The organism is Enterobacter sp. 296B2, assembly GCF_034106185.1.
Lineage (GTDB): Bacteria > Pseudomonadota > Gammaproteobacteria > Enterobacterales > Enterobacteriaceae > Enterobacter > Enterobacter cloacae_N.
Genome location: NZ_JAWNCA010000004.1, coordinates 1 through 56,623 on the forward strand (window position 1 = coordinate 1; position 56,623 = coordinate 56,623).

Annotated in this window: 56 protein-coding genes, 1 tRNA gene and 1 other RNA gene (1 of these 58 cut by a window edge); 17 read left to right on the top strand and 41 right to left on the bottom strand. The window is 56.4% G+C overall.

Going from position 1 to position 56,623, the window contains the following annotated elements:
* On the top strand, positions 1-97 hold a 97-nt coding region (locus URZ40_RS03940; protein ID WP_228265688.1), incomplete at its 5' end, for a hypothetical protein.
* A 46-nt stretch (positions 98-143) separates the two neighbouring features.
* Here URZ40_RS03940 and URZ40_RS03945 read toward each other — a convergent pair.
* Positions 144-1,322, bottom strand: a complete 1,179-nt coding sequence (locus tag URZ40_RS03945; RefSeq protein ID WP_316380100.1) for an acetyl-CoA C-acetyltransferase — start codon at positions 1,320-1,322, stop codon at positions 144-146.
* Positions 1,323-1,415: 93 nt separating this feature from the next.
* The gene (locus tag URZ40_RS03950) at positions 1,416-2,282 is read right to left on the bottom strand and encodes a LysR family transcriptional regulator (RefSeq protein WP_116341863.1); all 867 of its coding nucleotides are present in this window, start codon (positions 2,280-2,282) and stop codon (positions 1,416-1,418) included.
* A gap of 104 nt (positions 2,283-2,386) precedes the next feature.
* Between URZ40_RS03950 and URZ40_RS03955 the strand changes: the two genes are divergently transcribed.
* Together URZ40_RS03955 and URZ40_RS03960 are read left to right on the top strand one after the other, a co-directional pair.
* Positions 2,387-2,848 carry a multidrug/biocide efflux PACE transporter gene (locus tag URZ40_RS03955; protein ID WP_116341865.1) on the top strand — a complete coding sequence of 154 codons (462 nt, stop codon included), beginning with the start codon at positions 2,387-2,389 and terminating at the stop codon, positions 2,846-2,848.
* A gap of 119 nt (positions 2,849-2,967) precedes the next feature.
* A complete protein-coding gene (locus URZ40_RS03960) occupies positions 2,968-4,197 on the top strand; it encodes an amino acid permease (protein WP_116341867.1) in 1,230 nt (409 codons plus the stop codon).
* 36 nt (positions 4,198-4,233) lie between these two features.
* On the opposite strand, the gene URZ40_RS03965 is transcribed toward URZ40_RS03960, so the two are convergent.
* Positions 4,234-4,704, bottom strand: a complete 471-nt coding sequence (locus URZ40_RS03965) for an Lrp/AsnC family transcriptional regulator (protein WP_061097185.1) — start codon at positions 4,702-4,704, stop codon at positions 4,234-4,236.
* Positions 4,705-4,818: 114 nt separating this feature from the next.
* On the opposite strand from URZ40_RS03965, the gene URZ40_RS03970 reads away from it, so the two are divergent.
* Complete coding sequence (locus URZ40_RS03970; RefSeq protein ID WP_316380099.1) at positions 4,819-5,430, top strand: LysE family translocator; 612 nt, start codon at positions 4,819-4,821, stop codon at positions 5,428-5,430.
* Positions 5,431-5,457: 27 nt separating this feature from the next.
* Here URZ40_RS03970 and URZ40_RS03975 read toward each other — a convergent pair whose 3' ends face one another.
* Positions 5,458-5,730, bottom strand: a complete 273-nt coding sequence (locus URZ40_RS03975) for a GNAT family N-acetyltransferase (RefSeq protein ID WP_013098585.1) — start codon at positions 5,728-5,730, stop codon at positions 5,458-5,460.
* A 10-nt stretch (positions 5,731-5,740) separates the two neighbouring features.
* The gene (gene yjdI, locus URZ40_RS03980) at positions 5,741-5,971 is read right to left on the bottom strand and encodes a 4Fe-4S mono-cluster protein YjdI (protein ID WP_032660181.1); all 231 of its coding nucleotides are present in this window, start codon (positions 5,969-5,971) and stop codon (positions 5,741-5,743) included.
* Between the two features lie 287 nt (positions 5,972-6,258).
* On the opposite strand from yjdI, the gene URZ40_RS03985 reads away from it, so the two are divergent.
* Positions 6,259-6,654: a hypothetical protein gene (locus URZ40_RS03985; protein ID WP_192982598.1), complete on the top strand. Its 396-nt coding sequence runs from the start codon at positions 6,259-6,261 to the stop codon at positions 6,652-6,654.
* Positions 6,655-6,713: 59 nt separating this feature from the next.
* On the opposite strand, the gene URZ40_RS03990 is transcribed toward URZ40_RS03985, so the two are convergent.
* Positions 6,714-7,328, bottom strand: coding sequence for an outer membrane beta-barrel protein (locus tag URZ40_RS03990; RefSeq protein ID WP_302221267.1), 615 nt, complete (start codon positions 7,326-7,328; stop codon positions 6,714-6,716).
* Positions 7,329-7,422: 94 nt separating this feature from the next.
* Positions 7,423-8,052, bottom strand: a complete 630-nt coding sequence (locus URZ40_RS03995) for a helix-turn-helix domain-containing protein (protein WP_320719820.1) — start codon at positions 8,050-8,052, stop codon at positions 7,423-7,425.
* Between the two features lie 537 nt (positions 8,053-8,589).
* On the opposite strand from URZ40_RS03995, the gene URZ40_RS04000 reads away from it, so the two are divergent.
* Positions 8,590-9,399 (top strand): LecA/PA-IL family lectin, encoded by an 810-nt coding sequence (locus tag URZ40_RS04000; protein ID WP_316380097.1) that lies wholly within the window; start codon positions 8,590-8,592, stop codon positions 9,397-9,399.
* A gap of 621 nt (positions 9,400-10,020) precedes the next feature.
* Here the strand turns inward: URZ40_RS04000 and URZ40_RS04005 are convergent.
* A tRNA-Gly gene (locus URZ40_RS04005) sits at positions 10,021-10,094 on the bottom strand.
* A gap of 80 nt (positions 10,095-10,174) precedes the next feature.
* A complete protein-coding gene (gene actS / locus URZ40_RS04010; RefSeq protein ID WP_041908359.1) occupies positions 10,175-10,918 on the bottom strand; it encodes an amidase activator ActS in 744 nt (247 codons plus the stop codon).
* A gap of 163 nt (positions 10,919-11,081) precedes the next feature.
* Between actS and idi the strand changes: the two genes are divergently transcribed.
* Positions 11,082-11,624, top strand: coding sequence for an isopentenyl-diphosphate Delta-isomerase (gene idi, locus URZ40_RS04015; RefSeq protein ID WP_116341887.1), 543 nt, complete (start codon positions 11,082-11,084; stop codon positions 11,622-11,624).
* A 37-nt stretch (positions 11,625-11,661) separates the two neighbouring features.
* On the opposite strand, the gene lysS is transcribed toward idi, so the two are convergent.
* The 5 genes from lysS to xerD form a co-directional block, all read right to left on the bottom strand.
* Positions 11,662-13,179: a lysine--tRNA ligase gene (gene lysS / locus URZ40_RS04020; protein WP_320719821.1), complete on the bottom strand. Its 1,518-nt coding sequence runs from the start codon at positions 13,177-13,179 to the stop codon at positions 11,662-11,664.
* A 9-nt stretch (positions 13,180-13,188) separates the two neighbouring features.
* Positions 13,189-14,287 (bottom strand): peptide chain release factor 2 gene (gene prfB / locus URZ40_RS04025; RefSeq protein ID WP_096059326.1). Its coding sequence is split into 2 segments (ribosomal slippage): positions 13,189-14,211 and positions 14,213-14,287, totalling 1,098 coding nucleotides; the frame shifts between segments, so codons are not numbered across the junction.
* Positions 14,288-14,376: 89 nt separating this feature from the next.
* Positions 14,377-16,110, bottom strand: a complete 1,734-nt coding sequence (recJ, locus tag URZ40_RS04030) for a single-stranded-DNA-specific exonuclease RecJ (RefSeq protein WP_116341889.1) — start codon at positions 16,108-16,110, stop codon at positions 14,377-14,379.
* Positions 16,111-16,115: 5 nt separating this feature from the next.
* Positions 16,116-16,829 carry a bifunctional protein-disulfide isomerase/oxidoreductase DsbC gene (gene dsbC, locus URZ40_RS04035; RefSeq protein WP_116341891.1) on the bottom strand — a complete coding sequence of 238 codons (714 nt, stop codon included), beginning with the start codon at positions 16,827-16,829 and terminating at the stop codon, positions 16,116-16,118.
* Positions 16,830-16,857: 28 nt separating this feature from the next.
* Entirely contained in the window at positions 16,858-17,754 is an 897-nt protein-coding gene (xerD, locus tag URZ40_RS04040; RefSeq protein WP_116341893.1) for a site-specific tyrosine recombinase XerD, read from the bottom strand.
* A 101-nt stretch (positions 17,755-17,855) separates the two neighbouring features.
* Here xerD and fldB point away from each other — a divergent pair, with 101 nt between their 5' ends.
* Entirely contained in the window at positions 17,856-18,377 is a 522-nt protein-coding gene (gene fldB / locus URZ40_RS04045) for a flavodoxin FldB (protein WP_116341895.1), read from the top strand.
* A 6-nt stretch (positions 18,378-18,383) separates the two neighbouring features.
* Here fldB and URZ40_RS04050 read toward each other — a convergent pair whose 3' ends face one another.
* Complete coding sequence (locus URZ40_RS04050) at positions 18,384-18,794, bottom strand: protein YgfX (RefSeq protein WP_116341897.1); 411 nt, start codon at positions 18,792-18,794, stop codon at positions 18,384-18,386.
* Entirely contained in the window at positions 18,775-19,041 is a 267-nt protein-coding gene (gene sdhE, locus URZ40_RS04055) for an FAD assembly factor SdhE (protein WP_010435322.1), read from the bottom strand. Before sdhE ends, URZ40_RS04050 begins: the two co-directional genes overlap by 20 nt.
* A 294-nt stretch (positions 19,042-19,335) precedes the next feature.
* On the opposite strand from sdhE, the gene ygfZ reads away from it, so the two are divergent.
* Positions 19,336-20,316, top strand: coding sequence for a tRNA-modifying protein YgfZ (gene ygfZ, locus URZ40_RS04060; RefSeq protein WP_116341899.1), 981 nt, complete (start codon positions 19,336-19,338; stop codon positions 20,314-20,316).
* Between the two features lie 74 nt (positions 20,317-20,390).
* On the opposite strand, the gene URZ40_RS04065 is transcribed toward ygfZ, so the two are convergent.
* A complete protein-coding gene (locus URZ40_RS04065) occupies positions 20,391-21,050 on the bottom strand; it encodes a hemolysin III family protein (RefSeq protein WP_023331242.1) in 660 nt (219 codons plus the stop codon).
* Between the two features lie 265 nt (positions 21,051-21,315).
* Between URZ40_RS04065 and URZ40_RS04070 the strand changes: the two genes are divergently transcribed.
* Both URZ40_RS04070 and bglA read left to right on the top strand, forming a co-directional pair.
* A complete protein-coding gene (locus URZ40_RS04070) occupies positions 21,316-22,047 on the top strand; it encodes a MurR/RpiR family transcriptional regulator (RefSeq protein ID WP_192982836.1) in 732 nt (243 codons plus the stop codon).
* Positions 22,048-22,163: 116 nt separating this feature from the next.
* Positions 22,164-23,597 carry a 6-phospho-beta-glucosidase BglA gene (gene bglA / locus URZ40_RS04075; RefSeq protein WP_116341901.1) on the top strand — a complete coding sequence of 478 codons (1,434 nt, stop codon included), beginning with the start codon at positions 22,164-22,166 and terminating at the stop codon, positions 23,595-23,597.
* Between the two features lie 47 nt (positions 23,598-23,644).
* On the opposite strand, the gene URZ40_RS04080 is transcribed toward bglA, so the two are convergent.
* The 8 genes from URZ40_RS04080 to URZ40_RS04115 all read right to left on the bottom strand — a co-directional run bounded on the left by URZ40_RS04080 (position 23,645) and on the right by URZ40_RS04115 (position 33,843).
* Positions 23,645-24,388, bottom strand: a complete 744-nt coding sequence (locus tag URZ40_RS04080) for an SDR family oxidoreductase (protein WP_316380095.1) — start codon at positions 24,386-24,388, stop codon at positions 23,645-23,647.
* Positions 24,389-24,456: 68 nt separating this feature from the next.
* Positions 24,457-27,330, bottom strand: a complete 2,874-nt coding sequence (gcvP, locus tag URZ40_RS04085) for an aminomethyl-transferring glycine dehydrogenase (RefSeq protein WP_163329634.1) — start codon at positions 27,328-27,330, stop codon at positions 24,457-24,459.
* A gap of 294 nt (positions 27,331-27,624) precedes the next feature.
* Positions 27,625-28,014 (bottom strand): glycine cleavage system protein GcvH, encoded by a 390-nt coding sequence (gcvH, locus tag URZ40_RS04090; protein ID WP_320719824.1) that lies wholly within the window; start codon positions 28,012-28,014, stop codon positions 27,625-27,627.
* A 23-nt stretch (positions 28,015-28,037) separates the two neighbouring features.
* Positions 28,038-29,132: a glycine cleavage system aminomethyltransferase GcvT gene (gene gcvT / locus URZ40_RS04095; RefSeq protein WP_116341905.1), complete on the bottom strand. Its 1,095-nt coding sequence runs from the start codon at positions 29,130-29,132 to the stop codon at positions 28,038-28,040.
* Positions 29,133-29,529: 397 nt separating this feature from the next.
* Entirely contained in the window at positions 29,530-30,732 is a 1,203-nt protein-coding gene (ubiI, locus tag URZ40_RS04100) for an FAD-dependent 2-octaprenylphenol hydroxylase (RefSeq protein WP_116341907.1), read from the bottom strand.
* Between the two features lie 12 nt (positions 30,733-30,744).
* Entirely contained in the window at positions 30,745-31,923 is a 1,179-nt protein-coding gene (ubiH, locus tag URZ40_RS04105; RefSeq protein ID WP_316379970.1) for a 2-octaprenyl-6-methoxyphenyl hydroxylase, read from the bottom strand.
* Positions 31,920-33,233 carry a Xaa-Pro aminopeptidase gene (gene pepP / locus URZ40_RS04110; protein WP_320719943.1) on the bottom strand — a complete coding sequence of 438 codons (1,314 nt, stop codon included), beginning with the start codon at positions 33,231-33,233 and terminating at the stop codon, positions 31,920-31,922. Before pepP ends, ubiH begins: the two co-directional genes overlap by 4 nt.
* A gap of 31 nt (positions 33,234-33,264) precedes the next feature.
* On the bottom strand, positions 33,265-33,843 hold the full coding sequence (locus URZ40_RS04115; protein ID WP_028014333.1) for a YecA family protein: 579 nt from the start codon (positions 33,841-33,843) through the stop codon (positions 33,265-33,267).
* A gap of 167 nt (positions 33,844-34,010) precedes the next feature.
* On the opposite strand from URZ40_RS04115, the gene zapA reads away from it, so the two are divergent.
* From zapA to URZ40_RS04130, 3 genes are all read left to right on the top strand, one after another.
* The gene (zapA, locus tag URZ40_RS04120; RefSeq protein ID WP_006811891.1) at positions 34,011-34,340 is read left to right on the top strand and encodes a cell division protein ZapA; all 330 of its coding nucleotides are present in this window, start codon (positions 34,011-34,013) and stop codon (positions 34,338-34,340) included.
* A 41-nt stretch (positions 34,341-34,381) separates the two neighbouring features.
* Positions 34,382-34,565, top strand: a non-coding RNA gene (gene ssrS, locus URZ40_RS04125) — 6S RNA.
* A 24-nt stretch (positions 34,566-34,589) separates the two neighbouring features.
* The gene (locus URZ40_RS04130) at positions 34,590-35,186 is read left to right on the top strand and encodes a 5-formyltetrahydrofolate cyclo-ligase (protein WP_320719827.1); all 597 of its coding nucleotides are present in this window, start codon (positions 34,590-34,592) and stop codon (positions 35,184-35,186) included.
* 102 nt (positions 35,187-35,288) lie between these two features.
* Here URZ40_RS04130 and serA read toward each other — a convergent pair whose 3' ends face one another.
* Both serA and rpiA read right to left on the bottom strand, forming a co-directional pair.
* Positions 35,289-36,521, bottom strand: coding sequence for a phosphoglycerate dehydrogenase (serA, locus tag URZ40_RS04135; protein WP_116341913.1), 1,233 nt, complete (start codon positions 36,519-36,521; stop codon positions 35,289-35,291).
* A gap of 266 nt (positions 36,522-36,787) precedes the next feature.
* Positions 36,788-37,447, bottom strand: a complete 660-nt coding sequence (rpiA, locus tag URZ40_RS04140) for a ribose-5-phosphate isomerase RpiA (protein ID WP_003860091.1) — start codon at positions 37,445-37,447, stop codon at positions 36,788-36,790.
* 127 nt (positions 37,448-37,574) lie between these two features.
* On the opposite strand from rpiA, the gene argP reads away from it, so the two are divergent.
* The gene (gene argP, locus URZ40_RS04145) at positions 37,575-38,468 is read left to right on the top strand and encodes a DNA-binding transcriptional regulator ArgP (RefSeq protein ID WP_003860089.1); all 894 of its coding nucleotides are present in this window, start codon (positions 37,575-37,577) and stop codon (positions 38,466-38,468) included.
* 48 nt (positions 38,469-38,516) lie between these two features.
* Here the strand turns inward: argP and URZ40_RS04150 are convergent, their stop codons facing one another.
* The 7 genes from URZ40_RS04150 to tkt form a co-directional block, all read right to left on the bottom strand.
* The gene (locus URZ40_RS04150; RefSeq protein WP_116341915.1) at positions 38,517-39,257 is read right to left on the bottom strand and encodes an oxidative stress defense protein; all 741 of its coding nucleotides are present in this window, start codon (positions 39,255-39,257) and stop codon (positions 38,517-38,519) included.
* Between the two features lie 92 nt (positions 39,258-39,349).
* The gene (gene argO / locus URZ40_RS04155) at positions 39,350-39,985 is read right to left on the bottom strand and encodes an arginine exporter ArgO (RefSeq protein ID WP_320719828.1); all 636 of its coding nucleotides are present in this window, start codon (positions 39,983-39,985) and stop codon (positions 39,350-39,352) included.
* A gap of 145 nt (positions 39,986-40,130) precedes the next feature.
* Complete coding sequence (gene mscS, locus URZ40_RS04160) at positions 40,131-40,985, bottom strand: small-conductance mechanosensitive channel MscS (protein ID WP_116341917.1); 855 nt, start codon at positions 40,983-40,985, stop codon at positions 40,131-40,133.
* Between the two features lie 186 nt (positions 40,986-41,171).
* The gene (gene fbaA, locus URZ40_RS04165; RefSeq protein WP_061097137.1) at positions 41,172-42,251 is read right to left on the bottom strand and encodes a class II fructose-bisphosphate aldolase; all 1,080 of its coding nucleotides are present in this window, start codon (positions 42,249-42,251) and stop codon (positions 41,172-41,174) included.
* A gap of 92 nt (positions 42,252-42,343) precedes the next feature.
* Positions 42,344-43,507, bottom strand: a complete 1,164-nt coding sequence (pgk, locus tag URZ40_RS04170) for a phosphoglycerate kinase (protein WP_023309116.1) — start codon at positions 43,505-43,507, stop codon at positions 42,344-42,346.
* A gap of 49 nt (positions 43,508-43,556) precedes the next feature.
* On the bottom strand, positions 43,557-44,576 hold the full coding sequence (epd, locus tag URZ40_RS04175) for an erythrose-4-phosphate dehydrogenase (protein ID WP_320719832.1): 1,020 nt from the start codon (positions 44,574-44,576) through the stop codon (positions 43,557-43,559).
* A 341-nt stretch (positions 44,577-44,917) separates the two neighbouring features.
* Positions 44,918-46,909 (bottom strand): transketolase, encoded by a 1,992-nt coding sequence (gene tkt, locus URZ40_RS04180; RefSeq protein WP_320719833.1) that lies wholly within the window; start codon positions 46,907-46,909, stop codon positions 44,918-44,920.
* Between the two features lie 271 nt (positions 46,910-47,180).
* Between tkt and URZ40_RS04185 the strand changes: the two genes are divergently transcribed.
* On the top strand, positions 47,181-47,939 hold the full coding sequence (locus tag URZ40_RS04185; protein ID WP_116342269.1) for a M48 family metallopeptidase: 759 nt from the start codon (positions 47,181-47,183) through the stop codon (positions 47,937-47,939).
* A 210-nt stretch (positions 47,940-48,149) separates the two neighbouring features.
* On the top strand, positions 48,150-49,418 hold the full coding sequence (locus URZ40_RS04190; RefSeq protein WP_116341921.1) for an OprD family outer membrane porin: 1,269 nt from the start codon (positions 48,150-48,152) through the stop codon (positions 49,416-49,418).
* A 54-nt stretch (positions 49,419-49,472) separates the two neighbouring features.
* On the opposite strand, the gene URZ40_RS04195 is transcribed toward URZ40_RS04190, so the two are convergent.
* The 7 genes in view from URZ40_RS04195 to URZ40_RS04225 are tightly spaced (at most 13 nt apart) and all read right to left on the bottom strand, a layout consistent with a single transcriptional unit that may run on beyond the window.
* On the bottom strand, positions 49,473-51,113 hold the full coding sequence (locus tag URZ40_RS04195; RefSeq protein WP_163329637.1) for a thiamine pyrophosphate-binding protein: 1,641 nt from the start codon (positions 51,111-51,113) through the stop codon (positions 49,473-49,475).
* Positions 51,114-51,126: 13 nt separating this feature from the next.
* Complete coding sequence (locus URZ40_RS04200; protein ID WP_320719834.1) at positions 51,127-52,596, bottom strand: aldehyde dehydrogenase; 1,470 nt, start codon at positions 52,594-52,596, stop codon at positions 51,127-51,129.
* Between the two features lie 9 nt (positions 52,597-52,605).
* Positions 52,606-53,376, bottom strand: coding sequence for an aspartate dehydrogenase (locus tag URZ40_RS04205; RefSeq protein ID WP_320719835.1), 771 nt, complete (start codon positions 53,374-53,376; stop codon positions 52,606-52,608).
* Between the two features lie 9 nt (positions 53,377-53,385).
* Entirely contained in the window at positions 53,386-54,180 is a 795-nt protein-coding gene (locus URZ40_RS04210) for an SDR family oxidoreductase (protein WP_116341930.1), read from the bottom strand.
* Positions 54,164-54,934, bottom strand: a complete 771-nt coding sequence (locus URZ40_RS04215) for an alpha/beta hydrolase (protein WP_320719944.1) — start codon at positions 54,932-54,934, stop codon at positions 54,164-54,166. Before URZ40_RS04215 ends, URZ40_RS04210 begins: the two co-directional genes overlap by 17 nt.
* Positions 54,935-54,943: 9 nt before the next feature.
* Positions 54,944-55,474 carry a cupin domain-containing protein gene (locus tag URZ40_RS04220; RefSeq protein WP_116341934.1) on the bottom strand — a complete coding sequence of 177 codons (531 nt, stop codon included), beginning with the start codon at positions 55,472-55,474 and terminating at the stop codon, positions 54,944-54,946.
* A gap of 10 nt (positions 55,475-55,484) precedes the next feature.
* On the bottom strand, positions 55,485-56,623 hold the 3' portion of the coding sequence (locus tag URZ40_RS04225) for an MFS transporter (RefSeq protein ID WP_266179092.1). The gene runs 118 nt beyond the window's last position; 1,139 of the gene's 1,257 nt are visible here — the last part of the coding sequence; the start codon falls outside the window, past its right edge — the gene reads right to left on this strand; it ends in the stop codon at positions 55,485-55,487.

The following is a 56,623-nucleotide window of genomic DNA, read 5'->3' on the forward strand; positions in this document are numbered from 1 at the left end:
GTTGCCGACAAGAAGGGAAAGGGCCTTCCCGAGGGTGGTAAAGGAAAGGCCCTGGAGATACCCCACAGCCCCGAAAAAAAGCCAGTCAGTTGCTTAACTGACTGGCATTACTCCCGAAGGAGGTTTTTTTTAATGAGGTAAGATTAGCGCTCAATGGCCAGCGCCACCCCTTGTCCGCCGCCTATACAGAGAGTAGCTATCCCTTTGCGGGCGTTTCGCTTTTTCATTTCGTGGACCAGGGAGACCAGGATTCGGCAACCGGACGCACCGATGGGATGCCCCAGCGCAATGGCCCCGCCGTTTACGTTGACCCGCAGCGGATCCCACTCCAGCATTTTGCCGACCGAGATCGCCTGCGCGGCAAAGGCTTCGTTCACTTCAATCAGATCCACATCAGAAAGCTGCCACCCTGCGCGCTCCAGGCAGCGGCGGGTAGCGTAGACCGGCGCGATCCCCATTAACGCAGGATCCACGCCCACGCTGGCAAATGCCTTAATGCGGGCCAGCACGGGGAGATCGAGTTCAAGGGCTTTGCTTTCACTCATCATCATGACGGCCGCGGCGCCGTCGTTAATGGAAGAGGCATTTCCCGCCGTGACCGAGCCCTGGGTCTCAAACGCGGGATTCAGTCTTGCCAGGCCTTCAGCACTGGCATCGGTGCGCGGCTGTTCATCGGTATCTATAACGATAACCTCACCGTTCTGACGCTGCGTGCTGACCGGGACAATCTCGTCGCGAAAACGACCGGAATCAATCGCGGCACGCGCTTTTTGCTGCGAACTTAGCGCATAGGCGTCCTGCAGTTCGCGGCTGATGCCGTACTCGCGCGCCAGATTTTCTGCCGTCACGCCCATATGATAGTCGTTGAACGCATCCCACAGCCCGTCATGCACGAGGCTGTCGAGCAGCTGGCTGTTGCCCAGTTGCGCGCCGGTACGGCTGTCGGTCAGAACGTGCGGCGCGCGGCTCATGTTCTCTTGTCCGCCAGCAATAACCACATCCGCTTCACCGCACTGAATGGCCTGGGTGGCGAGATGCAGCGCTTTTAATCCTGAACCACAGACGTCGTTAATGGTGATGGCGGATACGGTATTGGGCAACCCGCCCTTCAGCGCCGCCTGGCGCGCAGGGTTCTGCCCGGCTCCGGCCGTGAGAACCTGCCCCAGGATCACTTCATCAACTTCATGTGCGGCGATCCCGCTACGTTCCACCAGCGCTTTAACTACCACGCTGCCCAGGTCAACCGCCGAGTGACGCGCAAGCGCTCCCTGAAAACAGCCGATAGCCGTACGCAACGCACCCACTATTACGACATCTTTCATCACGACCTCTGTGTTAAATGACATGACGATAGTAGAGGATTGTTACTGGCAATTATCTTAATTGTTTAAAAATAGTGAGTTTAATCACAAGGATTAGCGCGCATCCTGCAGATACTGCCGCAGCCAGCTTCCGGCAACGCCGGGCGGGGATCGTTTATTCCACAGCAAATCGATGCCGATCGCCCTTGGCCAGCCGGGAACATTGAGCTGTACCAGCGATTTCGCCGCGGCGAATTCATCCACCAGCGCGCACGGCAGCACGCACCAGCCGAAACCCTGGACGGCCATACTCAGCAGTAACAGGTAGTTCGGCGCTGACCAGACGGGCCCCCGAGCAATCTCAGCCTCGCGCTCAAGGTAGGTGCTGAGCCTCAGCTCCCGCCAGCCGTGCAGCTCGTCGCTCTGCACCTCGTGTTGCCCGGCGAGCGGGTGCGTGGTCGCGACATATATCGCCATTCGGGTCTGCACCGGCAGCCGGGTGGCGCCAATATCCGTAGGATAACTGTCTCGCGCTTCCGTCAGACCCACCTGCGCGCGCTCCTTTTGCAGCAGATCGATCACGTCTTCTTCCTCGCCAATCAGACATTCGAATTCCGTATGGGGAAAGCGGGCGTCAAACTGCTTCATCAGATCTTCCAGCACGTCCGGGTTGAGGGTATCGGAAAGGACAAACGTCAAACGCGCTTCGGTTCGTGCCGTTAACGACACCGCCAGCTCATCAAGCCGCGTGCTGGCGGCGAGGATGGCCTGCACGTAGCCCAGCACCTGTTCCCCCTGGACCGTTAGCACCGGCTGCCGCGCCGAGCGGTCAAACAGTTCGAAACCCAGATCGGCCTCAAGATTGGCAATGGAGGTGCTGATCGTCGACTGGCTTTTACGCAGCCGGCGCGCGGCAGCAGAGAAAGAGCCTGCCGCAACGGTCTCAACAAACGCGGTAAGGGCTTCAGGTGAATAGTGCATAACCTATCTACTTTATCGATGGATACCATCTTTAATATATCAGCTTTAGCGATAAAAATAGGCTGCATCAACGCCCATACCGGCGAATTAATGAGGTCTACACTATGCAACACCAGGATGTACTCCAACGTAAGCTGCCGGAGCGGATCTTCCACGCTGTCTGTTTCGAAGGGATTGCCACGGCAATTCTCGCCCCCACGGCGGCGTGGCTGATGCAGCGCTCCGTGGTGGAGATGGGCGGGTTAACCATTATCCTGGCTACCACCGCCATGCTCTGGAACATTATCTATAACTTCGGCTTCGACCGTTTCTGGCCTGTCCAGCGCGTAAAACGTACGGCAAAAGTGCGTGCGCTGCACGCGCTGGGGTTCGAATGTGGGTTTATTGTGATTGGCGTGTCGATTGTCGCCGCCGTGCTGGGCGTGACCTTGCTTCAGGCATTTACGCTGGAAATAGGTTTCTTCCTGTTCTTCCTGCCGTACACCATGTTCTATAACTGGGCATACGATAACCTGCGCGAGAAATTTCTTAAGCGCCGCCAGCAACGACGCGCTCTGGCAGGCTAAAATCACGCTGGCCGGACGCCCGTTCCGGCCAAACTCCGTCGAAGCAACTGCGCTCTTCAGGCATAACTATGGTAAATTGCACGCCATTCTGATGGTTTGTTAGTTGAAACGTTGCTCTAATGTCGAAAATTTGGTCAAAAGATGAGACTCTCTGGAGTTTCGCTCTCTATGGCACGGCCGTGGGCGCAGGAACGCTGTTCTTGCCCATTCAGCTGGGCTCCGCAGGCGCTATTGTCCTGTTTATCACCGCCCTTGTGGCCTATCCGTTAACCTACTGGCCGCACCGGGCGCTAACGCAATTTATTCTCTCTTCAAAAACAAAAGGTAATGAAGGGATCACCGGCGCCGTCTCCCACTACTATGGTAAGAAGATTGGCAACCTGATCACCACGCTCTATTTCATCGCCTTCTTTGTGGTGGTGCAGATATATGCGGTGGCCATCACCAACTCGTTAACCGAACAGCTGGCGAAACACCTGACGGTAGATATCGTCGTTCGCGTGCTGGTCAGCCTGGGCGTGGTGCTGGTTCTGAATCTGATCTTCCTGATGGGACGGCATATCACAATAAAAGTGATGGGCTTCCTGGTGTTTCCGCTGATTGCCTATTTCCTGTTTGTCTCGCTCTACCTGATCGGCAGCTGGCAACCCTCGCTGCTGACCAGCCAGATGGCCGTCGATCGCCATACGCTGCACCAGGTTTGGATTTCGATTCCGGTGATGGTGTTTGCGTTCAGCCATACCCCGATTATCTCCACATTTGCCGTTGACCGTCGCGAGAAATTTGCCGACGGCGCCATGGATAAATGCAATAAAATCATGAAGGTGGCGTACCTGATCATCTGCCTGAGCGTGCTGTTCTTTGTCTTCAGCTGCCTGCTCTCTATTCCACCGTCGTATATTGTAGCCGCCAAAGAGCAAGGGGTAACGATCCTGTCCGCGCTGTCGATGATGCCTTCTTCACCGGCGTGGCTGGGTATTTCTGGCATTGTGGTGGCGATTGTTGCGATGTCAAAATCGTTCCTCGGCACCTATTTTGGGGTGATTGAAGGGGCGACGGAGATCGTGAAGTCGTCACTAAATCAGATCGGCGTAAAAAAAAGCCGCGCCTTCAACCGCGCGCTTTCCATTATGGGGGTGTCGTTAATCACCTTTGCCGTCTGCTGCATTAACCCGAACGCCATTTCGATGATTTACGCCATCAGCGGTCCGCTTATCGCCATGATTTTGTTTATCATGCCGACGCTGTCGACGTATCTGATCCCCTCCCTGAAACAATACCGTTCCATTGGCAGCCTGCTGACGCTGATCGTCGGCGTGCTGTGCGTGTCGGTGATGTTTGTGGGCTAAACATACTCATGCCCGGCATTCTGTCGGGCATGCCTCTCAGTCTCGCCCTGCTGACTCCAGCGGAAAAGGTCTGTCCTGCACTACCGTTTTCATGACAAGCGTAGAGCGAAGGTGCTGCACGCCAGGCATGGCGGAGAGTTTCTCGTCATAGAGTTTCTGAAAGGCCGACAGGTCGCGGGTCACAACGTGCATCAGATAATCCGGATCGCCAAACAGACGCTGTGCCAGCACGATCTGAGGGATCTCTTCTACCGCCTCTTCAAACGCGCTTACCGCCTTTCGGTCCCCCTCTTTTAGCGTCGCAAACACTATCGCCAGAAAGTTAAAGCCCATTTTGGCGGGGTCAAGGCTGGCACGGTATCCCGTTATGGCCCCGCTTTGCTCCAGCGCCCGGACGCGACGATGGCACGGCGAAAGGCTCAGATTCACCCGTTCAGCCAGCTCGGTAAGGGATAAGCGGCCATCGGACTGCAGCTCCGCAAGAATTTTTCGATCGATGCTATCCATGTGGAAGATTTTCTCATTTTGACGGTGTTATGAGCATAACATTGAAAGCCTATTTCGCAGGGTTAGCGATATTCTTTTTCTCAACTTTGACGCACTGCAGGAGTCTTCAGGACGATGGAAATGAGTATTGTGGCCGGCTTTTGGGTGGTTTCGTTTCTGCTCATCATAACGCCTGGCGCCGACTGGGCCTACGCCATTAGCGCCGGGATTAACGGGCGGCGCGTGGTGCCGGCGGTGATGGGGTTGATGTCCGGGCATTTGTTAGCCACGCTGATCGTGGTGGCTGGCGTAGGCGTACTGATTGCCCAACATCCGCTGGCGCTAACCGGGCTGACCATTGCGGGGGCCGTGTATCTCCTGTGGCTTGGCATTACGCTATTACGTCACCCCGCCGCGCCGGAAAAGGCCACCCACCACGCGGGAAACTGGAAACAGTGGGCGGTGAAAGGGCTCTGCATTAGCGGCCTTAACCCGAAAGTTTTTTTGCTTTTTCTGGCGCTGCTTCCGCAGTTTACAGACCCTGCAGGAAGCTGGTCGATAGCGATGCAGATGTCCGCGCTTGGCGTGATGCACCTGATCACCTGCACGCTGGTCTATCTGCTGGTGGGGTATGGTTCGAGAGCGGTGCTGGCGACCCGGCCACAGGCGGCGCGTCTGGTGAGCATGGCATCGGGCGGGATAATGGTGATGATCGCGTTGGTATTGCTGTTTGAACAGATGAGATAAAAAAACACCGGCCATCGCCGGTGTGTTTTACGCCCGAATATCGTCATATTCCCGCGTGTTATCAAATTCATGCTTCGCAAACGGGCACAGCGGGATAATTTTGCGGTTCTCACCGCGCATCTTCTCAACCACTTTCGCCACCAGCTGCTTGCCCACACCCTGCCCCTTCAGGCTCGGATCGACATCGGTATGCTCAATAATGCTCAGGTGCTCGCCGGTCGGCACGAAGACAATCTCAGCGACCTGATTGCCGTTCGCATCGTTTACGTAAAACTTGTTGTGGCCTTCCAGAATATCCATGGTTCCTCGCTTATTTTTGGCGGTACTTCAGCGCACCGCTCGGGCAGGTATCAATCACGCGTACAACCGTTTCCACGTCCACTTCATCAGGAACAATCCACGGCTTACGCTTCAGATTAAACAGCTTTGCGCTCCCACGCACGCAGTTACCGGAGTGTTTGCAGATCCCGGTGTTGAAGTAAACGTCAATTTTCTCGCCGGTATAGGCCCGGTAGCCTGCATCCAGTAGTTCTTTATCCATGACATTGCCTCTGTAATTATTCTCGTGCTGAATGAAGCATAGCCTTATGGGATCCCGATAGCTATCACGCTAAAAACGAAAAGCCAGCTCGCAACACTTTTCGCCGGATTGCGTCCCCCTGCGTACATCGGTGGGTGCGCATACTGGCTGTTTTACGCATTAAGCGTGATCCGACATTCTGTTACTGAGTATCCCCGGTGAGATGTTTAAAATTAAACAAGTTTAATCTGAAGATGAGCCTGTCGTTTACGATAATGTCCGCTCTGCTTATTTAACATGAGTTACCCATGAAGACACGGCCATTATTACTGACTCTGCTCAGCCTCAATTTATTAACCGCCTGCAGCGCTTCTGAGCCAGATAAGGTTGAACAAATACACCATCTGCAGGTCCCGCTAGTTTTACCGGGAGAAAAACCGCCTGCCGTTCCGACATCACATATAGCTGCACTTTATGAAGAAAATAAAATACAGATAAATAAAATAGCAACACAGCTGAAATCACAGTATTTACAGCACGCCACCGCAAAGGATATTTTCACCGAAGATAGCCCCGTTCAGCCGGTCTACGCCTCGCTGACAAAACTGGAACAGCTGGAAATGATTAATCAGCAATACCTGAAAGATAAAAATATTACCGGTCTGCAAAAGATTAAACTTGCCCTTCAGCCTTTAGTCACTTAAATACCAAAAAGCCCAACTGCTGAGCAGCTGGGCTTTTTTAATTGAGAGGCTAACAACGATTAATCGTGCTGTCCGAATCGCCATGTCAGGCCTGCCGTTACGGAGCTTACGTCGCTGCTGACGCCAATCTGGTTGGCGTTACCCACATTGCTTACCCATTGATATTCCAGGCGGCCAGCCAAATTTTTGTTGAACGCATACTCCGTCCCCACTGCGGCAAGCGGGCGAATGCCTGTATCAAAACGATTGTGACCACTTACATCAGATTCTGCGCGATACGCCATCGCCCCGGCACGCCCATAGATATCCCAGCTGTCGGTCACGGCATAGCTTGCTTTTAAGGACATCTGCAGCCCCTGGCTTTTCATTTGTGCGCCCGCACTATGGTTGCCTTTCATCTGCATATTTCCTAAATAATCATAACCACCTTCTACTGCGAGCCAGGGTGTCATCTGATAGCCAGCGTAAACCCCACCGCCGACGTTATCATGATCGATATTATACTGGCTTGAGCCATTGTTATTATCGCTCGCTTTAGAACCTGTGCTGGCGTCAAAATAGTGTGACCAGCCAAATTTAGCCCCGCTATACCATGTACCTGTATCCGCAGCTGCAAATGCAGCCGTTGCAGTGAACGCGTTAGCAATAATTAATGCAAAAAGTGTCTTCTTCATACGAATCCCGTTTACTCTGCTAAATATTATCAGTGAGCAAACGATATAGACAAACGAGAACAACGTGAAATGCTTTTCTGTTTAATTTTAAATTTTAGAACGACTCAGGTAAATTTCCCACTTCCAGTAAATAACCGCCGCGCTTAAACGCAATATATTGACCTTGCTTAAGCGCCGATAATACGTTGAGAATGCTGCTGCGTGAAAGAAGCGTACGATCCTGAATATATTCCAGAATGCTCGTCCGCATACGCGCCTCTTCGGGAAGTAATATCATCTCCTGCAGATAGCTACGAATCACGGAATAGGTACGTTGCTGCACGACCTGCGCATCACGATAAATCAGATACGCCGTATGATACGACAGTAAGGCCGCAACGTCTTCCCAGACGCCCTTTTCACGAAATAGCGCAGCTGCTTCATCTGCATCAGCACGTAAAATTATAGACTCTCTTTCTGCACGTAAAATATGCCCTTGTGTCGGCTGGATCATCTCGGCAATGCCGAACAGATGAGGCTCGAAAACGGTCACTAAGAGCAGTCCATCAGAGGCCCGCAGCAGCGAAAGCTCCCCGTCCTGAAAAAGGTACATCTGCTGGTGGCCTTTGTGTTTCCAGGTGATCCGCTTGCGCGGCGCGAGCTTCACTTTCTCTGCCATTGGCTCAAGGATCGCCGTCAAACGTTCAATGGATTGTTCAGGCCGAACAGGAGGTAAAATATTCATAACACAGCCTTTTAGCGTTGGGTAATGGCCAGTATAGACTACAACAGTCATTGATCAGACAAGTATGAGGGGGAAGTGATATCAGATAGAAAAACATGAGTAAAAAGAAACTCTGTTTATTTTTGAATTTTCCACCAAGAACGTCGGTAATAGGTAACTGATATTTGTTGGTGCTTGCTCTAATACCTATGAAAACACTGGCGAGAAAAGACTATTAAAACCTGAACAATCTTTTCTTCTTACACATCACTTCATTAAGATTATTCCTAATAAAACAACAAATATTTGTTGTTTTTTAAATAATTACAAAATATCAAGCCGAAACAGGCCGTTCCAGCTTTTGAATTGTATATACAGCCTGACTATTCTCTTTCGAGCCGAAAACATTCCGGAAATGAATATGCGTAAAGTGTAATACATACAGATTCATTTATTCGCTTTATCAGGCTGTTAGCCGATGTGAGTCATTAAAAAACTCATTTCGCAAGGACTATCTTTCAATGGCGAAATTGTACGCCACTCTCACAGGAGTCAGACATGAGCGCAAATTTAATCTGGTCAGGAAAAGTTGATGCAAAAAGTGCCGAAGGGATAAATACAGGCCTTTCCCTCAAACGAGGGGAGATCATTACGATTCTGGCCGATGGCTGGGCCAAAAATGGTAGCGAAACTTTTGCTCTGACCGCGCCACAGGGACGTATTCCCAGAGAGGGCGAACCGCTAACGATACGCAATCCTTCACTTCTGGCACGGATTGGGGGTGAAACATATCCGGTTGGCAACCATAAATATCGCTGGTCAATTCCTGCTGAAGGTATTCTGACGCTGATTTATGCCGATGGTAAAGACCAGTACAAAGACAACTCGGGCGAATTCAGCGTTGAAGTGTATCGCGAGGCGGATATTACAGCGAGGACAGCACCGTTTGAAGATTTAACCAACTTTGAACGTGATAACTGGAATAGCTGGCAGGCGGGACCTGCCGGGCACGATCTTTACCTGGTTGACGCCAGCGCCCGCGCCGTCGAGTTTATTACCAGGCCCAATAAAAATCATGCCGGAGAGATCCTCAAAAAGACGCTGACAGGTCTGACTGCCGGGCATGAATATACCTGGACGCTGAAAGCTGCGCGCATTATTGGAAAATATGAAGCGCCAAAAATTTCTCTCCGTGCGGATGGCAAAGACATCTCCGCACCGCTGGAGCTGAAGCAGGCGAATGAATGGGTAACCCTGAGTGGAAAATTCAAAGCCGCGAGCAGTCAGGCTGAACTCGCGGTAGTCAGCCATGTTACAGCAAGTATGGGGAATGATTTCAGAATTAAGGAGCTAAAAATTAAGGGATAATCTACAGGAGTGTCGGTCTGCTATTCGGCATGAATGCTGGATGGCAGTTCGATGTTCAAAACAGGATTAAAAAATTGTGTAGCGCACATGATCAACATATGCGCTACACCAACAGGCAATAAACACACGGCATTACTCTTTATTATGTTGTATATCCTCTCAGTATCGGCTGTGATTAGAAACAAGACGCGTCTCGATTAACGCTATCCTGAAACACAGCACGCTTTCGGTTAGGGTATCTGAGCGGAAGTAACACACTAACTTCATGCCTAATAAACACCAGTGGGGTAATATCGGTTCTGAATACACATTCAGGGCTGCATATTCACGTAATCAAAAAGATCATGGTGCCTGCAAAAGCGCACCATGAAAGAGCCATAATCTGTAATTAGCAAAGCACATCCTTGTTTAATTAAAAGGCAACGTAATTGTACTGCCGGTATATCGCTAAACGATACAAGACCTGTCTGGTTAATTCAGGGGGCAGCAGATCATACCTCTTATTGGTAAACCGTCATTCAATTGTTGAACGATAACAGACATCGTATGTTAAGTAACTTGTTGATAGCGAAATACATTTAAGCCAATTTTGGGTGGTGTTTTGCAACAAGGGGAGAGATATGGAGCGGGCGAAGGGAATCGAACCCTCGTATAGAGCTTGGGAAGCTCTCGTTCTACCATTGAACTACGCCCGCTTTGAGGTGCGTAAGGCATTATAGACCTTACGCCTTTTCATACAAGCCTCTTCACCACTAAGTGGCGATTAAATAATCACTTAGCACTTCGGTTTGCTGCCGGGCGCAGGAAGATAACGCTGCGGATCGATGGCCGTCGCTTTATAGCGAATCTGGAAATGCAGCTTCACCGAGTCCGTTCCCGTGCTGCCCATCGTGGCAATCTTTTGCCCCGCCTTCACGTTCTGACCGTTGTTGACCAGCATCGTGTCGTTATGCGCATAGGCCGTGATGTAGTCTTCGCCGTGCTTAATCATGATCAGGTTGCCGTAGCCGCGCAACTGGTTACCGACGTAAACCACCTTCCCTGCCCCGGAGGCATAAACCGGCGTACCGCGCGCAGCGGCGATATCAATACCCTTGTTACCACCTTCAGAGAGTGAGTAAGGAGCAACAACTTTACCGCTGGCAGGCCAAATCCAGCAGCGCTGTCCAACCGGCGGCCATGACGATTGCGGTACCTGGTAGGACGGCGTCACTTTGGCGGTTTTGCCTTTCGATGAGGATTTTTTGCCCGAGGATGAACTGCCGTTCACCTTCAGCTTTTGTCCCACTTCGATGGTGTACGGCGGAGAGATGTTATTCAGGCGCGCCAGATCCTTCACACTGGTCCCCGTTGCGCGCGAAATCCGGTACAGCGTATCCCCGCGCTTAACGGTATAGACCGAACCGGAATAGCTACCCATATCCGATGATTTGCTCCCTGAACAGCCTGCCAGGAATAGCGTCAGCGTCAGGCAAAAGATGGCGATGATGGGGTTTCTCGTCAGGCTTCCTGCAAACAAAACAGATCCTCGGTCAGCGTGAATGGCGCACTATGATACCAGCCCGGAGAGATATGGGTCAGCCCTTTTCCGCTCCAGGAGACAAACCGTTCGTATAAGAATGCCGTATAATGTTCCCTGCTGATGGTGCAAAACCATCCGCATCGTTGGCACTGGAGCATGAATGAGTATTCAAGAACACGTTATTTTGGTAAATGACCAGGGAATGGTGATTGGCACTCAGGAGAAGTACGCCGCGCATACTGCCCAAACCCCCCTGCACCTGGCGTTCTCATCCTGGCTCTTTAACGCCGAAGGCGAATGTCTGGTCACACGACGCGCGTTAAGCAAAAAAGCCTGGCCGGGCGTCTGGACGAACTCCGTCTGCGGGCACCCTCAATCCGGTGAAAAGACGGAAGAGGCGATTATCCGCCGCTGCCGCTATGAGGTCGGTGCTGAAATCACTGCGATTACGCCTGTCGCCTCCGAGTTTCGCTACCGTGAAACCGATCCTTCCGGCATCGTGGAAAACGAAATTTGCCCGGTCTTCGCGGCACGCGTTACCAGCGAACTGTGTATTAATCACGATGAAGTAATGGAATTTGAGTGGGTCAGGCTGGAGTCGTTATTCCGCGCGCTGGACGCCGCGCCCTGGAGCTTTAGCCCGTGGATGGTGCTGGAAGCAACCACCGCACGAGAGGCTCTGAGAGCGTTCGCGGCGCAATAAAAAAGCCCCTTTCGGGGCTTTTTTACATCTTAACGCCTTATTTCACCGGACGCATCGCCGGGAACAGGATAACGTCACGGATGGTGTGGCTGTTGGTGAACAGCATAACCATACGGTCGATACCAATACCCAGACCTGCAGTTGGTGGCAGGCCGTGCTCCAGTGCGGTCACGTAGTCTTCATCGAAGAACATCGCTTCGTCGTCGCCTGCCGCTTTCGCGTCAACCTGATCCTGGAAGCGCTGCGCCTGGTCTTCTGCATCGTTCAGCTCGCTAAAGCCGTTGCCGATTTCACGGCCGCCGATGAAGAATTCAAAGCGGTCAGTGATCTCCGGGTTCTCGTCATTACGACGTGCCAGAGGAGAAACTTCAGCCGGGTATTCAGTAATGAAGGTCGGCTGAATCAGGTGTGCTTCCGCCACTTCTTCGAAGATCTCGGTTACGATACGGCCGAGACCCCAGCTCTTCTCCACTTTAATACCGATGCTTTCAGCGATCGCTTTCGCAGAGTCGAAGTTATCCAGATCCGCCATGTTGGTTTCCGGACGGTATTTCTTGATCGCTTCGCGCATGGTCAGTTTTTCGAACGGCTTGCCGAAGTCGAACACTTCTTCACCGTAAGGTACCTGCGTGGTGCCCAGAATGTCCTGAGCCAGGGTACGGAACAGGGACTCGGTCAGCTCGATCAGATCTTTGTAGTCCGCATACGCCATATAGAGTTCCATCATGGTGAACTCTGGATTATGACGAACGGAGATACCTTCGTTACGGAAGTTACGGTTGATTTCGAATACGCGGTCGAAACCACCGACCACCAGACGCTTCAGGTACAGTTCCGGCGCGATACGCAGGTACATGTCCAGGTCCAGGGCGTTGTGATGGGTGATGAACGGACGCGCAGACGCGCCGCCAGGGATCACCTGCATCATCGGGGTTTCCACTTCCATAAAGTCGCGGTTCACCATGAACTGCCGGATACCGGCCATGATCTGGGAGCGAATTTTGAAGGTCTTACGGGATTCATCGTTAGAGATGAGATCCAGATAACGCTGACGGTAGCGCGCTTCCTGATCCTGCAGGCCGTGGAACTTGTCCGGCAGCGGGCGCAGGGCTTTGGTCAGCAGACGCAGCTCGGTGCAGTGGATAGACAGTTCACCAGTTTTGGTTTTGAACAGCTTACCTTTCGCGCCCAGGATATCGCCCAGGTCCCACTTCTTGAACTGCTCGTTGTAGATGCCTTCCGGCAGGTCGTCACGGGAAACGTACAGCTGAATACGGCCGCCAACGTCCTGCAAGGTCACGAAAGAGGCTTTACCCATGATACGACGGGTCATCATGCGGCCTGCAACGGCCACTTCAACGTTCAGCGCTTCCAGCTCTTCGTTCTCTTTACCGTCGAATTCAGCGTGCAGTTGGTCTGAGGTGTGGTCACGACGAAAATCGTTCGGGAACGGCACGCCCTGCTCGCGCAGCGCTGCCAGCTTCTCGCGGCGGGTTTTCAGTTCGTTGTTAAGATCGACTACCGCGTCAGCGCCCTGTGCTTGTTGTTCAGACATGTTGGTTCCTCATAACCCTGCTTTCAAACTTGCTTCGATAAATTGGTCCAGGCTGCCGTCCAGCACCGCCTGCGTGTTGCGGGTTTCAACCCCGGTACGCAGGTCTTTGATGCGGGAGTCATCAAGGACGTAAGAACGGATCTGGCTGCCCCAACCGATGTCGGACTTGTTATCTTCCATCGCCTGTTTCTCAGCATTTTTCTTCTGCATCTCCAGCTCATAAAGCTTCGCTTTCATCTGCTTCATGGCCTGGTCTTTGTTCTTATGCTGGGAACGGTCGTTCTGGCACTGTGTTACCAGCCCGGTTGGAATGTGGGTAATACGCACCGCAGACTCCGTACGGTTAACGTGCTGACCACCCGCGCCGGAAGCACGGTAAACGTCAATACGCAGGTCCGCCGGGTTAATTTCGATATCGATATCTTCGTCAACTTCCGGGTAAACAAACGCGGAGCTGAAGGAGGTATGACGACGGCCACCGGAGTCAAACGGACTCTTACGCACCAGACGATGAACGCCGGTTTCGGTACGCAGCCAGCCGTAGGCGTAATCGCCAATGATCTTGATGGTGACGGATTTAATACCGGCCACTTCACCTTCAGACTCTTCGATAATTTCGGTTTTGAAGCCGCGCGCCTCTGCCCAACGCAGGTACATACGCGTCAGCATGCTGGCCCAGTCCTGTGCTTCGGTACCGCCAGACCCTGCCTGAATATCGAGATAGCAGTCAGCGCTGTCGTATTCGCCGGAGAACATGCGACGGAATTCCAGCTGCGCCAGCTTCTCTTCCAGTACGTCGAGTTCTGCCACGGCTTCGTTAAAGGTCTCTTCGTCGTCGGCTTCGACGGCCAGCTCCAGCAAACCGGAAACGTCTTCCAGCCCCTGGGCCATTTGATCCAGCGTATCTACGATAGCTTCGAGAGAGGAACGCTCTTTCCCCAGCGCCTGTGCGCGTTCAGGTTCGTTCCAGACGTCCGGCTGTTCCAGCTCGGCGTTTACTTCTTCAAGACGCTCTTTCTTGGCATCGTAGTCAAAGATACCCCCTAAGAACGTCGGAGCGCTCCGTGAGGTCCTGAATACGGTTTTTTACCGGATTAATTTCAAACATGGTCTGTTTTCTTTTATGGACTTGTCAAAATGCGGTGATAAGAGCGGGATTGTACCGAATCCACGCCCTTTTTTATAGAGATTATGCCGCTAAATTGGCCAGATATTGTCGATGATGATCTGAAGGGTGCGGTTACCGCGAAACTCGTTGATATCCAGTTTGTACGCCAGTTCGACCTCGCGCACGCCGTTGTCCGGCCAGATAGAGGTGTCAACGTTGAAAGCAATGCCGTCCAGCAGCGGTCCGCCGCCCACGGGCTCGACCATCACTTTCAGGTGACGTTCGCCGACGATACGCTGCTGCAGCAGGCGGAATCGCCCGTCGAACAGCGGTTCCGGGAACATCTGCCCCCATGGACCGGCATCGCGCAGCATCTGCGCCACGTCCATCGTCATTTCGGAGACAGACAGCTCACCGTCAGAGACCACCTCTCCCTGCAGAAGCGCCGGGTCAATCCACTCGGTGACCAGCTCGCCAAACAGGCGCTGGAACTCGTCGAATTTCGCCTCATCCAGCGACAAGCCAGCCGCCATCGCGTGGCCGCCGAACTTGATCATCAGCCCCGGGTATAGCGTATCCAGACGCTCAAGCGCATCGCGCATGTGCAGCCCCTGAATCGAACGGCCAGAGCCTTTCAACGTGCCGTCGCCCGCGGGTGCAAACGCAATCACCGGGCGGTGGAAGCGCTCTTTAATGCGCGACGCCAGAATGCCAACCACGCCCTGATGCCACTCAGGATGGTACATCGCCAGCCCGCCCGGCAGCGTATCGCCGCTGCGTTCGAGCTTTTCGCACAGGGTCAGCGCTTCGGCCTGCATCCCCTGCTCAATCTCTTTACGGGTCTGGTTCAGGGCGTCCAGCTCGTTGGCCAGTACGCGCGCTTCACCTATGTTGTCGCACAGCAGCAGCGCCACGCCGACGGACATATCGTCCAGCCTGCCGGCAGCATTCAGACGCGGCCCGAGGGCAAAGCCCAGGTCGCTTGCCGCCAGCTTGAGCGGATCGCGGTTGGCAATCTCCAGCAGCGCCTTAATTCCGGGGCGGCACTTGCCCGCACGAATGCGGCTTAAGCCCTGCCAGGTCAAAATGCGGTTATTGGCATCAAGAGGCACCACGTCCGCGACGGTGCCCAGCGCCACCAGGTCGAGGTATTCGGCCAGGTTTGGTATGGCAATACCGCGGGATTCGAACCAGCCCTTATCACGCAGCAGGGTCCGTAACGCCAGCATCAGATAAAACGCCACGCCCACGCCGGCGAGAGATTTCGATGGAAAATCGCAGTCGCGCAGGTTGGGGTTAATAATCGCTTCCGCTGCGGGGAGCGTATCGCCGGGCAGGTGGTGATCGGTGACCAGCACCGGGATCCCCAAAGCGTGAGCATGATCGACGCCCGCATGGGAGGAGATCCCGTTGTCTACGGTCATGATCATCTGCGCACCGCGGGCGTGGGCCTGATCGACAACTTCCGGGCTGAGGCCATAGCCGTCTTCAAAGCGGTTCGGCACCAGATACGTGACGTTATCGCAGCCCAGTGCGCGCAGGCTGAGCACACTCAGCGCGGTGCTGGTTGCGCCGTCGGCGTCGAAATCTCCGACCACGACAATGCGCGTTCCCTCGCGAAGCGCGTTATAGAGCATTTCGGTAGCTTTCTCGATACCGTTCAGCTGCTGCCAGGGCAACATCCCTTTCACGCTGCGCTCAAGATCCTCAGCGCGACGCACGCCGCGGCTGGCGTAGAGGCGCTTCAGCAGCGCCGGGAGATCGTCCGGCAAATCAACGGGTTCAACCGCCTCGCGGCGGCGCAATTTGATGGGGGCTTTCACGCGAATTATTTACCACCAAACTGTTTCTGGTGCGCGTCGAGGAACTCTTTCATCTCTTTTGGTCCCTGATAACCCGGAACAACATAGCCGTTACTCAGGACAATCGCTGGCGTACCGCTCACGCCAAACTGCACGCCCAGCGCGTAGTGGTTAGCAATGTCGATGTCGCAGGAGGCAGGCTTAATGCCTTTGCCGTTCATTGCGTCATCAAACGCTTTGTTGCGGTCTTTCGCACACCAGATCGCCTTCATGTCCTGTTCAGGCTGGCTCTGCACCCCCGCGCGCGGGAAGGCCAGATAGCGCACGGTAATGCCCAGCGCGTTGTAGTCTTTCATCTGTTCATGCAGCTTGTGGCAGTAGCCGCAGGTGATGTCGGTGAAGACGGTAATCACGTGTTTTTCCTGCGCCGCTTTATAGACGATCATCTCTTTTTCGAGCGCATTAAGGTTTTTCATCAGCAGCTGGTTGGTGACGTTCACCGGCTGCGCGCCGCTCACGTCGTACAGCGGTCCTTGAATGAAGTGTTTGCCGTCTTCGGTGACGTACAGCACGCCGCTGTTGGTCAGTACCGTTTTCATGCCGGCAACCGGCGCAGGCTGGATGTCGCTGCTGGTGACGCCAAGCTTAGCCAGAGACTGTTTGATAGCGGCGTCGTCCGCATGGGCGAAGCCGGTAAATGAGGCTGCCAGCAGGGTGAGCAGCGCGAAAGACTTTTTCATATGTGATCCTGTTACAATTTGTCGGCACTCACGCACGAGGGTGGTGCTGTTGGTGTAGCTGCCGCAGGCGTTCCGTCGCGACATGGGTGTAAATTTGCGTCGTTGAAAGATCGCTGTGTCCCAGCAGCATCTGCACCACGCGTAAATCTGCGCCGTGGTTTAACAAATGCGTCGCGAAGGCGTGACGCAATACGTGCGGCGAGAGCTTTTCACTGTCGATACCCGCCAGTGTGGCGTAATGCTTGATGCGATGCCAGAACGTTTGCCGCGTCATCTGCTGCGCGCGCTGGCTCGGAAACAGGACGTCGATAGACACGCCATTAAGCAACCACGGACGGCCATGCTCAAGGTACGTCTCCAGCCAGTAAACCGCCTCTTCACCCAGCGGCACCAGCCTCTCCTTATTTCCTTTACCGATGACGCGCACCACGCCCTGACGCAGGCTGATGTCGCTCATCGTCAGGCCAACCAGTTCCGAAACGCGCAAGCCGGTAGCATACAATAACTCAAGCATGGCTTTATCGCGTAACTCCAGCGGCAGGTCAACTGCCGGTGACTGTAATAATCTCTCAACTTGTGCTTCGCTGAGATCTTTCGGCAGCCGCTGCGGGAGTTTCGGGGACGCCAGCAGCGCGCTGGGATCGTCCCCGCGAATCTTCTCGCGGTAGAGATGCTGGAAAAGCCGACGCATTGCGCTGAGCAAGCGTGCAGAACTGGTGGCTTTGTAACCCCCTTCTACACGTTCAGCGAGCAGCGCCTGCAGGTCGTCACTTTGCGCGCTTGCAAGCGATAGCTCCCGACGCGCCAGCCACTCCACCAGCATGGAGAGATCGCGCCGGTAGGCACTGAGGGTATTCTCAGCCAGATTTTTCTCCAGCCACAGCGCGTCGAGAAACTGTTCAACGAGTGTGAGATCCTTTTCCACATCAGCCCCTTTGATTTTGCAGTCAGGCCATTATGCCTGATTGCGACCGGTTTCTGGTACACTACGCGCAATGTCAAAGCATGAATTGAGATAGTTACGCGATGAATATTGGTCTGTTCTATGGTTCCAGCACCTGCTACACCGAGATGGCGGCAGAGAAAATTCGCGACATCATTGGCCCGGAACTGGTGACGTTGCATAACCTGAAAGATGACGCGGTCGCGCTGATGGAACAGTACGATGTGCTGATCCTCGGCATCCCAACCTGGGATTTTGGGGAGATACAGGAAGACTGGGAAGCCATCTGGGATCAGCTCGATTCAGTCAATTTCGACGGTAAAATTATTGCGATGTACGGCATGGGTGACCAGTTGGGCTACGGCGAATGGTTCCTGGACGCACTGGGCATGCTGCACGACAAGCTGGCACCAAAAGGGGCGACGTTTATCGGCTACTGGCCAACCGAAGGGTATGAATTCACCAGTAAAAAACCGATTATTGCCGACGGCGAGCTGTTTGTTGGGCTCGCGCTGGATGAAACCAATCAGTACGATCTCAGCGACGAGCGCCTGCAGACCTGGTGCGAGCAGATCCTCGGCGAAATGGCAGAAAAATTTAGCTAACGCCCCCTACTCCTGCGTCGGCTGTTGCAGCAACATCCGGCGCAGATCCCGCCATTCTGACGCGTCCATGCTGTCAGCCGCCAGCCACAGGTGCTGGCAACGTCCGCCATCAACCTTGCGTAACCGTAACATCATCCCGGAGTTGAGCATCCAGGGCATACCAAGAATATCCCACTCTTTTCCCTGCCAGCGCAGGCGGGAGTCCATCAGTAACTTGATTTCCCCCTGGCGCGCATTAATGCGACGCTGGCTGCGTACGCTGTCAAAAACGACAAACGACAGCAACAGCAGCCACAGCGGCGTATAGCTCAGGGGCCACGGCATCAGCAACACGATGGCCGCAACCAGGCCGTGGAGCAATAAAGACATCCACTGCGAGCGCCACGAGACGCGAAGATCAGATTGCCACAGGACCACGTTCCCGATTCCGTGTTTGAATTAATTGCACCATCCGTTGCAACTCGGTGTCGGCGGGTTTGCCGTGGTTCATCAGCCAGTTGAATAAATCCGGATCGTCAGACTCAAGCAACCGAACAAACAGACGCTTATCATCATCGCTTAAGCTGTCGTACTCATATTCGAAGAAAGGCATGATGGAAATATCAAGTTCACGCATGCCGCGACGGCATGCCCAGTGAATACGGGCCTTGTTGTTAATATCCATGTTCAGTTTCCTGCATTACGTTTGGCACAGTCGGTACCCCGTTCTCTGTTCTTAATTTCTTTACGGGGACACCAGCTAGTGTAACGTGTTTTTGACCGTTTCATTACTGGAATATTGCGATCGAGGAGCTGGCTTCCAGAATATTCCCTACAAAGACAGCGGATTACACTATTTTGCTTAGCGCTACGCATAACCGGTTTATGGCACAAATGGTCTGCTGAAAGCGCTTGCAATGCCTGCAGGCTCTTTTACCATTAGGCATTATCAAAGCGTTAAGCAATTCAGGATATCGTTATGGCATTTACACCATTTTCTCCTCGCCAGCCCGCCGCCTCTGCGCGTCTGCCGCTGACGCTTATTTCTCTTGATGACTGGGCGCTGGCTACCCTCTCCGGCGCTGACGCCGAAAAATACCTGCAGGGTCAGGTCACCGCGGATGTCGCGCAGATGACTGAACACCAGCATCTGCTGGCCGCGCACTGCGATCCTAAAGGCAAAATGTGGAGCAACCTGCGTCTGTTCCGCCGTCAGGATGGGTTTGCCTTTATCGAACGCCGCAGCCTGCGTGATGCGCAGCTCAAAGAGCTGAAAAAATACGCAGTCTTTTCCAAAGTCACCATCGCCCCGGACGACGAACATGTTCTGCTGGGCGTGGCGGGCTTCCAGGCGCGTGCAGCGCTGAAAAACCTGTTTGCTGAACTGCCGGATGCAGAAAAACAGGTGGTCAGCGAGGGCGCGACCTCCATTCTGTGGTTTGAACACCCGGCAGAGCGCTTCCTGTTAGTCACGGATGCCGCAACCGCCGAACGCGTGACCGATGCGCTGCGCGGCGAAGCGCAGCTCAACAACAGCCAGCAGTGGCTGGCGCTGAACATCGAAGCGGGTCTGCCGGTGATTGACGCAGCCAACAGCGCGCAGTTTATTCCTCAGGCAACTAACCTGCAGGCGCTGGGGGGCATCAGCTTTAAAAAAGGCTGCTACACCGGCCAGGAAATGGTGGCGCGTGCAAAATTCCGTGGGGCAAACAAACGCGCGCTGTGGACACTGGCGGGCCATGCCAGCCGCGTACCGGAAGCGGGTGAAGACTTAGAACTGAAGATGGGCGATAACTGGCGCCGTACAGGCACCGTGTTAGCTGCCGTACAGCTGGACGATGGCCGTCTTTTGGTTCAAGCCGTCATGAACAACGACATGGAAGCCGACAGCGTGTTCCGCGTGCGCGACGACGCCAATACGTTGAGTATTGAGCCGCTGCCGTATTCACTGGAAGAGTAATCGTCGACAGGTGTCCTCCCTCTGCCGGTGGGGGCGGGCCGGGGGGCGGGCCACCGCCCGCACGGTGGAAAAAACTACACCTGCCCCACGTACAAATAAATCGCCAAAAAGTGGCACACGCTGCCGCCCAGAACAAAACCGTGCCAGATAGCATGATTGTACGGGATGCGCTTGCAGACGTAGAAAATAACGCCCAGCGAGTACACCACGCCACCCACGGCCAGCAGCGTTACCCCGCCGACCGCCAGCTTAATCGCCAGCTGATACACTACAATCAGTGACAGCCAGCCCATCGTCAGATAGGTGACAAGCGACAACACCTTAAACCGGTGCGCAATCGTCAGCTTAAACAGGATCCCCAGCAGTGCCAGGCTCCAGATAACTATCATCAGGCCGCGCGACAGCGGTGAATTGAGCCCCACCAGCAGGAAAGGCGTATAGGTACCCGCAATCAGCAGATAGATAGCGCAGTGGTCAAATTTCTTGAGCCATATTTTGGCCCGTTGATGCGGAATCGCGTGATAGAGCGTCGACGCCAGGAATAGCAGGATCATGCTTCCGCCATACAGGCTATAGCTGGTAATCGCCATCGCGCTGGCATTGGTATCTACCGCCTGTACCAGCAATAACACTAAACCGACAATCCCAAACACCAGGCCAATGCCGTGGCTGATGCTGTTGGCTACTTCCTCAGCCAGCGAATATCCCTGTGCGATTAATGGTCTGCTCGCCATACAAAACTCCGGGAAAACTAAAGATGATTATTCATCGCATGACTATGCTAACTGAGAATGATTCCAGTGAACACCTGTTAGCTAAAATAATTTTAACGTAAATTTTTATAATAAAAATCAAAAACATAAACAAATAATTCACCTGACATTTGTTCACATAAAAATTTAAGCGTTACTAATCAATGGCATAAAATTGGCCCGTGCCGTCTGGCTGCATGTTATGATGGATAAATGAGGTCTGAATGAGAGTTTTGCCACAGTGAGTATGTTCACCCACTCCGCCATTGCCAGTCTCAATAACCTGGAGATGATGGTCTACAACTATGTCATCAAAAATCGAGACAAAGTGATGTATATGACCATCCGCGAGCTGGCGGATGCGGCCGGAGTCTCAACCACCACCATCCTGCGCTTTTGCCGCAAGCTCAACTGCGAAGGATATTCGGAATTTCGCGTGCGCTTTAAGCTCTATCTTGAGCAGAATGAGCCCCAGCAGGCGAATTTCGGTGCCAGCGAAATTATCAGCTTCTTTAAAAGCGTCAATAATGAAGAGTTCGACGCGTTATTAGATGACGCGGTAAATATCATTCTCTCTTCAGAGCGCATTATTTTTGTCGGGGCGGGCACGTCAGGCTCACTGGCGAAATATGGCGCACGTTTCTTTTCGAATATTGGTAAATTCAGTAATCATATTGATGACCCTTATTTCCCTGTCACCAATGATATGGCGAAAAATGCGCTGGCCATTGTGCTCTCCGTCTCAGGCGAAACCGAGGAGATACTGCGCTTCGCCAGCCAGTTCAGCCTGCATCACTGTAAGGTGCTCTCCATCACCAGCCATGAGCACTCTCGCCTGGCAAAACTGGCGGACTTTAATCTCTCCTGGCACGTTCCCCAGACGCGAATTGGCGGCGTCTACGATATCACCACGCAAATCCCCGTCATCTATATTCTGGAATCCCTCGGACGCAAGCTGGCGAAGAAATTGACGGAATAAAACACCCTGTTTTTTTGATGTGACAAATCACAATTTCCGCAAATTGTTATATCGTGACATTCAATTTCGCTTTGCTAGACTCAATGCCAATAAGCCATTTATTGAGAATAGCAGCGATGAAAAAATTAACCTTACCGAAAGATTTTTTATGGGGCGGCGCGGTTGCCGCTCACCAGGTTGAAGGCGGCTGGAACAAAGGCGGCAAAGGGCCAAGCATTTGCGACGTCTTGACCGGCGGCGCACACGGCGTGCCACGCGAAATCACGCAGGAGGTGGTGCCGGGTAAATATTACCCCAATCATGAGGCCATCGATTTCCACGGCCACTATAAAGAAGACATCAAGCTGTTTGCCGAGATGGGCTTCAAGTGCTTCCGTACCTCTATTGCCTGGACACGCATATTCCCGAAAGGTGACGAAACGCAGCCAAACGAGGAAGGGCTAAAATTCTACGACGACATGTTCGATGAGCTGCTGAAGTACAACATCGAACCGGTGATCACCCTCTCCCACTTCGAAATGCCGCTGCACCTGGTGCAGGAGTACGGTAGCTGGACCAACCGTAAAGTGGTCGATTTCTTTGTGCGCTTCGCGGAAGTGGTCTTCGAGCGCTACAAAAACAAGGTCAAATACTGGATGACCTTCAACGAAATCAATAACCAGCGTAACTGGCGCGCGCCGCTGTTCGGTTACTGCTGCTCGGGCGTGGTCTATACCGAACATAACAATCCGGAAGAGACCATGTACCAGGTCCTGCACCACCAGTTTGTGGCCAGCGCCCTGGCGGTGAAAGCCGCGCGCCGCATCAACCCGGAGATGAAAGTCGGCTGCATGCTGGCCATGGTGGCGCTCTATCCATTCTCCTGCAAACCGGAAGACGTGATGTTCGCCCAGGAATCGATGCGCGAGCGCTATGTCTTTACCGACGTCCAGCTGCGTGGTTACTACCCGTCCTACGTGCTGAACGAGTGGGAGCGCCGCGGCTTCTCCATCAAAATGGAGGCAGGCGACGAGCAGATCCTGCGTGAAGGTACCTGCGACTACTTAGGTTTCAGCTACTACATGACCAACGCGGTGAAGGCGGAAGGCGGTACCGGTGACGCCATCTCCGGCTTTGAAGGCAGTGTGCCGAACCCGCACGTGAAGGCGTCCGACTGGGGCTGGCAGATTGACCCGGTGGGCCTGCGTTATTCCCTGTGCGAGCTGTACGAGCGTTATCAGAAGCCGCTGTTTATCGTGGAAAACGGCTTCGGCGCCTATGATAAAGTGGAAGAAGACGGCAGCATCAACGATGACTATCGTATCGACTACCTGCGTGCACACGTGGAAGAGATGATCAAAGCCGTCACGCACGATGGCGTGGATCTGATGGGCTATACCCCGTGGGGCTGCATCGACTGCGTGTCGTTCACCACCGGCCAGTACAGCAAGCGCTACGGCTTTATCTACGTGAACAAGCACGACGACGGAACGGGCGACATGTCGCGCTCCCGTAAGAAGAGCTTTAACTGGTATAAGGAAGTGATTGCCAGCAACGGCGAAAAACTTTAACGCAGTGATCCCCTCTCCCCTTTGGGGAGAGGGTTAGGGTGAGGGGTTTATTTCCCACCCGCTAACTCGATAAAACTACCCGTTACGTACGACGCCTTCTCGCTCAGCAGCCAGACAATCGCCTGGGCCACCTCTTCCGGCTGGCCGCCGCGCTGCATCGGCAGCAGCGATTTCACGCGATCCACCCGCCCCGGCTCCCCGCCGGATGCGTGAATATCAGTATAGATAAGCCCGGGCCGCACGCAATTCACGCGGATACCCTGTGCCGCCACCTCCAGCGATAGCCCGGTTGTCAGCGAATCCACCGCTCCCTTGGACGCGGCATAATCCACATATTCACCCGGCGCGCCCAGACGCGATGCCGCGGAAGAGACGTTCACTATCGCCCCACCCTTGCCGCCATGTTTGATGGACATGCGTTTTACCGCTTCCCGACAGCAGAGAAAGTAGCCCGTGACGTTGGTCGCAAGGACGCGGTTAATGCGCTCAGCGGAGAGATTCTCGATAGTGGATTGCTCAAACAGAATGCCCGCATTATTGACCAGCGCACGAAGCGGCTCGCCTTCACGATCGAGGCTGTCAAACATCGCCAGCACCTGAGCTTCGTCGCTGATGTCCGCACGCACGGCAAACGCTTTACCGCCCGCCTCAACGATCTGGTTGATCACGTCCGTCGCGGATTTAATGTTGTGGTGATAGTTTACCGCCACGGTGTAGCCTTCACGTGCCAGCTGCAGCGCGGTGGCTTTCCCAATGCCCCGGCTCGCGCCGGTGACCAGTGCAATTGCCATTCACAACCTCCAGATAAAAAAAAGCCGGGTGGCGCTTACGCTTACCCGGCCTACAGTATGGCAAATAATTACTGGTATTCGCTCATCGGTACGCAGGAGCAGAACAGGTTACGGTCGCCGTAGACGTCATCAAGACGCTTCACGGTCGGCCAGTATTTGTTCGCCACGCCTGCCGGGAAGACCGCCAGCTCGCGGGAGTAACCGTGGTTCCACTCTGCCACCATCTCGTGCTGAGTGTGCGGGGCGTTAACCAGCGGGTTATCTTCCAGCGTCCATTCGCCGTCCTGCACGCGGTCGATCTCCATGCGGATGGCCAGCATCGCGTCGATAAAGCGATCCAGCTCGGCTTTGCTTTCAGACTCGGTCGGCTCCACCATCAGCGTCCCCGCAACCGGGAACGACATGGTTGGCGCGTGGAAGCCGTAGTCGATCAGACGCTTGGCGATATCCAGCTCGCTAATACCGGTCTGCTCTTTCAGCGGACGAATATCGAGGATGCACTCGTGCGCCACGCGACCGTCGCGGCCTGTGTAGAGCACCGGGAAGGCGGACTTCAGGCGAGTCGCAATGTAGTTAGCGTTCAGGATCGCCACCTGGCTCGCCTGCTTCAGCCCTTCCGCGCCCATCATGCGGATGTACATCCAGCTGATTGGAAGGATAGAGGCGCTACCGAACGGTGCCGCAGAGACCGCGCCCTGACGGGTTAGCATGCCTTCAATCTGCACCACGCTGTGGCCCGGCACAAACGGTGCCAGGTGCGCTTTCACGCCGATTGGGCCCATACCCGGGCCGCCACCGCCGTGCGGGATGCAGAAGGTTTTGTGCAGGTTCAGGTGCGACACGTCCGCGCCAATAAAGCCCGGAGAGGTAATGCCCACCTGAGCGTTCATGTTTGCGCCGTCGAGGTAAACCTGACCGCCAAACTGGTGCACCACTTCGCACACTTCACGGATAGTCTCTTCGTATACGCCGTGGGTGGACGGGTAGGTCACCATGATGCAGGAGAGCTTGTCGCCCGCCTGTTCGGCTTTCGCACGCAGGTCTGCCAGATCGATGTTACCGTTCTTATCACACGCCACGACCACCACTTCCATGCCCGCCATCTGGGCAGAGGCCGGGTTGGTGCCGTGAGCAGAGCTTGGGATCAGGCAGATATCGCGGTGTCCTTCGTTGCGGCTTTCATGATAGTGACGGATCGCCAGCAGGCCCGCGTATTCGCCCTGCGCGCCGGAGTTCGGCTGCATGCAGAGCGCGTCATAACCGGTCAGCTTCACCAGCCAGTCGGAAAGCTGGTTGATCATCATATGATAACCTTCTGCCTGCTCTGGCGGGCAGAACGGGTGTAGTTCGGAGAACTCAGGCCAGGTGATAGGGATCATCTCTGCCGCGGCGTTCAGCTTCATGGTGCAGGAGCCCAGCGGGATCATCGCCTGGTTCAGCGCCAGATCCTTGCGCTCCAGAGAGTGCATATAGCGCATCATCTCGGTTTCGCTGTGGTAGCGGTTGAACACCGGATGGGTCAGGATCGCGTCAACACGAAGCATGCTTTCCTGAATGGAGCGGCTGTCGAGGGCGACCTCTTTGTCGAGCGCATCAACGTCCAGACCGTGCGCGTCACCCAGCAGCACGCTGAACAGGTTCAGAATATCGTCACGGGTAGTACTTTCATCCAGCGTAATGCCGACCGCGTTGTGGATGTCGCTGCGCAGGTTGATCTCTGCCGCATTCGCGCGCGCCAGCACCGCCGCTTTGTCCGCTACTTCCACACACAGAGTGTCGAAGTAGTGAGCGTGGCGCAGCTTAAGGCCTTTCTGCTGCAGACCACAGGCCAGAATATCGGCCAGGCGGTGAATGCGGCTGGCAATTCGCTTCAGGCCAGCCGGGCCGTGGAACACGGCGTACAGGCTGGCGATATTTGCAAGCAGCACCTGGGAGGTACAGATGTTGGAGTTCGCTTTCTCGCGGCGGATATGCTGCTCGCGAGTCTGCATCGCCATGCGCAGGGCGGTGTTACCGGCAGCATCTTTTGAGACGCCGATAATGCGGCCAGGCATGGAGCGTTTGAATTCATCTTTCGCGCCGAAGAACGCCGCGTGCGGGCCGCCGTAGCCCATCGGTACGCCAAAGCGTTGCGCAGAGCCGAAGACAATATCCGCGCCCTGTTTGCCCGGCGCCGTCAGCAGCACCAGCGCCATAAAATCGGCGGCAACGCTGACAACCACTTTGCGGGACTTCAGCTCGGCAATCAGCGTGCCGTAGTCATGTACTTCACCCGTCGTACCTACCTGCTGCAGCAGTACGCCGAAGACGTCCTGGTGATCCAGCACTTTGTCAGCGTCGTCGACGATCACGTCAAAGCCGAAGGTTTCCGCACGGGTGCGCACAACGTCCAGCGTCTGAGGATGCACGTCCGCCGCCACGAAGAAGCGGTTAGCATTTTTCAGCTTGCTGACGCGTTTTGCCATCGCCATTGCTTCGGCGGCAGCGGTGGCTTCATCCAGCAGCGAGGCGGAGGCAATATCCATACCGGTCAGATCCAGCGTCACCTGTTGGAAGTTCAGCAGCGCTTCCAGACGGCCCTGGGAGACTTCTGGCTGATACGGGGTGTAAGCGGTGTACCAGCCCGGGTTCTCCAGCATGTTGCGCAGGATAACCGGCGGCAACTGCACGTTGGTGTAGCCCATGCCAATGTAAGACTTATAGCGCTTGTTCAGGCCTGCGATAGCCTTCAGCTCCGCCAGCGCGGCGAATTCCGTGGTGGCTTCCCCCACCTGAGGCGGCGTGGCAAGCTGGATGTCTTTTGGCACAATCTGGCCGATCAGTGCGTTTAATGAATCCGCGCCAACTGTCTTCAGCATCTCCTGCTGTTGCTGAGCATCCGGCCCAATGTGACGTTCAATGAAGGCGCCACGGTTTTCAAGCTGGCTTAAAGTCTGTGTCATGAGCGATGGTTCCTGAAACGTGCAGTGAATTTAAGTTCCCTCTCCCTCTGGGAGAGGGTTAGGGTGAGGGGAAGACTGGCGGCGCCCCCCCCCCCCCCCCCCCCCCCGGGGGGGGGGGGGACCAGGGGCGTTTTAAAAGAACCCCCCCCCCCCCCCCCCCCCCCCCCCCCCCCCCCCCCCCCCCCCCCGCCCCCCCTCCCCCCCCCCCCCCCCCCCCCGGCCCCCCCCCCCCCCCCCCCCCAAGACTGGCACCCTCACCCCTGCCCTCTCCCAGAGGGAGAGGGGGATAAACAATTACTCGTCTTCTAACAATCCTTCGTACGCGGTCGCATCCAGCAGCGCGGCAACCTGAGATTCGTCGCTGGCTTTGATCTTGAAGATCCAGCCGCCTTCATACGGCTCGCTGTTCACCAGCTCTGGCGAATCACTCAGCGCGTCGTTGACGGCAACGATTTCGCCGCTCACAGGAGCGTAGATGTCAGATGCCGCTTTTACGGACTCCGCCACGGCGCAGTCGTCGCCCGCGCTAACGGTCGTGCCCACGTCAGGCAGGTCAACAAACACCATGTCGCCCAGCAGCTCTTGCGCGTGCTCGGTGATCCCTACGGTGTAAGTGCCGTCCGCCTCTTTGCGCAGCCACTCGTGTTCTTTGCTGTATTTCAGTTCTGCTGGCACATTGCTCATTGAAGTTCTCCTGATAAAAATGATTAGGCGACCGGCTTACCGGCGCGAACAAAAATCGGTTTGGTCACGTGGACCGGCATTTCGCGGTTGCGGATCTGTACCACCGCCGTGTCGCCAATGCCCGCCGGCACGCGTGCCAGTGCAATACTGTAGCCCAGCGTCGGGGAGAAGGTGCCGCTGGTGATCACGCCTTCGAGATGATTGCCGTCGGCATCGGTGAAGCGCACTGGCAGTTCGCCGCGCAGCACGCCTTTTTCCTTCATCACCAGCCCCACCAGCTGTTCGGTACCCTTCTCGCGCTGCATCTCCAGCGCTTCACGGCCAATAAAGTCACGGTCAGCCGGTTCCCATGCGATGGTCCAGCCCATGTTGGCGGCCAGCGGAGAGACGCCTTCGTCCATCTCCTGGCCGTAGAGGTTCATACCCGCTTCAAGACGCAGGGTATCGCGCGCGCCCAGGCCCGCTGGCTTCACGCCCGCTTCCACCAGCGCACGCCAGAAATCAGCGGCCTTCTCGTTTGGCATCGCAATTTCGTAGCCCGCTTCACCGGTGTAGCCGGTAGTGGCGATAAACAGATCCCCCGCCTGCACGCCGAAGAAAGGCTTCATGCCCTCTGTGGCTTTGCGCTGCTCGTCGTTAAACAGAGACGCGGCTTTCGCCTGCGCGTTTGGCCCCTGCACGGCGATCAGCGACAGATCGTCACGGACGGTGATGTCGATGGCATAAGGTTCAGCGTGTTGGGTGATCCAGGAGAGGTCTTTTTCGCGGGTGGCGGAGTTTACAACGAGGCGGAAGAAATCTTCAGTGAAGTAATAGACGATGAGGTCATCAATCACGCCGCCCGAAGCATTCAGCATGCCGGTATAGAGCGCTTTACCCGGCGTCTTCAGTTTGGCGACGTCGTTTGCCAGCAGATAACGCAAAAACTCCCGGGTGCGGCTACCGCGCAGGTCGACAATCGTCATATGGGACACGTCGAACATACCGGCATCGGTGCGCACCGCGTGGTGCTCATCAATCTGCGACCCGTAGTGCAGCGGCATCATCCAGCCGTGGAAGTCCACCATGCGAGCGCCGCATAACACGTGCTGTTCGTACAAAGGAGTCTGTTGAGCCATCTTGTCCTCGTTGAAAAATTCACCGTGAAACCCGGTATCGGCCTCGTTCCCGAATGCCGACGCAAACGTTCTCTTTTACCTGAACTTACCACCGAAACCGGCGGTTAACCATAAGGTAAAACGGGTCATCACATTAGCTTATGACTAAAAAACGCTGAAAAGCCTACAGAGTTATTCACTGGAAAAATGCGATTAACCCCGCACAAAATTAACAATGATCTAACAGGATTTAGCACATGGTGATATTTCGTGCGGAAAAACGGGCCGAATTTCCGTAACAAGAAAAAGACGACATTAGATTATCTAATGCGAAAAATGACGTGAAATTAGAATATTTCAAACGAGGGGATTTCCCCGGCGCAGAGGCCGGGAAATTATAGTGTGACGGGGGTCAATATTATTTAAGCCAGTCCGGCAGGTCGTTAAGACCCATCGCCTGACGGAGAAGTTGAGGTTTAACACCCGGAAGGGTGTCAGCAAGCTTGAGGCCAATGTCGCGCAGCAGTTTTTTCGCCGGATTTGCCCCGGCAAACAGCTCGCGGAAGCCCTGCATCCCTGCCAGCATCATCGCCGCACTGTGCTTGCGGCTGCGCTCGTAGCGACGCAGGTAGAGATGCTGACCGATATCTTTGCCTTCACGATGCAGGCGGCGCAGTTCCTCAACCAGCTCCGCTGCGTCCATAAAGCCGAGGTTGACGCCCTGCCCGGCCAGCGGATGAATGGTATGAGCGGCATCGCCCACCAGCGCCAGACGATGCGCGGCAAACTGGCGCGCGTAGCGGCCGGTTAACGGGAACACCTGACGCTCGCTTTCAAGCGTGCACAGGCCAAGGCGGTTATCAAACGCCACGCACAGCGCCTGGTTAAAGGCCTCGGGCGTCGCCTCCTGCATCTGCTGCGCTTTTTCCGGCACTAAGGACCAGACAATCGAGCACAGGTGCGGATCGGCAAGCGGCAGGAAGGCCAGAATACCGTCGTTGTGGAAAATCTGCCGGGCCACGCCGCCGTGCGGCTCTTCGGTACGGATTGTTGCCACCATCGCATGATGGCGGTAATCCCAGTACGTCAGCGGGATATCGGCTTTATTACGCAGCCAGGAGTTTGCGCCGTCGGCACCGACCACCAGACGCGCGGTCAGCATGTCGCCGCTTTGCAGGGTGATAAACGCCTCGTTTTCGCCCCACGCCACCTGCTGGATCTGCGCAGGCGCGACCAGCGTCACGTCGCTGCACAGCTCTGCTTTCTGCCACAGCGCGTGATGGATCACCCCATTCTCAATGATATGGCCCAGATGGCTATAGCCCATACTTTCATCATCGAAGGCAATATGGCCAAAGCTGTCTTTGTCCCACACTTCCATGCCGTGATAGCAGCTGGCGCGCTGGGCGACGATATCTGACCAGACGCCGAGACGCGTCAGCAGCTTTTCGCTGGCCGCGTTAATCGCCGAGACGCGGAGTTCTGGCGGGGCATCAGGTGCGACGGGCTGAGGCGGCTTTTGCTCCAGCACCGCCACGCGCAGGCCGCTGCCCTGCAATCCACAGGCCAGCGCCAGCCCAACCATTCCGCCGCCAACGATGGCAACATCAACATTTTGCACGGTGATAACTCCTTAACGCGCAACCCAACCCAGGGTCCGCTGCGCCAGCACGTCACGTGCCGGAATGAACAGTTCCATCGCCATCAGCCCGAGGTTGCGGCCGGCAACCAGCGGCGCCCAGCGATTGGCAAAGAGATGGACTAAACCATCGGTGACGCCAATTGTCGCCTCTTTATCGGCCTGGCGTCGCGTCTGGTAATGGCTTAGCACCGGGTAAGCGCCACAGTCTTTTTGTTCGCTCCACGCCTGCGAAAGCGTTTCGGCAAGGCTCATCACATCCCGCAGGCCGAGGTTAAAGCCCTGGCCGGCGATGGGGTGGAGGGTTTGCGCCGCATTGCCGACCAGCGCCACGCGGTGAGAAACAGACTGTGAGGCCGTGGTTAACGACAGCGGATAGACCGCACGTTTCCCGGCATGGGTAATACGCCCCAGCCGCCAGCCAAAGGCTTTCTGCAGCTCGGTACAAAAGCGTTCGTTGGACCAGGCCTTAACCTCTTCGGCTTTATCCTGCGGGTGGCACCAGACCAGCGAGCAGCGCCCGTCCGTCATCGGCAGCATCGCCAGCGGACCGTGCCGGGTGAAGCGTTCAAATGCCCGGCCGTTGTGTTCTGCTGCGGTCGAGACGTTCGCGATGACCGCGACCTGCCCGTAAGGCTGCTGTCGCCACTCTACGCCGCACTGGGTGCCGAGCGCCGAGCGCGACCCGTCCGCCGCAACCAAAAGCTGTCCGTCGAGCACGATGCCATTGTCCAGCGTTACGCTGACCGCCTCTTCACTGCGGGTGAAGCTGGCAACGCGTGCCGGGCAGTGCAGCGTAACGCCCGGCGCGTCCTGCAACAGGCGGAACAGGCGCAGGCCAATATCGTGCAGTTCAACGACCTGACCCAGCGCGTCAATACGGTAATCGTGGGCATCCAGCGTCACAAACCCGGCATGGCCGCGATCGCTCACGTGCACGGTATTAATGGCGGTGGCGCAGTCGGCGATGGCCTGCCAGATGCCAATCCGGGACAGCTGCTGGCAGGTGCCCTGCGCCAGGGCAATGGCGCGGGAATCAAAACCGGGGTGATTCTTCGTTTGTGGGGCGACCGCCTCGACAAGATGCACCGGAAGTTGCCCCTTCGTTAAGTGCGAGACAGCCAAGGCCAGCGTGGCGCCCGTCATGCCGCCGCCAACGATAATCACGCTCATGCGCGCGCCGCTGCCATCAGCGCCTCGATATCGTCCGCTTTTTTCACCACGCTCGCGGTCAGGTTTTCGTTGCCGGTTTCGGTGATGACGATGTCGTCTTCAATACGAATGCCGATTCCGCGGTATTCCTCTGGCACGTCGGCATCTGGCGCGATGTACAGACCCGGCTCGACGGTCAGCACCATGCCCGGCTCCAGCACGCGTGAACGTTCAGGGCCGTATGCGCCCACGTCGTGCACGTCCAGCCCCAGCCAGTGGCTCAGGCCGTGCATAAAATAGGGACGATGGGCATTCTCGGTAATCAGGGTGTCCACGTCGCCTTTCAGAATGCCGAGCTTCACCAGCCCGGTCACCATGATGCGCACGACTTCGCCGGTCACCTCCTGAATAGAGGTGCCTGGCCGATACAGCGTGAGCGCCGTCTCAAGTGACTCGAGAACGATGTCATAAATTGCCCGCTGCGCCGGTGAAAATTTGCCGTTCACCGGGAAAGTACGGGTGATGTCGCCCGCATAACCCTGATATTCGCAACCGGCGTCAATCAAAACCAGATCGCCGTCGCGCAGCGCGCTTTCGTTTTCGGTGTAGTGCAGAATGCAGCCGTTTTCCCCGCCGCCAACGATGGTGTTGTAGGACGGGAAGCGCGCACCGTGACGGTTAAATTCGTGATGTATTTCGCCTTCCAGCTGATATTCGAACATCCCGGGACGGCATTTTTCCATCGCGCGGGTGTGCGCCAGCGCGCTGATTTCGCCCGCACGGCGCATCACGTTCAGTTCTTCTTCAGATTTGAACAGGCGCATCTCGTGCACTACCGGACGCCAGTCCGTGAGGGTGGCGGGCGCGGACAGGTTCTGGCGCGAGCCTTTGCGCAGCTTATCCAGCGCGGTGAAAACAATCTCATCGGCGTAAGCATATTCGCCCTGCGCGTGGTAGAGCACGTCGAGGCCGTTTAGCAGCTGATAGAGCTGCTGGTTGATTTCGCTAAACGCCAGCGCACGGTCAACGCCCAGCTTGTCCGGTGCGGCCTCTTGCCCTAAGCGGCGGCCAAACCAGATTTCAGCGGTTAAGTCTCGTACGCGGTTGAAAATCACGCTGTGGTTATGGGTGTCATTGCTCTTAATCAGCACCAGCACCGCTTCCGGTTCGTTAAAGCCGGTGAAGTACCAAAAATCGCTGCTCTGGCGATAGGGGTATTCGCTGTCGGCGCTGCGCGTCACCTCTGGCGCGGCAAAAATCAGCGCCGCGCTGCCCGGCTGCATGTTTGCCAGCAGCGCCTGACGACGGCGCAAATACTCTTGTTGCGAGATAACCATGACACCCTCCTGTGCGTTATTTTTCTTAATGTAAGGTTGGCTTGCGAACTTCCGGCGCGGTCGGCTGCGAGCGCGTAAAGTTGTCGTGGCACAGCAGCGCCGCCACGCGCACGTACTCGATAATTTCTTCGAGAGACATCTCCAGCTCTTCCTGGTCTTCCTCTTCATCGTAGCCGAGCTGGGCAATGTTACGCAGATCGTCGATCGCTTCACCCGCTTCGCCGGTGACTTTATCAAGCTTAGGCTGGGTAACGCCCAGGCCCAGCAGGTAGTGGTTTACCCAACCTGCGAGCGCATCGGCACGATCGAAGACGCTGACATCGTCGCCTTCAGGCAGATAAAGCTGAAAAAGGAAGCCATCGTCTTCCAGCGAATCGCTGGTGGCCGCGTGCATTTTTCGCAGAGCTTCCGCCAGTTCGTGGCCAAAAGCCAGCCCTTCGTTTGTGAGGTCGTGGATCAGCGGCTGCCATGAGCTGTCGCTGTTTCCGCCGCACAGTATGCCGCTGATCAGACCGTGCATTTCGGCAGGGGTAAGACCGACTCCCTGCTGGTTCAGTAACTGGTTTAAATCCTTGTAACCAGGCATTTCGTTCTGTATAGACATACGCATTCGTCATCAAAGGGAGGATATTCATGGTATGCTACCACTTTGGACCCTGGTGATACCAGAAAAGGGCTTGTATCTTCACATCAGGGTAGCTATAGTGTCGCCCCTTCGCAGCCCCCGGGGCAGTAAGCGAAGGCAGCGCAGTCAATCAGCAGGAAGGTGGCATGTCTGCACAACCCGTCGATCTCCAGATTTTTGGCCGTTCACTGCGAGTGAATTGTCCGCCTGAACAAAGGGATGCTTTGAATCAGGCTGCGGACGATTTGAATCAGCGGTTGCAAGATCTAAAAGAACGCACTAGAGTCACAAATACTGAGCAGCTGGTTTTCATCGCCGCGTTGAACATCAGCTATGAACTGACTCAGGAAAAAGCGAAGACCCGCGACTACGCGGCTAGCATGGAGCAGCGCATTAAAATGCTCCAGCAGACCATTGAACAGGCGTTGCTTGATCAAGGTCGCAATCCCGAAAGACCGGGACCAAAGTTTGAATAACACTTCTCAGTTGACTATGGTAGAGTAACTGTGAAGACAAAATTTCTCTGAGATGTTCGCAAGCGGGCCAGTCCCCTGAGCCGATATTTCATACCACAAGAATGTGGCGCTCCATGGTTGGTGAGCATGCTCGGTTCGTCCGAGAAGCCTTAAAACTATGACGACACATTCACCTTGAACCAAGGGTTCAAGGGTTACAGCCTGCGGCGGCATCTCGGAGATTCCCTCTTTCTTCTTCTACCCACTACCATGACTCAATTCCCTGAAGTTTCTGCCTCACGCCAGGATATCCGTCAGCTTATTCGCCAGCGTCGTCGCGCGCTTACGTCCGAGCAACAAGCACACTTTGCGCAGCAGGCCGCAGCCCGCATGATGGCGTATCCGCCAGTGGTAATGGCGAACACGGTCGCTCTGTTTCTGTCGTTTGATGGCGAGCTGGATACCCAGCCGCTTATCGACCAGCTCTGGCGCGCCGGAAAGAAGGTTTATCTGCCGGTACTGCATCCATTTAGTCAAGGTAATTTGCTGTTTCTACACTACCACCCGCACAGCGAGCTGGTGGTAAATCGTCTGAAAATTACCGAACCGAAACTCGACGTGCGCGACGTATTACCGCTGTCCGGGCTGGACGTGCTGATTACCCCGCTGGTGGCGTTTGATGAACAGGGCCAGCGTTTAGGCATGGGCGGCGGGTTCTATGACAGAACGCTGCAAAACTGGCAGGAGTACGGGCTACAGCCGGTGGGTTATGCGCATGATTGCCAGGCTGTAGAGGCCCTGCCGGTGGAGAAATGGGATGTGCCGTTACCGGCTGTGGTGACGCCCAGTAAAATCTGGGTCTGGTAGAACAAAGCCGGGTGGCGGCTATGCCTTACCCGGCCTACATAAATCCTCGGACATTGTAGGTCGGGTAAGCGTAAGCGCCACCCGACACCACAAACTACACTATCAGTAAAGCAAGCGTGCGCGAATCGTCCCCGGAATAGCCTTCATGCTCTGCAGCGCTTTCTCGGCAACGTCTTCATCGGCTTCAATATCGATAACCACATAACCCATCTGCGAGTTGGTTTGCAGATATTGCGCGGCGATGTTGACGCCCTGCTCGGCAAAGATCTGGTTGATGGCGGTCAGCACGCCAGGACGGTTTTCGTGGATGTGAAGCAGACGGCGACCGCCATGCAGCGGCAGAGACACCTCCGGGAAGTTCACCGCAGAGAGCGTTGAACCGTTGTCGGAATATTTGCTCAGCTTGCCCGCCACTTCCAGACCGATATTCTCCTGCGCTTCCTGAGTAGAACCGCCGATGTGTGGCGTCAGGATCACGTTGTCGAACTCGCACAGCGGAGAGTTAAACGGATCGCTGTTGGTCGCAGGCTCCGTCGGGAATACGTCGATGGCCGCCCCCGCCAGATGCTTACGCTTCAGCGCATCGCACAGCGCAGGGATATCGACCACCGTACCGCGCGCGGCGTTGATCAGCAGAGAGCCCGGCTTCATCAGCGCCAGCTCTTCCGCACCCATCATGTTTTTGGTGGAGGCGTTTTCCGGCACGTGCAGGCTGACTACGTCGCTCATGTTCAGCAGGTCAGAGAGATGCTGCACCTGCGTCGCGTTACCCAGCGGCAGCTTGCTTTCGATATCGTAAAAGTAAACGTGCATCCCCAGCGACTCCGCCAGGATCCCCAGCTGAGTACCGATGTGGCCGTAGCCGATGATACCCAGCTTTTTACCACGGGCTTCGTATGAGCCCGCGGCCAGTTTGTTCCACACGCCGCGGTGCGCTTTGGCGTTAGCTTCCGGAATACCGCGCAGCAGCAGCAGCAGTTCGCCAATCACCAGTTCCGCCACGGAACGGGTGTTCGAGAACGGCGCGTTAAAGACCGGGATACCGCGTTTTGCGGCAGCGTTCAGGTCGACCTGGTTGGTGCCGATGCAGAAACAGCCAATGGCAACCAGCTTTTCCGCCGCGGCAATCACGTCTTCAGTCAGGTGGGTACGGGATCGCAGGCCAATGAAGTGGGCATCACGGATGGCGGCTTTCAGCTCTTCCGTGTCCAGCGCGCCTTTGTGAAATTCGATATTGGTGTAACCCGCCGCACGAAGGCTATCAAGCGCTTTCTGATGCACGCCCTCAACCAGCAGGAATTTAATCTTGTCTTTCTCCAGTGATACCTTTGCCATTTCCCCGACCCTGTTTTTATCTGAACTGATGTTGTGCTGGATTGAAATCCGCTGTAGCCAACATATCAAAAAAAACTATTGCAGCAATATGAACGTTTGCGTCGGCACTCTGAAGAAAAGTCATACAGGGCAAAATGACAGAGTAAAATGCTGAGGAAATTTACAAACGTGGCAGGATCGGCAAAAGAGGCGGAAAAGCGTGACACAAGTCACCAAATTTAGCTTTTCAAAAATTTTTTAGCGGGGGGAGCACTCCCCCCGTCAGATCATTTTACGATGGTTTTGACGCCGTCGGCCGTACCTATCAGTGCCACGTCCGCGCCGCGGTTGGCAAATAACCCTACGGTAACAACGCCTGGAATGCCGTTGATGGCGTTTTCCAGTGCAATCGCGTCGAGAATTTCCAGGCCGTGAACGTCGAGGATGACGTTACCGTTGTCGGTGACCACGCCCTGACGGTATTCCGGACGGCCACCCAGCTTCACCAGTTGACGGGCAACCGCACTGCGCGCCATCGGGATCACTTCGACCGGCAGCGGAAAATTACCCAGAATGTCGACCTGCTTGGAGGCATCCGCGATGCAGATGAACTTGTCCGCAACCGAGGCGATGATCTTTTCACGGGTCAGCGCCGCGCCGCCGCCTTTGATCATCTGCATATGGCCGTTGATTTCATCCGCACCATCAACGTAAATGCCCAGACGATCCACTTCGTTGAGATCGAAAACGGTAATGCCGAGGCTTTTCAGCTTTTCCGTGGACGCATCGGAGCTGGAAACCGCGCCCTCGATCTGCCCCTTCATCGTGCCCAGTGCATCGATAAAGTGCGCCGCCGTTGACCCCGTACCAACACCGACAATGGTCCCTGGCTGTACGTACTGGAGAGCGGCCCATCCTACTGCTTTTTTCAGTTCATCCTGCGTCATGATCGTTTTGCCTGTGGTGTGAAAACTCAGGGCGCATTATAGAACACGTCGAATGGATTTCGTCTGCCAGGAAGGGAAAATTGTGTCATAGTGCAGATTAAGCAAAATTAAGGAGCCAGCCAGAGCAATGAAACGTCCGGACTACAGAACACTACAGGCACTTGATGCAGTTATTCGTGAACGTGGCTTTGAGCGCGCAGCGCAAAAGCTGTGTATCACCCAGTCCGCCGTATCACAGCGTATCAAACAGCTTGAAAACATGTTCGGGCAGCCGCTGCTGGTGCGTACCGTGCCGCCGCGCCCAACGGAGCAAGGGCAAAAACTTCTCGCCCTGCTGCGTCAGGTTGAGCTACTGGAAGACGAATGGCTGGGTGACGAACAAACGGGCTCCACGCCGCTGCTGCTCTCGCTGGCGGTCAACGCCGACAGTCTGGCAACCTGGCTGCTGCCGGCCCTGGCGCCGGTATTAGCTGACTCCCCTATCCGCCTGAATCTCCAGGTTGAAGATGAAACCCGCACCCAGGAGCGCCTGCGTCGCGGCGAAGTGGTGGGGGCAGTCAGTATCCAGCCGCAGGCGCTGCCAAGCTGTCTTGTCGATCAGTTGGGCGCGCTGGACTACCTGTTCGTGGGTTCAAAAGCCTTTGCGGAGCGCTACTTCCCGAACGGCGTCACCCGCGCAGCGCTGCTGAAAGCGCCGGCCGTGGCGTTCGACCATCTGGACGATATGCACCAGGCATTTTTGCAGCAAAACTTTGACCTGCCGCCGGGCAGCGTACCGTGCCATATCGTCAACTCGTCCGAAGCCTTTGTGCAGCTTGCGCGTCAGGGCACGACCTGCTGCATGATCCCGCACCTGCAGATTGAGAAAGAGTTGAAAAGCGGTGAGTTGATTGACCTAACGCCGGGGCTGTATCAGCGCCGGATGCTCTACTGGCACCGTTTTGCGCCGGAAAGCCGCATGATGCGCAACGTTACTGACGCGCTGCTGGCGTTTGGGCATAAGGTGTTGAGACAGGATTAATCGCTTGAATTCCCTCTCCCACAGGGAGAGGGTTAGGGTGAGGGCAAACTACTGCGCCTTAGCCGCCTCAGTTTGCTGAGTTTGAGTTGGCTCCAGCTGGAACACCACATCCACCTGATCGTCGAACTGAATGGTTGGCTGCTCATAGGTTTCCTGAGCAGAAACCGGCGCAGCGTCAGCCTTCATCATCCGCACCATCGGGCTTGGCTGGTAGTTAGAGACGTGGTAACGCACGCTGTATACCGGGCCGAGCTTGCTCTTAAAGCCAGAAGCCAGCTGCTCCGCCTGATGGATTGCATCATTAATCGCGGCTTTACGCGCTTCGTCTTTGTATTTCTCCGGTTGCGCAACGCCCAGCGACACCGAACGGATTTCGTTCAGGCCAGCCTTCAGCGCGCCGTCCAGCAGTGAATTCAGCTTGTCCAGCTGACGCACGGTCACTTCAACAGCACGCACGGCGCGGTAGCCTTTCAGGATGCTTTTGCCGTTCTGGTAGTCGTAATCAGGTTGAGTACGCAGGTTCGCGGAGTTGATATCTTTTTTACCTACACCGTTCTGCTCGAGGAAAGAGAGATATTGCGCAACACGATCGTCCGCCTGCTTCTTGGCGGAGGCCGCATCTTTCGCAGCGACATTGACCTCAATTGCCAGGGTTGCAATATCCGGTACCGCGTCCACGCTTGCGGTGCCTGACGTGACGATGTGCGGGCCATCCGGCAATTCACTTGCCTGCACCGACACCGCACCGAAACTCACTAATGCCGCCAGGGCCATCACTTTAAACTTCACTGTCATTCCTCCATGTTGCGAAGAGTGCCCCAACAACAGGGCGCATGCCAGCAAGCTTAGCGGGTCTTGTTCAGTTGTCCATAAGACAACGCTTAGTTGAGCAATCCCTGTACATGATGAATGCCCTCCTTCGCCAGCTGGAAAGCGATAAACCACATCACCAGACCGACCAGCGTGTTAATGATGCGCTGCGCTTTGGCAGTCTGCAGCCGCGGTGCCAGCCACGCCGCCAGGATCGCAAGACCGAAGAACCAGAGGAAAGAGGCGCTGACCGTACCGAGCGCAAACCAGCGTTTGGGCTCAACGTCCAGCTGCCCGCCCAGGCTACCCAGCACCACGAACGTATCAAGGTAAACGTGCGGGTTAAGCCAGGTGACCGCCAGCATGGTGACGATGATCTTCCAGCGCCCCTGCTTCATCACTTCGGCGCTCGCCAGCTCAAGATTGCTGCTCATGGCGGTTTTCAGGGCGCCGAATCCGTACCACAGCAGAAACGCCACGCCGCCCCAGGTTACCAGCGCCAGCAGCCAGGGGGACTGCATCAGCAGCGCGCTGCCACCGAAAATCCCGGCGCAAATCAGCAGCAGATCGCTCAACGCGCAAAGCAGGGCAATCATCAGATGATACTGGCGGCGGATGCCCTGATTCATGACGAACGCATTTTGCGGACCGAGAGGGAGGATCATGGCCGCGCCTAAGGCAAGCCCTTGAAAGTAATAGGATAACATGACGCAATTCTCACAGTGTTGTTCTGGAAGCCGACTATACTGCGCGAATCACATTAGAGGAAATTGATAATATTAATTGGCGATTAATATAGCTAATACAAGAAAAGCCCGGTGGCGCTAGCGCTTACCGGGCCTACGAGTGAAGTTACTCTGCTTCTTTAACTTTTTTGACGTTTACGTCCATCTGCGGGTACGGGAAGCTGATGCCGTTGGCATCGAAGTCGCGCTTAATGCGCTCCAGCACGTCCCAGTACACGTTTTGCAGATCGCTGCTTTTGCTCCAGATACGCACCACGAAGTTAATCGAGGACGCGCCCAGTTCGTTCAGGCGAACCGTCTGCTCTTTGTCTTTCAGAATGCGGTCGTCAGAAGCGATGATGTTCGCGATCAGCGACTTCACCTGATCGATATCGGAATCATACGCCACGCTGATGATGAGCTCGTTACGACGCACCGGCTCGCGGGAAAAGTTAATGATATTGCCCGCGATGATTTTCCCGTTCGGCACCACCACGATACGGCCGTCGACGGTACGCAGGGTGGTAGAGAAAATCTGCACCTGCAGCACGGTGCCGGCAATGCCGCCCAGATCAACGTATTCGCCGGAGCGGAACGGACGGAAGGTCACCAGCAGCACGCCTGCCGCCAGGTTTGAAAGCGAGCCCTGCAGCGCCAGACCAATAGCCAGACCGGCGGCACCGAGAACGGCAATAACGGAGGCGGTCTGCACGCCCACACGGCCCAGCGCCGCAATCAGCGTAAAGGCGATAATGCCGTAGCGCACCAGTGCGGAGAGGAAGTCAGCCACCGTGGCGTCAATGTGACGGGCCAGCATTACGCGGTTAACCGCGTTCGATACGATACGCGCCACGATCATCCCGACGATAATGATCGCAATTGCCGCAACGATGTTCACGGCATAGCTCAGCAGCAGCGCCTGGTTGCGCACTAGCCAGTTACCGGCGTGATTGATGCTGTCTACAACATCGAGTTGTTCCATTTATTCTTCCTTTTGTTAAACCAAAACACTAAATCCATCCCCCATGGAGACAGGCAGGTCAGTAAAGGGTAAACAAAAAGCGCATGTTTTGCCAAACAGATCACAAAATCAGATGTTGCAGCATGTTGAAAATGCATAAAAAAAGGCCCGCATTTGCGGGCCTTCCGATGCTGTTAGCAGCTCAAATCACAGAACGTCGATTGCGTTCAGTTCTTTGAAAGCCTGCTCCAGACGGGTCACCATGGACGTCTGAGCAGCGCGCAGCCATACGCGTGGATCGTAGTATTTCTTGTTCGGCTGGTCTTCGCCTTTCGGGTTGCCCAGCTGGCCCTGCAGGTAAGCTTCGTTGGTTTTGTAGTACTGCAGGATACCGTCCCATGTTGCCCACTGGGTGTCGGTATCGATGTTCATTTTCACTACGCCGTAGCTTACGGAGTCTTTGATTTCCTGAGCAGAAGAACCGGAACCGCCGTGGAAGACGAAGTTCAGGCTGTTGTGCGGCAGGTTGTGTTTTTTGGAAACGTATTCCTGAGAGTCACGCAGGATGGTTGGAGTCAGAACCACGTTACCTGGTTTGTAAACGCCATGGACGTTGCCGAAGGACGCTGCGATGGTGAAGCGTGGGCTGATTTTGCTCAGCTCGGTGTAAGCGTAATCAACGTCTTCTGGCTGGGTGTACAGTGCAGAAGCGTCCATGTGGCTGTTGTCCACGCCGTCTTCTTCACCGCCGGTGCAACCCAGTTCAATTTCCAGGGTCATGTCCATTTTGGCCATGCGCGCCAGGTATTTAGAGCAGATTTCGATGTTTTCGTGCAGTGACTCTTCAGACAGGTCGATCATGTGAGAAGAGAACAGTGGCTTACCGGTTGCCGCGAAGTGTTTTTCACCCGCGTCCAGCAGACCGTCGATCCACGGCAGCAGTTTCTTCGCGCAGTGGTCAGTGTGCAGGATAACCGGAACACCGTAGTGTTCAGCCATCTGGTGTACGTGGTGCGCACCAGAGATAGCGCCCAGGATTGCAGCACCCTGAGGAATGTCAGTTTTCACGCCTTTACCTGCGATGAACGCAGCGCCACCATTAGAGAACTGAACGATAACTGGCGCTTTAACTTTAGCAGCAGTTTCCAGTACGGCGTTGATGGAGTCGGTACCTACGCAGTTAACTGCTGGCAGAGCGAAGTTGTTTTCTTTAGCTACCTGGAACACTTTCTGTACGTCATCACCAGTGATAACGCCAGGTTTTACGAAATCAAAAATTTTAGACATGTTGCTTAGTCCTGTATCTTCGGCCGTTAGAAAAGGTGCGAGCTCTTAGAAGCGCGCTGAAAATTGGGCAGGTTTCCCTGCCCTTGAATGGCTTACTTCTTAGCGCGCTCTTCGAGCATTGCTACTGCTGGCAGTACTTTGCCTTCCACGAATTCGAGGAATGCGCCGCCACCAGTGGAGATGTAGGAGATTTTGTCAGCGATACCGAACAGGTCGATTGCTGCCAGGGTGTCACCACCGCCTGCGATAGAGAACGCTTCGCTGTCTGCGATAGCGTTAGCAACGATTTCGGTACCTTTGCGGAAGTTCGGGAATTCGAACACGCCAACAGGACCGTTCCACAGGATAGTTTTTGCGTTTTTAAGGATTTCAGCCAGTTTCTGTGCAGAAACGTCGCCCAGGTCCAGAATCTGCTCTTCATCTTTGATGTCGTTTACAGATTTCAGGGTCGCGGTAGCGGTTTCGGAGAACTCGGTCGCCACGCGAACGTCAGTTGGAACCGGGATATCACAGGTACCCAGCAGGCGTTTGGCTTCGTCAACCAGGTCTGCTTCGTACAGGGATTTACCCACGTTGTGGCCCTGAGCAGCAACGAAGGTGTTCGCAATACCACCGCCGACGATCAGCTGGTCAGCGATTTTAGACAGGGAATCCAGAACGGTCAGTTTGGTAGAAACTTTAGAACCACCAACGATAGCCACCATTGGACGAGCAGGCTCTTTCAGCGCTTTACCCAGCGCTTCCAGTTCGTCGGCCAGCAGAGGACCGGCGCACGCTACGTCTGCGAATTTACCGATACCGTGGGTAGACGCCTGCGCACGGTGAGCTGTGCCGAACGCATCCATCACGAATACGTCGCACAGTGCAGCGTATTTTTTGGACAGGGTTTCGTCGTCTTTCTTCTCGCCTTTGTTGAAGCGAACGTTTTCCAGAACCACCAGTTCACCGGCAGCCACTTCAACGCCGTCCAGATAATCTTTCACCAGGCGAACTGGGTTGGACAGTTTGTCTTTCAGGTAATTAACAACTGGCAGCAGAGAGAACTCTTCGTTGTACTCGCCTTCGGTTGGACGGCCCAGGTGGGAGGTGACCATCACTTTAGCGCCCTGCTTCAGAGCCAGCTCGATGGTTGGCAGAGATGCACGGATACGCGCGTCGCTGGTCACTTTGCCATCTTTAACCGGTACGTTCAGATCGGCACGGATGAAAACGCGTTTACCAGCCAGATCCAGATCGGTCATCTTAATTACAGACATGGTGAATCCTCTCGTTGATTCTTAAAGTTTTGCAGACGCACGATGCGTCTTACCTGAAACCTTGAGCGGCCATTGCTAACGTAGTGTCGAGCATCCGGTTAGCAAAGCCCCATTCGTTATCACACCAGACCAGCGTCTTGATAAGGTGTGCGCCACTGACTCGCGTCTGCGTGCCATCGACGATGGCGCTGTGCGGGTCGTGGTTAAAATCTACTGAGACCAACGGTAATTCCGTATAGTCAACTATACCATGAAATGCTCCCTGTGCCGCTTTTTGCAGCAACAGGTTGACTTCGCAGGCTTTTATCGGTTTTTTCACCGTCACGCTGAGGTCAATTGCCGTCACGTTAATTGTCGGGACACGCACGGCAATCGCTTCAAAACGGTCATTAAACTGCGGGAAAATTCGGGTGATCCCTGCCGCCAGCTTTGTGTCCACCGGAATGATTGACTGGCTCGCCGCGCGCGTGCGTCGTAAATCCGGATGGTAAGCGTCGATAACTTGCTGATCGTGCATGGCGGAGTGAATCGTGGTCACGGTGCCGGATTCAATGCCGTACGCATCGTCTAACAGTTTGATGACCGGAATAATGCAGTTGGTGGTGCAGGAGGCGTTGGAAACGATGAGGTGTTCAGCCTTCAGCTCATGCTGGTTGACGCCAAACACGACGGTCGCGTCGAGATCGTTACTGCCGGGATGAGAAAACAGGACTTTTTTTGCGCCAGCGGCCAGATGCGCTTCGCCGTGTTCGCGGTTACCGTAAACACCGGTGCAGTCGAGCACCACATCCACGCCCAGTTCCCGCCAGGGTAGTCCTGCAATACTGCTCTCATGCAGTACGCGAATCGCGTCGTCACCGACAAACAGCTGCTCTCTTTCCTGGCGAACATCCCAGGCAAAGCGGCCGTGGCTGGTGTCATATTTCAACAAATGCGCCATGCCCGCAGCATCCGCCAGTTCGTTGATTGCCACCACGGTGATTTCCGCACGACGCCCGGATTCATATAAAGCACGAACCACGTTGCGCCCGATGCGACCGAAGCCATTAATCGCTACGCGTACGGTCATAGATCTCCTGCAAAGCTATCCCTGAGTTTGAGGTGGCTGAAAGAGTAATCCAGCTACGCCCGAAGGGGAATCCTTGCTATCACAAACTGCGATTGATTGGTCAATTGTCGAACATTTAATCGACTGAAACGCTTCAGCAAGAATAAGCGAATCGAGGAATAAAAGGAATGTCTGTCCAGATGAATAAGCGAGCTATATGACTTGCGTCACATTTTTGGTGGAATAATTTACGCCGAGGGAAAAGCAAAACGGTAACCGAAAGGTTACCGTTTTTAGTGTTTGCACCCTCTCCCCGTGGGAGAGGGTCGGGGTGAGGGCATCAGCCCGCACCGTACAAGCGATTACAGCAGTTCTTTCGCCTTAGCGACAACGTTCTCAACGGTGAAGCCGAACTCTTCGAACAGCTGCTCTGCCGGAGCAGACTCACCGAAGGTGGTCATACCGACGATAGCGCCGTTCAGGCCCACGTATTTGAACCAGTAGTCAGCGATACCCGCTTCCACTGCCACGCGAGCGGAAACCGCTTTAGGCAGTACGGATTCGCGGTAAGCGGCATCCTGCTTGTCGAACGCGTCGGTAGACGGCATGGAGACCACGCGCGCTTTCACGCCTTCGGCAGTCAGTTTTTCCCACGCAGCAACAGCCAGTTCAACTTCAGAACCGGTGGCGATGAAGATCAGCTGTGGCTGGCCCGCGCAATCTTTCAGCACGTAACCACCGCGCGCGATGTTCGCCAGCTGCTCTGGCGTGCGTTCCTGCTGCGCCAGGTTCTGACGGGAGAGGATCAGCGCGGTTGGACCGTCCTGACGCTCAACGCCGTATTTCCACGCTACCGCGGATTCAACCTGGTCACATGGACGCCATGTGCTCATGTTCGGGGTCACGCGCAGAGAAGCTACCTGCTCTACCGGCTGGTGAGTTGGGCCATCTTCGCCCAGACCGATGGAGTCGTGGGTGTAGACCATCACCTGACGCTGTTTCATCAGCGCGGCCATACGCACGGCGTTACGTGCATATTCCACAAACATCAGGAAGGTAGAGGTGTACGGCAGGAAACCACCGTGCAGGGAGATACCGTTCGCGATAGCGGTCATACCAAATTCACGTACACCGTAATGGATGTAGTTACCGGCAGTATCTTCGTTGATTGGCTTAGAACCGGACCACAGGGTCAGGTTAGATGGTGCCAGGTCAGCGGAGCCGCCGAGGAATTCAGGCAGCAGAGGACCGAACGCTTCAATCGCATTCTGAGACGCTTTACGGCTCGCGATTTTAGACGGATTCGCCTGCAGCTTAGCGATGAATTCGTTGGCTTTCGCGTCGAAGTCAGACGGCATATCGCCTTTCATACGACGGGTGAATTCAGCCGCTTCCTGTGGGAACGCTTTCGCATAGGCAGCGAACTTCTCGTTCCAGGCCGCTTCTTTCGCCTGGCCCACTTCTTTTGCACCCCACTGGGCATAGATGTCAGACGGGATTTCGAATGCAGGGTATTTCCAGCCAAGCTGCTCACGGGTCAGTGCGATTTCCGCGTCACCCAGCGGTGCGCCGTGGGAGTCATGGGTGCCCGCTTTGTTCGGAGAACCGAAGCCGATGATGGTTTTGCACATCAGCAGGGACGGTTTGTCGGTCACTGCGCGCGCTTCTTCTACTGCACGTTTAATCGAGTCAGCATCATGGCCATCAACGCCACGCACAACGTGCCAGCCGTAAGCTTCGAAACGTGCTGCAGTGTCGTCAGTGAACCAGCCTTCAACGTGACCGTCGATGGAGATGCCGTTGTCGTCATAGAACGCAACCAGTTTACCCAGCTTCAGGGTACCGGCCAGGGAGCACACTTCGTGAGAAATGCCTTCCATCATGCAGCCGTCGCCCAGGAAGGCGTAGGTGAAGTGGTCCACGATGTCATGGCCAGGACGGTTGAACTGCGCCGCCAGGGTCTTCTCAGCAATCGCCATACCCACAGCGTTAGCAATACCCTGACCCAGCGGGCCGGTGGTGGTTTCTACACCAGCGGTGTAGCCCACTTCCGGGTGACCTGGAGTTTTGGAGTGCAGCTGACGGAAGTTTTTCAGCTCTTCGATAGGCAGATCGTAGCCGGTGAGGTGCAGCAGGCTGTAGATCAGCATAGAGCCGTGGCCGTTAGACAGCACGAAACGGTCGCGGTCAGCCCATGCCGGGTTCTGCGGGTTGTGGTTAAGGAAATCACGCCACAGGACTTCGGCGATATCAGCCATACCCATAGGGGCACCCGGGTGGCCGGATTTGGCTTTCTGTACTGCGTCCATGCTCAGCGCACGAATAGCATTAGCAAGCTCTTTACGTGAGGACATTTTAACTCCAGATCGGACTGTTAAAGGCCATGCCCTTGACGACAGCGCGTTTTGGGCTACGCCGGAAAAAAGTGCCAACAATGTAACCCAAGCCGCAGGGCATGTACATGGACCATTCTTTTGCAGCTTAAGAAATCTCTGGATCATGCTCGCATGTTGCGCAATCTGCTCGCCCGCGCCTGTAGATATTCCTTATACTTATCCCGCCCCGGCTTCGTTGCTGGTGCACTTTTCGGATTTTATTCAGATTAACGAGTACGGAAGCAACTTCATGAAAATGCGTGCAATAGTGCTGGCCCTGGGTACAACGCTCATGCTGAGCGGCTGTCAGAATATGGACTCTAACGGTCTGATGACCTCAGGTGCAGAAGCCTTTCAGGCCTACTCCCTGAGTGACGCGCAGGTTAAAGCGCTGAGCGATCAGGCCTGTAAAGATATGGACGGAAAAGCCACGCTTGCGCCGGCTGACAGTACCTACACACAGCGTCTGAATAAGATTGCTTCCGCGCTCGGCGATAACATCAACGGCCAGCCGGTGAACTACAAGGTTTACATGGCGAAAGACGTGAACGCCTTCGCGATGGCGAACGGCTGCATCCGCGTCTACAGCGGGCTGATGGACATGATGACCGACAACGAAGTCGAAGCGGTAATCGGCCACGAAATGGGCCACGTTGCGCTCGGCCACGTCAAGAAAGGGATGCAGGTTGCCTTAGGCACCAATGCCATCCGCGCGGCGGCGGCCTCTGCGGGCGGTATCGTTGGCAGCCTGTCCCAGTCGCAGCTTGGTGACGTAGGCGAAAAGCTGGTTAACTCCCAGTTCTCACAGCGTCAGGAGTCCGAAGCGGATGACTACTCCTACGATCTGTTGCGCAAACGCGGGATTAATCCATCCGGTTTAGCCACCAGCTTCGAAAAGCTGGCCAAGCTGGAAGCGGGTCGCCAGAGCTCCATGTTTGACGATCACCCGGCCTCAGAAGCGCGAGCGCAGCATATTCGCGACCGTATGGCCGCTGACGGAATTAAATAATATTGAAAGGAGGCAATTTTGCCTCCTTTTTATTTCGCATGAATTGCTAACTAAATCGCACGTATCGGTAACACCTCTGAAAACCCCGTCAAATCTGCCCTTTCCTGCTGAAACGTCTGGTCACATATTTATTGCAATCGTTAACCTTTCCGGTAATTATCAAGCGCGCAGTAATTCAATTTAATATATTAAGACAGAGACGTTCCCTCCGTGAAAAAAGAATTATCGTTAATTGCTTTAAGTTTATTCGCCGCATTACCTGCCGCTGCAAGCCAGCAATCTGACAGCATGGGTTTTATCGACGACAGCCATTTAGACCTGTTTTTACGCAATGCGTATATCAGCCGTGATTACCATCAGGGCCAGCAGGATAAAGCCGAATGGGGCCAGGGTATCATCGCCACCTTTGAATCCGGATATACCGAAGGGCTGGTGGGCTTTGGCGTGGACGGCATCGCACAGTACGGCGTGCGCCTGGATGGCGGTCGCGGCAAGAGCGGCGCAGGCGGTATCGACTTCTTTAAACAGGAAGACGATGGGAGGGCCAAATCCGATCTAGCGAAATTTGGTGCAACCGCCAAAATGCGCATCTCAAATACCGTGCTGAGCTACGGTAACCAGCGCCCTGAACTGCCTATCGTTAACGCCGATAACTCCCGCCTGCTGTTTGAAAGCTACACCGGTGCCATGCTGACCTCGAAAGAGATCGACGGGCTGGAAGTGAACGCCGGTTATTTCACCGACGAGCAGCGTAAAAGCGACGACCGCCACGACAGCGGCCTGAAAAGCCTGACCTTCGGGGGCGCAAGCTACCAGTTCAACGACCAGTTCAGCGGCGCGCTGTACGCCTCACATAACGAAGAGGTGATGAACAAACAGTATCTGGGCCTGAATTTCAAACAGCCGTTCAGCACAGGACAGCAGCTGGTACTCGACTTTAACGGCTATAACTCGCGTCTTGATCAGGGTTACGCTGACAGCCTCGACACCGGCCGCAGCAACACCATCTGGAGCCTGGCGGCGAGCTACATCTGGGATATTCATACGTTCAAAGTGGCGTACCAGCAGAGCAGCGGCAGTACCGGCTACAACTACGGCGGCTATCGCGACAAGGGCGGCGTGGGTGACGGTGGCAATACCATCTGGCTGGCGAACTCCTACTGGTCTGATTTCAACGGTGAAGACGAGCGCTCATGGCAAGCGTCGTACGGCCTGGACTTTGGCGGCCTTGGCCTGCCGGGCCTGAGCTGGACCACCGCCTACGTGCGCGGCGATAACATCAAAACTTCTGAAACCAGCAACGGCAAAGAGCACGAGTGGTTTAACCAGATCCAGTACAAGGTGCAGGACGGCCCGGCGAAAGACCTGACGCTGCGCCTGCGCTACTCCGTACTGCGCGTCTCCAGCAACGCCAGCGAGTACAACGTGGGCGGGGATGAGATCCGCGCCTACGTGGAATACCCGTTTAACGTGTTCTGATTTACCCCCTCACCCTAACCCTCTCCCCTTTGGGGAGAGGGGAAATCTCGCATATCAGTAAAGCGTCTTCTGCGGCGGCCCGGCAAACTTCAGCGCGCCAATCTGTCCCATCCGCACTTCCACCACCGACGGCCCCGGCATCGCAAGCGCCTCCGTCATTACCGCATCAAAATCCTCTGCCCGCTCCACGCTCCACGCCTGCAAGCCAATTGCCTGTGCCAGCAGGGTAAAGTCCGGCGTATGCAGTTCGTTATAATACTGACGCCCGCCGAAATACTTATCCTGGATGCCGCGCATCACGCCGTAGCCGCCGTCGTTCATGATCAGCAGCGTCACGTTGGCTTTCTCCTGCGCCAGCGTCGCCAGCTCGCCTAAATTAAGGCTCAGGCCACCGTCGCCCACCAGCCCCACCACCTTACGCTGCGGGTTAGCAATCGCGGTACCGATGGCCATCGGTAGTCCCATACCAATTGCGCCAGCCAGCGAGTGGATATTCATCAGCGGACCGTTAGCGCGGAACAGACGACTGCCCCACAGGCTGCCGGAAACGGTGATATCGCGCACCAGCAGGCCGTCCTGCGGCAGGGCTTTCTCAATGGCGTCGTTAAGCTTCGCGTAGGCGCCGCACTGTTCGCGCAGCCCCTGCTCTGCTTTGGCAACCGCCTGCTGCACCTGCGTATCCCACTGCGCGTCGCCCCACTCCCGGCCCTGGGCTTTGTCGGCCAGCGCGCGAAGCAGCGTGGAGCAGTCGGCTATCAGCGTGTTATCCATCAGGTAATTGCGGCTCGCTGCCGCCGGATCGATATCAATCTGCACGCGCGGAGAGGGCAGCGCCAGCGTCCAGGAGCGGGTTTCGTTGCTGCGCAGGCGTGAACCGGCGATCAGCGTAAAGTCACACTGCGCGATAATCGCCTCCACCGACGGGGAATTATGGAACGCCCGCAGGCTGGCGCGATGGCTGTCCGGCAGCACGCCGCGCGCGTGGGTGCTGGAAATCACCGTCACGCCCGCATCCGCCAGCGTTTTCACGGCGTCAGCGCTTCCCAGCGCCCCGCCGCCCAGCCACAGCAGCGGCCGTTTCGCCTGCCTGAGCTGTGCCCACAACGCATCGACCGACGCGGGCTCCACGGCTGCAACCGAAGCCGGTTTCACCGGTGCGGTCACCAGCGACATTGGAATTTGGGCCCCCTGAATATCAATCGGGATCTCCACTGAAACCGGCCCGCACGGCGGCGTCTGCGCCTCCTGAATCGCTTTATGCAGAATCGCTATCGCCTGGTTGGCGTTGCTGATGCGGTAGGCCCGCTTTGAGCTGGCCTTCAGGAAGGTCAGCTGGTCGCGGGTTTCGTGGATAAACCCGGTATCGGCATCCAGCCACGCTTTCTCCACCTGTCCGGTCAAATGCAGCAGCGGCGTGCAGGCGTTCATGGCTTCTACCAGCGCGCCGACCGCGTTGCCTGCCCCGGCGCCGGTGCTGGTCAGCGCCACGCCGAGGCCGGAAAAACGCCCGTGGGCGTCGGCCATGGTGACGGATCCCGCCTCGCCGCGCGCGGGCACGAAGCGAATGTTGCCGCGCTGCCCCACCGCGTCCGCGATCGGCAGGTTGTGAATGGAGATGACGCCGTAGATGGCCTCAACCTGATACTGCTCCAGCGTTCTGGCGATGGCGTCGCCGACGGTTATCATTTCGCTCATTGCTCACCCTTTCTCAGTCGCACCAGTGGTTGACGCTATTACCCGTCGCCAGATAAATGCTCTTTTGCTGCATCCAGGCTTTAAGCCCCTGAATGCCCTTTTCGCGGCCCAGACCGCTCTCTTTAAAGCCCCCGAACGGGGTCGAAATCGCAAAAACTTTGTAGGTGTTGATCCACACCGTGCCCGCCTCCAGCCGTTCGCTCAGGCGCAACGCGCGCCCGGTGTCGCGGGTCCAGATCCCTGCCGCCAGGCCGTAAACCGAGTCGTTCGCCTCGCGGATAAGCGTGGCTTCATCGCGAAACGGCATTGCCACCAGCACCGGGCCGAAGATCTCTTCCTGGCAGGCGCGGGCGCTGTTCGTCAACCCTTCGATAATGGTCGGCAGGAAGAAGCTGCCGTTTGCCAGGTCAGGATCCGCCGGGATCTCCCCGCCGCACAGCACGCGGCCCCCCTCGCGCTTAGCCAGCTCGACGTATTCCTGCACGCTCTGGCGATGTTTCTCATTGATCAGCGGCCCAACGTGGACGCCGTCGGTGAAGGGGTGCCCCACGCGCAGCCCGCGAGTTAATTCCAGTAGCCGCGCCATCAGCGGCGCGTAGATGCTTTCGTGAATAAACAGGCGCGACCCGGCGATGCACGCCTGCCCTGCCGAGCTGAAAATGCCGTAGCAGATCCCGCGCGCGGCCTGCTCAACGTCGGCATCCTCCAGCACGATGGTCGGGGATTTTCCACCCAGCTCCAGCGAGGCCGGGATCAGCTTTTCCGCCGCCACGTGCGCCAGATGACGGCCCGTAGTGGTGCCGCCGGTAAACGAAATTTTCCGCACCTTTGGATGACGCGCCAGCGCATCGCCAATCACCGATCCTTTGCCCGGCAGCACGCTCAGCAGCCCGGCGGGCAGCCCGGCCTGTTCAAAAATCCGCGCCAGCTCCAGCGCCATCAGCGGCGTGGCTTCGGCGGGCTTGAGGATCGCTGCGTTACCCGCGGCAATCGCCGGCGCGATCTTCTGCATCTCGCTGGCAATCGGCGAATTCCACGGCGTGATGGCGGCCACCACACCAAGCGGCTCGTAGCGGCTCAGGGTCAGCAAATCCGGCTGGCGCGGCGTCGGAAGCTCGCCTTCCAGCAGCTCGCAGGCGGCGGCAAAGTAGCGCGCCGTTCCCGCCGCGCTCATCACCAGCCCGCGCGCTTCCGCCAGCGGCTTGCCGTTATCGCGGCTCTGCATCTGCGCCAGCGCATCCACGCGGGATTCAATCAGATCGGCGACCTTATGCAGGATCTTCGCGCGCATATGCGGCAGACTGTTGCGCCACGCGGGATCGCGCCACGCCCGCTCGCCGGCCTCTATCGCCTCCACGAGATCGTCGGGGCTTGCGGCATTCAACGTCGCATTGATCGACCCGTCAGCCGGGAAATGGCTTTGCATCGGGTTACCGCCGCCGCGTCGCCACTGGCCGCCGATAAAAATCATCAGATCGTCCATCGTCGCTCCTCAGCTCAGGGACAGCTCGCGGCAAGCGCGAACCGCGCTCAGTGCCGCAAGGGTGGAGGTTTTGGGATTGGACGCCAGCGGCAGCCCGCTCAGCTCCAGATGGAACTCGCCGAACAATCCTTCGACGTGCAGCGTGTGGGTATTACGCTTCGTTGCCGGGTCGACCATGAGCTGCACGCGGGTGTCGTCCATCCCCACGCCGCCGAGCGCCACGGTTGCCGCCACGTTGGCGTTCGCCGGGAACAGGCGAGCCGCCTCGCGGGCGCTGCCTTCAAAGAAGACCTTCGCCTCTGAGACCGCGTTAAGATCGATAAGCTGCTCGGCATAGCTACCGCGCCAGCTGGCCGGGCTTTTGCGCGACTGATAGGTAACCCGCTCAAGCCCTCCCTCTTTCGCCGCCGCCAGCCCGTCAATGCCGGCAACCGCACCGGAGAGTAGCGTCAGCCTGCCACCCGCCGCGTGCAGGCGCTGCTCCAGCACGCTGTCCGCCAGCGCACCGGTGGAGCTCACCGCCAGATGCCAGCCGCGACTTAAAATCGCTTCGCCATACTGCGCCACCGCCTGCTGGCTGGCGCACTCCAGCACCAGGTCGGGCGCTTCCGCGCAGTCCACCGGCGAGGTCAGCGCCGTTACCGCATCACCAAACTGCGCGCGAATGGCCGCGTGGTGGGCTTCACGCGCCACGATCCAGCCGATAGCCACACCGGCGGGCAGACGCTCAATCACCGCCTGCGCCATGGCGCCAAACCCAATTAACATTACCTTTTTCATGATGCGTCCTTACAGATGGCGGCAGAAGCCGCCGGAAACGTCCAGCGCAGCACCGGTAGTAAACGAAGCCAGCGGCGAAGCGAGAAACAGCAGCGCCTGCGCGGGCTCGTGCGGCTTGCCGAGGCGCGCCATCGGAATGCCGCGCTTGCGCGCGATATCCGCCGTCCAGGCCGGCCAGCTCTGGCTTTTATCCGCCCGGTTTTCGAAGCGGCGCTGCCACTGCCCGGATTCCACCATGCCAAGCAAAATGGAGTTGACGCGAATGCCTTTGCCCACCAGCTCTTTTGAGAGAGTGAGCGTCATGTTCAGCAGCGCGGCGCGGGCGGCGGAAGTGGCAATCATGTGCTCCTCCGGCTGCAGCGCCAGCAGGGAGTTGACGCAGGTGATCGAGGCGATGTCGGACCGCTCCAGCAGAGGCTGAAACGCCTGAACCGGGTTGATCACCCCGAACAGCTTCAGCTCGGCCTCGTGCAGCCACGCCTCACGCGGGGTGTCGTGGAAATGCGCCACGTAGCCCTGCCCGGCGTTGTTGATCAACATATCCGCCGCGCCAAATTGGGCCTGAACGGCATCCGCGAAAGCCTGCACCTCGTCAGCGTTCAGCACGTCGCAGCGGTAAGAGAAAATCTCCCCGTCGGGATAGTCGTTTTGCAGCGTCGCGTGGGCGCTGGCGAGCCGGTCCGGGTCGCGGCCGCAGAAGGCCACTTTTGCTCCCTCGCCCAGCAGCAGGCGCAGCGTTTCAAAACCAATACCGGAAGAACCGCCGGTGACTACCGCTACGCGGCCGTCAATGTGTGCATTCATCGCGCACCTCTTCGTTAATGCGTAAAAGCTGTTGGTTAAAAAACGCGTCGTTATCGAGATAGCTGGCGTGCCCGGCTTGCGGTATGGCGGTAAACGGCATGCGGTAGCGCAGCGCCAGCCCCTGTACCAGCTCGGGCTGCGTGATGGCGTCCTGCTCGCCGCACCAGACTTCAAACGTGCCGGAGTGCCGCTTGAGCCAGGTATGAATGTCGTCGTGCGCCAGCATCCACGCGGCGGCAAGGTAGCCTTCCGGGCGCAGCGCGCGCATGCCCGCCGCGACGGTGGCGATATCGTCCGCGCGCGCGCCGGGGCGCAGCAGCTTCGCGGCGCGGGTCTGCGCGAGGATTTCACCGCCGAGCGCCATCTGCTGCTCGCGGCTGCGCCAGACCTGCTCCCGCTGCTCCGGGACAGCATTGCGGTAGCCCTGCGCGGCGTCCGCCAGCACCAGGTGCAGCACGCGCTGCGGATACTTCGCCGCAAAGGCGCTGGCGACCAGCGCGCCGAGTGAATGGCCCACCAGCACCGTCTGCCAGACGCCCGCGCGGTCGAGCATCGCCGCCAGCGCGTCGGCGTAATCCCCCGCGTTCGCACGCTCAACCGCCAGCATCGGGCTTTCGCCATAGCCGGGCATGTCCCACGCCAACACGCGAAAGCCTTCCAGCGTCATCTGCTTGTGCCAGGAGGCCGCGCCGGAGCTGATGCCGTGCAGCAGCATCAGCGGAATGCCGCTTCCCTGTTCACGAAACCCCGTCATCATGCCTCCTTAGTTCCGCTTCACTTTTGAGAGCGGATGGTCGGCGGGATAGGTCGGGATTTCCGGCTTGTTGGTTCCCAGCATGACGCACATCAGCGCCTCTTCTTCCCCGTGGTTAAACAGGCCGCGATAGATCCCCGGCGGGACGGAAATCAAATCGCGCTCGCGCAGCACGGTTTCGGTGTAGTTGTCGCCGTCCTGGATCATCAGCGTGATCTGCCCTTTAAGCATGAAGAACACCTCTTCCACGTCGTCGTGCAGGTGTAGCGGCCCCTCGCACTTCGACGGCAGCACCATGGTGGAGAAGGTGAAATGGTCCGCTTGTACTGTATTGGTGTCGTTCGCCACGCCGGTTGCGCCGGTGCCGATGTAGCGCATCTGCGCCCGGCGGTATTTCGGGTCAAAATCGGCTTGGAACTTCAGCGCGTTCCAGTCGTATTTACGGCCTTCGAAGCGCGCGATGCGCGACTCGACCCACTCTTCCATCGTCAGGTGGTCAGGCTTGATGCCAGATGTCTTGGTTACGGTTGAATCAGTCATGACACTCTCCTCAGTAACGTCTCAGCAGCGGCAGTAACAGGACGCAGCCCACCGCCGCCATCACCGCCAGAAAAATCAGCCCGGAATCCATGCTGTGGGTGAAGGCGATAAGCGCGCCCATCACCGCCGGCGACAGCGCGCCCGCAAAGTTTCCCAGCCCGTTGAAAATGCCGCCCGCCGTAGCGCTCACCCGGGGATGGGTGGCCTTCGCCAGCAGGGCGAAAATGTTGGGTGCGCCGGTGCCCCACATGAAGGTGCTGAAGCTCATCGCCGCGATGATGGTCAGCGGGGTGTCGAGGTGCATCACCGCCGCAAGACCTGCCGCGGCCCCCGCCATGGAGATAAAGCAGGCCGCCGCACGCTTATCGACCCGATCCGAAAGCCACGCGCCAATCACCTCTCCCGCCAGCATGGCGATAAACGGCATCGACGACAGCCAGCCCGCGTGCTCCAGATGAATGCCTTTGCCCTTGATGAGATAGCCCGGCAGCCAGCCGTTGATGCCCCAAAGGTAGGTCAGGAAGGCAATGTTAAAGATGCAGATGATCCAGAAGTGCGGGCTGACAAACAGCTCGCGGCGCGCGGCGCGGCGCTCGTCCTGCGACGCCTGCGAGGTGCCGGGTTTTGCTTCCAGACGGATCCCGCGCAGACCTACGCGCACGAAAATCAGCACCGGCACGGTGAGCATCGCCATCACGAAGAACGTGCTCTGCCAGCCGAAGGCGTTCAGCAGCCAGAGGGAGAGCGGGAAACCGATTGCCGCGCCCACCGGCGTGCCCAGCAGCCACAGCATGGTGGCGCGCGCCTGCAGATGCTGCGGAAAGTTGTGCCGCACAATGGCAAAGGCCAGCGGGAACAGCGGCCCTTCCGCCACGCCCAGCAGGATGCGCAGGACGATCATCAGCGTGTAGTTATGGGTAAAGCCCATCGCCACCATCAGCACGCACCAGACAACCATCATTCCGGTGAGCAGGCGCAGCGGGGCGATTTTGTCCCCCAGCCCGCTGAGAAAGACCGACGAAAAGCCGTAGCTCAGCAGAAAGGCGCTCATCAGAATGCCGAGGCGCGTGGTGTCGAAATCAATGCCCATCGCCTGCTGGAAATGGCCGTCAGAAAACAGCGCCGCGATGCTGATTTTGTCGAAAAACG

Excerpts from the sequence above, each read along its gene's own strand:
- argP (WP_003860089.1), top strand. The coding sequence starts at position 37,575 with ATGAAACGTCCGGACTACAGAACACTACAGGCACTTGATGCAGTTATT.
- URZ40_RS04115 (WP_028014333.1), bottom strand. The coding sequence starts at position 33,843 with ATGTCTATACAGAACGAAATGCCTGGTTACAAGGATTTAAACCAGTTA.
- fldB (WP_116341895.1), top strand. The coding sequence starts at position 17,856 with ATGAATATTGGTCTGTTCTATGGTTCCAGCACCTGCTACACCGAGATG.
- URZ40_RS04210 (WP_116341930.1), bottom strand. The coding sequence starts at position 54,180 with ATGAATGCACACATTGACGGCCGCGTAGCGGTAGTCACCGGCGGTTCT.
- pgk (WP_023309116.1), bottom strand. The coding sequence starts at position 43,507 with ATGTCTGTAATTAAGATGACCGATCTGGATCTGGCTGGTAAACGCGTT.
- epd (WP_320719832.1), bottom strand. The coding sequence starts at position 44,576 with ATGACCGTACGCGTAGCGATTAATGGCTTCGGTCGCATCGGGCGCAAC.
- URZ40_RS03955 (WP_116341865.1), top strand. The coding sequence starts at position 2,387 with ATGCAACACCAGGATGTACTCCAACGTAAGCTGCCGGAGCGGATCTTC.
- URZ40_RS04130 (WP_320719827.1), top strand. The coding sequence starts at position 34,590 with ATGACTCAATTCCCTGAAGTTTCTGCCTCACGCCAGGATATCCGTCAG.
- URZ40_RS03960 (WP_116341867.1), top strand. The coding sequence starts at position 2,968 with ATGTCGAAAATTTGGTCAAAAGATGAGACTCTCTGGAGTTTCGCTCTC.
- yjdI (WP_032660181.1), bottom strand. The coding sequence starts at position 5,971 with ATGGATAAAGAACTACTGGATGCAGGCTACCGGGCCTATACCGGCGAG.
- idi (WP_116341887.1), top strand. The coding sequence starts at position 11,082 with ATGAGTATTCAAGAACACGTTATTTTGGTAAATGACCAGGGAATGGTG.
- zapA (WP_006811891.1), top strand. The coding sequence starts at position 34,011 with ATGTCTGCACAACCCGTCGATCTCCAGATTTTTGGCCGTTCACTGCGA.
- URZ40_RS04215 (WP_320719944.1), bottom strand. The coding sequence starts at position 54,934 with ATGACGGGGTTTCGTGAACAGGGAAGCGGCATTCCGCTGATGCTGCTG.
- bglA (WP_116341901.1), top strand. The coding sequence starts at position 22,164 with ATGAAAAAATTAACCTTACCGAAAGATTTTTTATGGGGCGGCGCGGTT.
- URZ40_RS03965 (WP_061097185.1), bottom strand. The coding sequence starts at position 4,704 with ATGGATAGCATCGATCGAAAAATTCTTGCGGAGCTGCAGTCCGATGGC.
- fbaA (WP_061097137.1), bottom strand. The coding sequence starts at position 42,251 with ATGTCTAAAATTTTTGATTTCGTAAAACCTGGCGTTATCACTGGTGAT.
- URZ40_RS03995 (WP_320719820.1), bottom strand. The coding sequence starts at position 8,052 with ATGAATATTTTACCTCCTGTTCGGCCTGAACAATCCATTGAACGTTTG.
- rpiA (WP_003860091.1), bottom strand. The coding sequence starts at position 37,447 with ATGACGCAGGATGAACTGAAAAAAGCAGTAGGATGGGCCGCTCTCCAG.
- argO (WP_320719828.1), bottom strand. The coding sequence starts at position 39,985 with ATGTTATCCTATTACTTTCAAGGGCTTGCCTTAGGCGCGGCCATGATC.
- URZ40_RS03990 (WP_302221267.1), bottom strand. The coding sequence starts at position 7,328 with ATGAAGAAGACACTTTTTGCATTAATTATTGCTAACGCGTTCACTGCA.
- URZ40_RS03975 (WP_013098585.1), bottom strand. The coding sequence starts at position 5,730 with ATGGATATTCTGGAAGGCCACAACAAGTTTTACGTAAACGATGCGAAC.
- lysS (WP_320719821.1), bottom strand. The coding sequence starts at position 13,179 with ATGTCTGAACAACAAGCACAGGGCGCTGACGCGGTAGTCGATCTTAAC.
- URZ40_RS04065 (WP_023331242.1), bottom strand. The coding sequence starts at position 21,050 with ATGGCGAGCAGACCATTAATCGCACAGGGATATTCGCTGGCTGAGGAA.
- URZ40_RS04185 (WP_116342269.1), top strand. The coding sequence starts at position 47,181 with ATGAAAATGCGTGCAATAGTGCTGGCCCTGGGTACAACGCTCATGCTG.
- dsbC (WP_116341891.1), bottom strand. The coding sequence starts at position 16,829 with ATGAAAAAGTCTTTCGCGCTGCTCACCCTGCTGGCAGCCTCATTTACC.
- URZ40_RS03970 (WP_316380099.1), top strand. The coding sequence starts at position 4,819 with ATGGAAATGAGTATTGTGGCCGGCTTTTGGGTGGTTTCGTTTCTGCTC.
- URZ40_RS04000 (WP_316380097.1), top strand. The coding sequence starts at position 8,590 with ATGAGCGCAAATTTAATCTGGTCAGGAAAAGTTGATGCAAAAAGTGCC.
- URZ40_RS04070 (WP_192982836.1), top strand. The coding sequence starts at position 21,316 with ATGTTCACCCACTCCGCCATTGCCAGTCTCAATAACCTGGAGATGATG.
- sdhE (WP_010435322.1), bottom strand. The coding sequence starts at position 19,041 with ATGGATATTAACAACAAGGCCCGTATTCACTGGGCATGCCGTCGCGGC.
- gcvT (WP_116341905.1), bottom strand. The coding sequence starts at position 29,132 with ATGGCTCAACAGACTCCTTTGTACGAACAGCACGTGTTATGCGGCGCT.
- URZ40_RS04200 (WP_320719834.1), bottom strand. The coding sequence starts at position 52,596 with ATGGACGATCTGATGATTTTTATCGGCGGCCAGTGGCGACGCGGCGGC.
- URZ40_RS03945 (WP_316380100.1), bottom strand. The coding sequence starts at position 1,322 with ATGAAAGATGTCGTAATAGTGGGTGCGTTGCGTACGGCTATCGGCTGT.
- URZ40_RS04220 (WP_116341934.1), bottom strand. The coding sequence starts at position 55,474 with ATGACTGATTCAACCGTAACCAAGACATCTGGCATCAAGCCTGACCAC.
- URZ40_RS03985 (WP_192982598.1), top strand. The coding sequence starts at position 6,259 with ATGAAGACACGGCCATTATTACTGACTCTGCTCAGCCTCAATTTATTA.
- ubiH (WP_316379970.1), bottom strand. The coding sequence starts at position 31,923 with ATGAGCGTGATTATCGTTGGCGGCGGCATGACGGGCGCCACGCTGGCC.
- URZ40_RS04080 (WP_316380095.1), bottom strand. The coding sequence starts at position 24,388 with ATGGCAATTGCACTGGTCACCGGCGCGAGCCGGGGCATTGGGAAAGCC.
- URZ40_RS03950 (WP_116341863.1), bottom strand. The coding sequence starts at position 2,282 with ATGCACTATTCACCTGAAGCCCTTACCGCGTTTGTTGAGACCGTTGCG.
- ygfZ (WP_116341899.1), top strand. The coding sequence starts at position 19,336 with ATGGCATTTACACCATTTTCTCCTCGCCAGCCCGCCGCCTCTGCGCGT.
- URZ40_RS04205 (WP_320719835.1), bottom strand. The coding sequence starts at position 53,376 with ATGAAAAAGGTAATGTTAATTGGGTTTGGCGCCATGGCGCAGGCGGTG.
- serA (WP_116341913.1), bottom strand. The coding sequence starts at position 36,521 with ATGGCAAAGGTATCACTGGAGAAAGACAAGATTAAATTCCTGCTGGTT.
- tkt (WP_320719833.1), bottom strand. The coding sequence starts at position 46,909 with ATGTCCTCACGTAAAGAGCTTGCTAATGCTATTCGTGCGCTGAGCATG.
- URZ40_RS04195 (WP_163329637.1), bottom strand. The coding sequence starts at position 51,113 with ATGAGCGAAATGATAACCGTCGGCGACGCCATCGCCAGAACGCTGGAG.
- gcvP (WP_163329634.1), bottom strand. The coding sequence starts at position 27,330 with ATGACACAGACTTTAAGCCAGCTTGAAAACCGTGGCGCCTTCATTGAA.
- mscS (WP_116341917.1), bottom strand. The coding sequence starts at position 40,985 with ATGGAACAACTCGATGTTGTAGACAGCATCAATCACGCCGGTAACTGG.
- gcvH (WP_320719824.1), bottom strand. The coding sequence starts at position 28,014 with ATGAGCAATGTGCCAGCAGAACTGAAATACAGCAAAGAACACGAGTGG.